Raw genomic sequence first — 57,671 nt, forward strand, 5'->3', positions numbered from 1 at the left:
CGTTCCGGCCGGCCTCCGTGTGCCGCGTCGGCGTCGCGTCCGCCGTCCTCCCCCCGGCCATCGCCGGCTCCGCCTGGTTCTGCCCGGCGTTGTCGGCTTCCTGGGTCGTCCCGGCCGTGGCGTCGGCGAGTTCCGTGCGGTGGGCCGTCACCGCGGCCGCGCGCTCGCGCTCGAACGGGTCGCCGTACGCCCGGATCGCACGACGCGCGAACGCCTGCTGCTGGGTGGCCACCCGCTCCGCGCGCCCGCGCCCGATGAAGCTGACCGCCCAGTGCAGCACGGCGGTCACCCGGTTCTTGAAGCCGACCAGGTAGAACAGGTGCACCGCGACCCAGACCACCCAGGCCAGGAACCCGGACAGGTGCACCTTGCCGATGCTGGCCACCGCGGAGAACCGGGAGATCGTCGCCAGGCTGCCCTTGTCGAAGTACCTGAACGGCTGCCCGGTCTCCTTGCCGCCGAGCCGCCGCTTGATCTGGTCCGCGGCGTGCCGGCCACTCTGAATGGCGACCTGCGCCACCCCGGGCAGCGGCCTCCCGTCCTCGCCGGCCAGGTTCATCATGTCGCCGAGCACGAAGATCTCCGGGTGCCCGGGCACCGTGGTGTCCTTCTCCACGAAGATCCGCCCGGCCCGGTCCGTCTTCGCCCCGGTCGCCTCGGCCAGCTTGCGGGCCAGCGGAGGCGCCGCGACCCCGGCCGCCCACACCTTGGTGACCGACGGGATGCCGTGCCGCCCGTCCGCGTCCTCGACCTCGATGCTCGTCGAGTCCACACCGACCACCTTGGTGTTCAACTTGACCTCGACGCCGAGCTTCTCCAGCTGACGCTGAGCGCCGGCCGAGAGATGATCGCCGAACGTGTTGAGCACCGCGCCGATCGCGTCGACCAGGATGATCCGGGCCTTCCGCGGGTCGATGTGCTTGTACTGCCCGGGCAGCGTGCGGTGGGCCAGCTCGGCGATCTGCCCGGCCAGCTCGGTGCCGGTCGGGCCGGCGCCCACCACCACGAAGGTCAGCCAGCGCTGGATCGCCTCGGGGTCGGTCTGCAGGTCGGCGACCTCGAAGGCGCCGAAGATCCGGGCACGCAGCTCCAGCGCGTCGTCGATGCTCTTCATGCCGGGCGCGTGATCGGCGAACTGGTCATTGCCGAAGTACGACTGCGAGGCGCCGGCCGCGACGATCAGCGTGTCGTACTCGACGGTGTAGTCGATGCCCGGCCCGGCCACCGAGACGACCTTCTTCTCGACGTCGACGTCGGTCACCCAGCCCAGGCGGACATCCACGTTCTGCTGCCGTTTGAGCACCTCGCGGATCGGCGGGGCGATCTCGCCCTCGGACAGGATCCCGGTGGCCACCTGGTAGAGCAACGGCTGGAAGAGGTGGTACGCCGTACCGTTGATGAGGGTGATGTCCACCGGAGCCTTGCGCAGTGCCTTGATCGCGAATAGCCCACCGAAACCAGCTCCCACCACGACCACGCGATGGCGGCGGCTTGCTTGAGTCATTGCCTGCTCCCGTCCCAGTCTGTCCGCTTAGTACAGCGCTCCTCGCCATACCCGTATGCCGTGAAAATGACCACTCACGTGCGGATTCTCACCGGAGGCCCCGGACAACACCGTGCGCCTGTGGTGCTGAGGGCACGCTGAGTCGGTCGATATGTCGGTCTCCCGCTCGGAAGGTCGATCGCCCGCAAACCGCCTGATATCCACCCATCATCGCCTACGCACCCGTAACCGACCACATGCCGGTCGCCTACGCGTTGAATGCCCGGCACATCGCTCCCGGCACTCGCCGTCCGGGGCGCGGATCGCGCTGTGCCGCGTCACCCGGCGTCCGCGGCCTGCCGATCCCGCGTGGCGTGTCGGTACCCGGCCAGCGCGACCTGCCCGACGCCGGCGCCTGTGCCTCGGTCCGGTCGCTCACCTCCGAACGCCAACGGCCGCGAGCCGTCGAGGGTTACGGCACCCGGTCGAGCCTCCGGCAACCGCGGGAAGAGCGACCGGTTGGGCCGACCGGTCGTCCACAGGTCCGGTATCTGATCGAACCATGTACCAAGGGCGATGTAGGTTACCTTCGCCCGGTTCGATCGGAGGGGGAATCGTGACAACGTCCGTGGATCGGCCGCAGCCTGTCCCGGCAGCGGCCGCCGGCTTCACCGCGTTCACCGCGCGGGAGCGATGGGTGCTGCTGGTCGCGAGCGCCTGGCTGGTGATCGGCCTGCAGCTCGACGCGTACGCGCATGCCACCACGCCCGAGCTGGAGACCTTCTGGACCCCGTGGCACGGGGTGCTCTACTCGGGCATCGCGGCGTCCGGCTTCACGCTCCTCTGGATCATGAGGTCGAGGCTGCCGGCGATCCCGACGTACCAAAGCCTGGTCGCGCTGCCCAACGCCCTGCGCCTGCCGCTCGCCGGCATGGCGTCGCTGCTGGTCGGCGGCGGGATGGACACGCTCTGGCACAACATCTTCGGCATCGAGAAGAACCTCGAGATCTTCGTCAGCCCCAGCCACGAGCTGATCATCCTGGGCATGGTGCTGGTGGCGATGGGCCCGGCGCTGATGACGGCCACCGTCCCCGGCCGTCTGCTCGGTGCCGGCGGCGCCTGGCTGGTCGGCGTCTCCGCGCTTTTCGCGGTGCTCCCGCTGCACATCTACTCGCTGCACGCCAGCGCGCTCGGCTTCCGCCACCTGGGCAGCGGCGACGCCGTGCCGAACGTGTTCTCCACCGACGGCCAGCTGGTGCACGGATATCTCTTCAGCACCGTTCTGCTGCTGGTCCCGATCCTGATGATCGGCCGCCGCTGGCGTCTGCCGATCGGTCTGCCGACCGCGCTCGTCTCCGTCCCCGCGCTGCTCATGCACCTGATGTTCGACTCCGAGGCGCCCTGGTGGCCGCAGCTGACGGTGGCCGTCGCCGCGCCGGTCGCCGAGCTGGCGCTGCGTGTGGCGAATCGCCTCGTCGCGCTGCCGGTGACCGCCCGGTGGGCCCTGCTCGGGCTGATCGCGCCGCCGGTGGTGTGGGGCGCGGTGCTGCTGGTCGGGCAGCTCCGGACCGGCACCGTCGGGTGGAACATCCACATGGTCAGCGGCCTGCTCACCCTGACCGCGCTGACCGGCGCCGGCACGGTTCTGGTCACCCGCAGCATCCAGCACCTGCAGCCGGAGTGATGCCGATGCGCTGGCCGCGGCGTCTCGTGATGCTGTCGGCGGTCGTCGCGGCGACCGTGCTGACCGCCGCGGGACCCGCGTCCGCGCATGCCGGCGGGCTGGTGGCCACCGACGCGCGCAGCCGGGTGGTGACCGTCACACCGACGATTCCGGGCCTGACGGTCGTCGCGATCGAGGACGGCGCGAAGCTGCGGCTGACCAACGGCACCGGCGGACCGGTCTCGGTCGCCGGCCGGTCCCAGCCGGTCCCCTCCGGTGGCGAGCTGACCTGGGCAGACCCAGGAGCAACCCCGGAGAACAAAAAGATCGATTCCGGCCGTACGACGGATTGGACGGTCCTTCTCGACGCGAACGGCACCGCCGTGACGGTGGCCGGCGTGCTGGTCGGGGAACGACAGCCGAACCCGTTGCCCTGGTGGGCGCTGGCTATCGTGGCGGCCGTGGCCGTACCCGCGATCGCCCGCCGCCTGCACCGCGCCGACCTGCTGCTGTCCGCGGCCGGCGTGGTCGCGATGGCCGCGTCGATCGCGCACGTCACCGGTTCCACGCTCGCGGTCGAGTCGGCGCCGTTCGCCGGCACGTTCCTCAACGCCGCCGGCATCAACCTGCTGGCCTGGCCGTTGATCCTGGGCGGCGCCTGGACCGCGCTGCGTGGCCGCCCCGCCGGACTGCTCGCGGTGTGTGCCGGCGCGGCCCTGACCGCGGTGTTCGTCTTCCCGGACGTGACGTCGTTCCACCGCGCGGTGCTGCCCTTCGCGGGTCCCGCGGCGATGGAGCGGGTGCTGGTCGTGCTGGCGCTGGGTTTGGGCGCGGGTGCCGCGGTGGCCGGGGCGCCGGTGCTGCGCGCGCTCGCGCAGCGCGCGGCGGTCGCCGAGGAGGGGGTGTGACCGTGCTGGTCGCTCTGGTGTTGCTGGTGGCGGCGGCGTTCCTGCTGGTGCCGGCGATGGTCGGGGTGAAGTTCCTGATGGCCGCGACCAGCCTGCTCTCGTTCTCGTCGCTGTTCGCGTCGTTCATGCTCCTGGTGTCGTCGGCGTCGATCGCGACCTTCCTGCAGCTGGCTGTGCTGGCCCTGTCCCGGCGGCGTGCGCGCGCCGCGGTCCCGCCCGCCGACCTTCCTGCCCTGGCCGCGCCCGCCGGCGTCCACGCCGTGGCCCTGCCCGCCGATGCCCGCGCCGCGGACGCGCCCGCCGATGTCCGGGCCTTCGCCGCGCCCGCGGGCGTCCGTGGTTTCGCCCCGCCGGCCGGCGTCAGCGCCTTCGCTCCGCCCGCCGGCGGCCCGCAGCCGGCGCCGGCCGGTCTCGGCAAGCGGTCGCTGCGGCTGGTTCCGTTCCTGCTGGCGGCGCTCACCCTGCTGCCCGGCTGCACGCAGGCGCCCGCCGCGCAGGCCGCCGCGCCGGCCGCATGCGGCTCGGAGGCCCCCGGCCAGGTGGCGGCGAACGCGGAGCTGCGCGACGGCAAGGCGTCCCCGGCGCCGCACCGGGTCGCCGTGCCCCTCGGCAGCCAGGTCCGCCTCGGCATCTCTGTCGACTCCGCCGCGCAGATCCACGTCCACGGGTACGACCTGGAGTACCAGGTGCGGCCCGGCCAGCCGATGTGCATCGTGTTCGTGGCGTCCCGAGCCGGGCTCTTCGACGTGGAGGCACACCCGGACACGTTGCTGCTGCAGCTCGAAGTGAAGTGAGCCCGCTCGCTCACGGGGTCGGCAGCTCCTCGGACCTGCCGTTGCCGCTGGACCTGGTGCTGCAGGCCGGCGCCGCGACGGTGGTCCTGTCCTTTCTGATCGCCGCGCTGTGGTGGACCAGGCCGCGTCTGGCCGGCTTCGCCGAACGTCCCGTGCCGGCCGCGATCTGGTTGCCGGCGCTGCGCGTCGTCGTTCTCCTGCTGTCGCTGTACCTGGTCGGGAACGCGCTGTTCGGGCCGCGCGACTCGGCGAACCCGGTGGCCCACGCCCTGTTCGTGTGGCTGTGGGTCGGGGTGGTTCCGCTCAGCGCGCTCCTCGGGCCGGTGTGGCGCGCGGTCAATCCGTTGCGGACGCTCTTCCGGTTGTTGCGCCTCCCGCCCGCCGGCTTGCGTCCCGGGGCCGGGCTGGGCGTGTGGCCGGCGGTTCTGTGGTTGCTGGCGTTCGTCTGGTTCGAGCTGGTGGCGCCGGGCCGCACCGACCCCCTGGTGATCGGGTGCTGCCTGCTCGGCTACGGACTCGCGCAGCTCGGGATGGCGGTGCTGCGCGGCGAGCAGTGGTTCGCCCGGGGTGACTGCTTCGAGCTGTACTCCGAGCTGGCCGGCCGCCTCAGCCCACTCCGCTGGCAGGTCCCGCTCAGCGGTCTGGCCGCACGTCTGCCCGGGGCGGGCGCCGGGCTCGCGGCCTTCGTGGCGGTCTGGTGGGGCTCGACGGTCTTCGACAGCGCGTCCGGGTCGCCGGCCTGGGCCGGGTTCGTGCAGCGGGCCGGACACGCCGACCTCTACGCCACCGGGGCGCTGGTGCTGGTCTGCATCGTGGTGCTGGTCGCGGTGCGGAAGACCGCGGGCGGGTTGGACGTGACCGCTTCGCTGATCCCGATCGCGGTGGGGTACACGCTGGCGCACTACCTGTCGTTGCTGATCGTGGCGGCGCCGCGCGGATTCCTGCTGCTGACCCGGCAGTGGGGGCTGGCGTCCGATGTGGCCTGGAACGTCGTACCGATCCCGTCGGTGATCGCCGGTGCGCAGGTCGCGCTGATCCTTCTGGGACACGTGATCGGCGTGATCGTCGCCCACGACGCGGCGCTGGCATCGGCCGCCGTCGACGCTCCAGGTGTTTCCGGCGCGGTCCGCGTTGCCGCCGCCGGCCCGCGGCTCGCTCGTGGCGTGCCGGTGCTGGCGACGCTCGCTGACGAGCTTCCGCTGGTCCTGTTCATGATCGGGTGCACCTGGGCGGGGTTGTTCCTGCTCTTTGTCCGGTGAAGCGGCCTGGGAGACGAGAAGATGTTCGAGGCGGAACTGATCAGGTGGTCGGGTGAGGGCGGCTGGGTCTTCGCACCGATCCCGGACGAACACGCGCCCGATTCGGCCGGGCCGTTCGGGCGGGTGCCGGTGATCGCGACCGTCGACGGGAAGACGTGGGCGACCAGTGTCTGGCGGGACTCCCGGGAAGGCTGGCTGCTCGCGGTGCCGCAGCGGATCCGGGCCGCGAAGGATCACGGGGATGTGGTGCGGGTCGAGATCGAGGTGGACCCGTCCCGCCTGGGTGATTGATCGTCCCGGCGGAGCGGGTCCGGACGGGACGACGTCCCCCGAACGTGCGGTTCCGGTCACGATTCGTACATCTGATCTAATCATGGGGTAAGGTGCGGACATGAGCGTCGATGTCGGTGACGGCGAGCCGCAGCCGCGGATAACGGCGAAGCAGGAGCGCATCCTCGCGGTCATCCGCGACTCGGTGCGGGAGCGGGGCTTCCCGCCGACGGTGCGGGAGATCGGCGCCGCGGTCGGGCTGGTCTCGCCGTCGTCGGTGGCCCACCACCTCAAAGTTCTGGAGCGGCACGGCCTGCTGCGGCGCCAGCCGCACGGCTCGCGCGCCGTCGACGTCCGTGACCCGGCCGCGACCGACCAGGCCACCGCCGACCCGGCCGTCACGATCCCGCTCCTCGGCCAGATCGCCGCCGGCGCCCCGATCCTCGCCGATGAGCACGTTCTCGACCAGCTCACCGTCTCCACCGGAATGGTCGGCCACGGCACTCTGTTCGCCCTCACGGTCAAGGGCGACTCGATGATCGAAGCCGCCATCTGCGACGGCGACGTCGTCGTGGTCCGCCAGCAGCCGGTAGCCGAGAACGGCGAGATCGTGGCCGCCATGATCGACGGCGAGGCCACCGTGAAGACCTTCCGCCGCCGCGACGACCACATCGAACTGGTCCCACAGAACCCGAGCTACGCGGTCATCCCCGGCGCCAACGCGGTCATCCTGGGCAAGGTCGTCTCAGTCATCCGCCGGCTCTGACCGCGGTCGGGCGCCAACGCGCTCATCCTGGGCGAGGTCGTCTCAGTCATCCGGGGCCTTCGACCGCGGCCGGGCGCCAGGCGACCAGGTCGCGGCTGTCGTGAGCGTCGGGCCGTGACCGCCGGACTTCACCGACAGGCCTGCGTCGGGGCGCGCTTCGTCAGTTGCCCGCGTGGGGGCGCACTTCGTCAGTCGTCTGCGTCGGGGCGCGCATCGTCAGTCGCCTGCGCCGGGCTGGTTTCTCCAACGGCCTCCGCAGGCCTGTTTCGCCGAGGGCGGCTTCGCGGTCGGTTCGCCGCTGTCTCGGCCTGCTCCACCATCTCCCGGTCCTGGTGAGGGACGGGACCGGCTTGGACGGCGCGGCCGGCTGCCGGGTGGGCGGCGAGGTCATCAGCTGGTTGGCGGGCCCACCTCGGCGATGGCTATGCGCTCCAGCTCGGCGACCGGGAGCCGGCGGGAACGCGGAGCCAGGCAATGCGACTCGAACTCGGCCCGGCCCAGATCGGCGGTCAAGGTGAGGCCGTGGGCGGTGAGCAGATCCGGCAGGCGGGCCGGGTCGAAGCCCGTCTGCCAGTGGAAATGACGAACCCGGCGAGCGTGACGTGGCGCGCGGAGCACCTCCTCGGGCAAGTAGGTGAAGATGAGGCGGCTTCCGGCCGGAAGCCCACCGGCGAACGCGAAAAGAGAGTCGGCCGCCTGCGCGGGCAGGTATTGCAGGACGGCCTCGCAGATGAGCAGCGCGGCCGTCGACGCGTCGAAGCCGGCGTCCGGAAGCAGTTCGCTGAGGCTGCTCTCCGCCAGATCCGCCGGTACGTACCGAACATTCGCCGGCAGGGTGCCCAGCGTTCGGTGCACGGCGGACATCTTCGCGGTCTGGACCGCCGGGAGGTCGATCTCCCAGACCGGCGTGGGCGCGGACATGGCGCGCAGACGATACGGCCGGGTGTCCATGCCCGCCCCGACGATGACGACCTGCGGAAAGCGGGTGCAGGCGTCGTCGATCAGGTGGGTGCGGCACACCACACTGCCGTAGATTCCGGGCGCCGCCGCCTCCACCAGGCGGCGGAACACCCGGCGCAGCGAGCCGTGCCGCACGAGCGATGCCGTCACCCCGGTAAGGAAGCCCTCGGCGACCTGATCGTCGAACAGGCGCTGTTCCGGTGGCTCGTGACTCTCCATCGCCCGGATCGTGCCGACTCCCAGAGCGGTGTTCTCAACCCGTTTGCTCGCCATGGTCCCCTCCCGGCCGGTACCGACGTTATCGGCCCGGCCGGGCGGAAACCACCGGCCGAAAGAACCGGTCCTCGGCCGAAAGAACCGGGCCGAAAGGACCCCTACCAAAGACGGGTGTTCGCGGCGGCCGGCGCGAGCCAGAGTGATGGCCGACGCCATCGTCAGCGTCGGCGGGAGTCAGCGCAGGCGGTCAGCACAGGCGATGGGGTGGGGTGTGGGCGGGTGGGGCTCCGCTAGGCTGGCGGCGTGACCCGACTTCTTGCCGCCGCGGCTGCGTTTGCGGCTTGGGTTACGCCCGAGCTTCCGCTGTACGGGCTGGATCACGAGCGGGCCGACTTCGCTCCCTGATCGCTTGACCGGGGCCGGTTTCCGCCGCTCGACTTCATGCTGCCTTCCGCGATGGGCACGGACCGACCGTGTCGTGGAGGCGATCGCGCGTGCCCCGAACCGGCCATTCAGGTGACCTGTCCCGTCCCCGGAAACGGAAGAGCTCATGTCCGCGATCACGAAACTGCTGCGTACGCCGCCCGTCGCAAGACTCCTCGCCGCCAGCCAGACCGGACGCCTGCCGATGGCCTCGGCGCCGCTGGCTCTCCTCCTCTTCGCGCGTGAGACGCGCAGCCTGGCCTTCGCCGGGCTGGTCGTCGCGGGCTACACCGCCGGCATGGCGGTCAGCGCGCCGTTCCTCGCCCGTATCGTCGACCGCTGGCGGCAGCCGCCGGTGCTCTGGGGGTCCGCGGCGCTCTCCGGCGCCGGCTTCCTGCTGGTCGCGCTGAGCGGCCACACCGTCGCTCCGATGATTGCCGGCGCGGTGCTGGGTGGGCTCGGCACCCCGCCGCTGGAAGCCTGCCTGCGCGCGCTCTGGCCGGATCTGGTCGCGCCGGAGGCGGTGGCCGCGGCGTATTCGCTGGACCTTGCCGTGCAGGAGGTCATCTATGTGACAGGCCCGCTGGTCACCCTGCTCGCGGTGGCGGTCGCCGGTCCGCCGGCCGGTCTCGTCGCCGCCGCGTTGTTGCAGCTCGCCGGGGTGGCGGTGTTCGCGTCGACGCCGGTGGTCCGGGTCTGGCGCGGTGTCCCCGGGGCTCGGCACTGGGCCGGCCCGCTGCGGGTGCCGCGCTTCGTCGTGATCCTTCTCGGGGTGGTCTGCGCGGGCGCGGCGATCGGCAGCCTGCCGGTCGTGGTGACCGGTTATGCCGAGGCGGCCGGGAACCGGTCCCTGAGTGGCTGGCTGCTCGCCGCGCAGGCAGCCGGGGCACTGGCCGGCGGCCTGGCGTACATGCGCGCCCGCCCCGGCGGCGCGTCCCGGCTGCCGCTGGTCACGGCGGGGCTGGCGGTGGGTTTCGTACCGCTGCTCGCGGTTCCCGGGCCGGGCCTGATGGGGCTTCTGCTGGCGGTCGCCGGTGTGTTCCTGCCGCCGGTGCTGACCGCGGTGTTCCTGACCGCGGACCGGTTGACGCCGCCGGGGACCGCGGTGGAGGCGTTCGCCTGGATCATCACGGCGTTCACGGTGGGCAGCGCGGCCGGTGCGGCGGTCACCGGGCCGCTGGTGGCCGATTCGATCCGGTACGGGTTTTTGTTCGCCCCGCTGGCGGGCCTGCTCGCGGTGGCGGCGATGTCCGTCGCGTCCTTCGGGCGGCGTCCGGTGTCCGTCTGACACGGTCGCGCAGGTGACCGGCTGATATCGGGCACGGCGGGAGGGGAGCGGGGAGGCTCGAACCCGCCGGGCGACGAGCCGGGCGACGAGCCGGACGGTAGGCGGACCGGGGGCCGCGGAGGAGACGCCGGGAACGCTGTGGTGAGTGGACAGATGCGGTACGTGAGAAGCGCACCCGATTTGTGGTGATGTGACGCGGCTGGACGGGAAAGGGCACCCCCACCCATGTGCCTGCCGCGACTGGTGCGGCTAACGTTCCGGTGTGGCTAAGGGATCTCTGGCGGTGCTGGTCGGCATTCTCGTGCTCGCGTTGCACGTCGGTCTCGGCCTGTTCTCGGCGAACTGGTTGTGGAGCGACACCGACGATCCGCACCAGTGGATGTACTTCTACGGCACCGGCGGCTGCTGCATCGCTCCGGTCACCGGGGCGCTCGGAGCGTTCCTGGTGAACACCCCGCGTTTCAAGGCGATCGGCGTCGGCGCCCTGCTCGGGCTCGGCCTGGCGCTGATCGGCGCCGCCGTGGCGTGGGGGATCGACTTCACGCCGTCTTGGGTGACAAGCGGCTGACGGCGCCCGTCCCGGACTAGCATGGCTGGCGAGGACGCCAGCCGCACGTGATCCCCCCGCGCCGGCCAACAGGTGGTGGGGGATGCTTGCCGAAGATCGAACCGTGCTGCTGTCCGGCCCCGACATCGGGCCCCTGGAGCAGGAGTTTGTGCTGGCGGCCCTCCGCTCCGGGTGGGTCGCCCCGGCCGGGCCGGATCTCGACCTGTTCGAGCGGGAGATCGCCGCCCGGGTGGGCGTCCCGCACGCGGTCGCCCTGAGCTCGGGCACCGCCGCGCTGCATCTGGCGTTGCTGGGTATCGGCGCCGGCCCCGGCGACGTCGTCGTGGTGCCCACCCTCACGTTCGTGGCCACCGCGAACGCCGTGGTCTACACCGGCGCGACGCCTGTCTTCGCCGACTGCGACCCGGCCACCGGCAACCTCGACCCGGACCTGCTCGCCGGCCTGCTCGCCGAGCTGAGCGCCGAGGGCGCGCGGGTGCGCGCGGTGCTGACCGCCGACCTGTACGGGTCGTGCGCCGACTACGGGCGGATCCTGCCGGTGTGCGACAGGCACGGCGTCCCGCTGATCGAGGACGCCGCCGAGGCGCTGGGCGCCACGCACCGGGGCCGGGCGGCCGGCTCGTTCGGCCGGGCGGCGGCGCTGTCGTTCAACGGCAACAAGATCATGACGACGTCGGGCGGCGGCATGCTGCTCACCGGCGACGCGGAGCTGGCCGGCCGGGCGCGACACCTGGCGGGCCAGGCGCGGCTGCCGGCCGAGCACTACGAGCACGCCGAGATCGGCTACAACTACCGGCTGAGCAATCTGCTGGCCGCGCTGGGCCGGGCCCAGCTGCGCCGCCTGGACGAGATGATCGAGCGCCGCCGGGCCGTGCGTGACGGGTACGCCAAGGTCTTCGCCGACGTCGAAGGCGTGCGGCTGCCGGGCGGCGACGACCTGGCGGCCAACTGCTGGCTCACCTGCATCGCCGTCGACCCGGAGCGGGCCGGCTGGCAGGCCCGGGAACTGGCCGCGCATCTGGCGGCGCGGAACGTGGAGACCCGCCCGGTGTTCAAGCCCATGCATCTGCAGCCGGTCTTCGCCGGCGCCCGGACCGCCCTGAGCGGCGCCGCGGAGCGCCTGTTCCGGGAGGGCCTGGCCCTGCCCAGCGGCTCCGCGCTCGGCGATGACCAGGTGCGCCGGGTCCTCGATGGGATCACCGAGTTCCTGGACGGCCGCCGGTGAGCCTCTCGCCCCGCGTCACCGACGCGGTGCAGCGGGCGATCGACGTGGTCGCCGCCGCCACCGGCCTGGTCGCGTTGTCGCCGGTGCTGCTGGTGACCGCCGGCGTGGTCGCGGCCGGACTGGGCCGGCCGGTGCTGTTCCGCCAGCCGCGGCCGGGCCTGCACGGTCGGCCGTTCACCCTGGTCAAGTTCCGCACGATGCGGGACGTGGACGAGCGGCGCGGCCTGGTCACCGACGCCGACCGGCTGACCCGGCTGGGCCGGGCGCTGCGCGCCACCAGCCTGGACGAGCTGCCGACGCTGTGGAACGTCCTGCGCGGGGACATGAGCCTGGTGGGGCCGCGGCCGCTGCTGATGCACTATCTCGACCTGTACACGCCGGAGCAGGCGCGCCGGCACGAGGTGCGGCCCGGCGTCACCGGGCTCGCGCAGGTCAGCGGCCGCAACACGGTGGACTGGGAGCAACGGCTGGCGATCGACGTCTGGTACGTCGACCACCGGTCGCTGGCGCTGAACGCGTGGATCGGCGCGCAGACCGTCCTGATCCTGCTGCGCCGGACCGGCATCACCGCCCCGGGTGAGTCGACGATGCCCCAGTTCACCGGTTCGCCGCGGACGGACGGGGAGGAGCCGGGCCGGTGAGGATCACCTACATCCATCAGTACTTCAAGACCCCGGCGATGGCCGGCGGGACACGCTCGTACGAGCTGGCCAGACGCTTGGTGGAGAGCGGCCACGAGGTGCACGTGATCACCGGTGACCCGGCCGGCGGGCCGGCCCGGACCAGTACCGAGGCCGGCATCGTGGTGCACTGGCTGCCGGTGCCGTACCACAACACGATGTCCTATCGTCGCCGGATCTGGGCCTTTCTGAGCTTCGTCGGCCGCGCGGCGGTGGTGGCCGGGCGCCGCCGTCACGACCTCGTCCTGGCCACCAGCACGCCGCTGACGGTGGCGATCCCGGGCGCGTACGCGGCGCTGCGCCGGCGGGTCCCGATGGTGTTCGAGGTCCGGGATCTGTGGCCGGAGGTGCCGATCGCGATGGGTGCGCTCCGCTCGCCGGCCAGCCGGTGGGCCGCCCGCCGGCTGGAGGCCTGGGCCTACCACCGGTCCGCGCAGGTGATCGCGCTGTCCGAGGGGATGGCCGCCAGCATCCGGCGGCGGTTCCCGCAGGTGCCGGTCACCGTGGTGCCGAACGGCTGCGACCGGGCGTTGTTCGCCGGCCCGGACGCGGAACGGGCCGGTACGGCGCTGCGGGCGGCTCTGCCGTGGCTCGAGGACCGGCCGCTGGTCCTGTACGCCGGGGCGATCGGCGTGGTCAACGGGGTGGACTACCTGGTGCGGATGGCCGCCCGGCTGGCCGTCACCGACCCCGAGGTCCGGATCGCGATCGTCGGTGACGGCCGGATGCGTGAACCGGTCCGGCGCCTGGCCGCCGAGCTGGGTGTGCTGGACCGGAACCTGTTCCTGCTCGGGCCGGTCGCCAAGAGCGAGGTGGTGGCCTTCTTCGCGGCCTGCGACCTGGCCACCGGCCTGACCGTCAACCGGCCTGAGCTGGGCAGCGACTCGTCCAACAAGGTTCTCGACGCGCTCGCCGCGGGGCGGCCGGTCGCGGTGAACCACGGCGGATGGATCGCCGGCCTGCTCGCCGGCAGCGGGGCCGGGCTGGTCCTGCCGGCGGACGATCCCGGGGGCGCGGCCGACGCGGTGTCCGCGTTCCTGAAGGATCCGGCGGCGTGCGCGGCGGCGCGGACCGCGGCCGACGCGCTGGCCCGGGAGCGTTTCGACCGCGATCTGCTGTTCCGGGACTTCGAGCGCGTGCTGATCCGGGCCGCCGCGGCCGGCGACCCGGGGCGGAGCCGGGGAACGGCCGCCGGGCGTCCGCGGCCGGCGCGCTAACCACCCGGTCCGCGAGACGAGCCCTGACGTGCGGCCGCCGGTACCCGGTCGGGGGCCGGGTGCACCGCGGCCAGCAGCAGCATGACCCACATCATCCGGGCGTCGTAGTAGTCACCGGAGAACAGGTTGGTGGCGGCGATGAAGATCCCGCAGTAGGCAGCCGTACGCGCTTCCAGGCTGCGCTCGGCCCGCGGCACCGCGGCGTATCCGTGCCACAGCCCCAGGAACGCCACCAGGAGCAGGGCCAGGCCGATGAACCCGCCCTCGGCGGCGATCGACAGTGGCAGGTTGTGCACGTACAGGTCGGGGTTGAGGCCGCTGACCGAGGGGAAGCCGTTCAGGCCGGTGCCCAGCAGCGGGCGCTGCCAGAAGATCTGCAACGCCATCTGGAACAGCACGTCGCGCTCCGACGCGTACCCCTCCCCGAGGGTCGCCTCGACGAACCGCTGCTGCACGAACCCGGCGATCAACGGCCCGGCGGTGATCACCAGGACCGCGCCGGTCACGGCGACCAGGGTCAGCGGCTTGACGATCCGGCCGAAGTCGATCCGCGGCCGGATGGCGAGCAAAGCGATCCCGATCGTGATGCCGAGCGAGACCAGGCCGCCCCGGGAGCCGGACGCGACCGCGCCGAACAGGAACACCGGGATCGGGACCAGCCAGATCAGCCGCTCGCCGTGGCGCAGGTAGAGGTACAGCGAGGTGATCATGCCGAGGACCATCAGCCGGACGAAGACGTTGGGGCCGCCGCCGAGCGCCGCCCACCGGCCGTTCGCCTCATGGCCCCGGCCGGACGCGGCGGCCAGGAAGTAGACCCAGGCCGCGGCGTGGAACAGGGTGAGTGTCGTGGCGGTCACCCGGTCGCGGTCCCAGGCGGCCAGTCTGAAGTAGACGACCAGCAGCACGGCGAGCGCGCACAGGTCGCCGAGCACCGGGCCGGTGACCGTGCCGGGCGGCGCCCAGAGCACCGAGAGCCCCTGGTAGCCGATCAGCGCCAGCAGGCCGTACAGAGCCTCGCTGCCCTTGGCCGGATGATGGCCGACGTGGTGCGATTCCAGGGCGAGGCTGAGGAGCAGGACCAGGAACAGGGGCACGCGTACGTCGTTGAGCACCGGGATGTCCAGACCGGCGCGGGTCAGCGTGAACCTGCCGGCCAGCATCACCACGAACGCGATCACGACGACCAGTCCGGGCCGGGCGGTCTGCGGGGTGGTCATGGCCGCGGCTGGCGTACGGCGCGCGCCGCCAGTCCCACCGCGTCGATGCCCAGCGCCGTCGCCGACGCCGCGAGTCCCAGGACCGCCGCGCGCGGCGGCGCCAGGAACACCGTCCCGATGGCGGTCACCACCATCTCCAAGGCGAGGCAGGCGAGCAGCAGCCGGCTCACGAGCTTCGGTTCGAGCAGGGTGTCCATGGTCGGGCGGGCCGCGTAGAACATGGCGAGCGGGATGGCGGCCAGCACGCCCAGCCGCAGCAGCGGCACCGCCGCCGCGAACTCCGCGCCGAGGAACCAGCGCACCAGCGCCGGCGCGCCCACCATGATGACCGCGGTCGGCGCCACGGCCAGCGCGCCGGCCAGCACCGGCAGCGCGGTGAGCAGTTGCCGCACCCCCGGGCTCTCGCCGGTCCGGTGGAACAAGCGGCTGAGCCGGGGCATCAGCACCGGGGTGAGCAGGGCGAAGAACGAGCAGATCAGGGTGACCGCCGAGGTGGTGAACCCGACGTAGCCGGCTTCCGGCCGGCCCGGCATGGTCACCGCCACGGCGAAGGTGGGGAACGTGTAGAGCGTGGGCAGCGCCACGTCGCCGGGCATGCGGCGTACGCCGTACGCCATCAGGGTCCTCAGGTTCGGCTCGTGATCGGGGGCCGGCGTGGTCGGCCGGCGACGGACGACCAGGGCGCCCCAGATTCCTACCGCTGCCGCGCCGGCGCCCTGGATGATCAGGAAGTCCTCGATGGCGTCCGCGGAGACGAACGCGATCAGCGGGATCAGGCCGAGCGCGATCCCGGAGACCAGGTTCGAGTCGAGGACCTGGTGGTTGCCGCGCAGCGCGGTGAGCCCGACCGCGCACAGGCAGTTGCCGCCCAGCATGACCGCGACGGCCGCCACGGCGCCCCGGCCGCCGGGCAGGCCGAGCAGCCCGGCCATCCAGGTCCCGGCGCCGACGCCGATCAGGCCGACGGCGGTGACCACGGCGGCCTCGACACAGAGCACCTGCCGGGCGAGTCGCCGGGTGGTGTGCTCGGTGCGCGGGAGGTACCGCTGCAGGGCCAGCCCGAGGCCGAGCAGCAGGGCCGGCTGGAACGTGCTCACCGCGCCCCGGGCGATCTGGTAGTAGGCGAACCCGTCGACGCTGCCCCACTGCGCGACCAGGTGGAACAGCAGCAGCCCGGTGCCCAGCACGAACCACTGGACGAGCAGGGTGGCGGCGTAGTCGCGCCGCACGGCGGCGGGCACGTGCCGCAGCAGTGACCGGAGCCCGAGGCGCTCACCGGCGGACATGCGGCCGCCAGTCAGACATCGCTCATCCGCGCCGGGCCGCCGGATCGAGGAGACCCCAGACCGAGCCGATCCCGTAGAGGACGTGCGTGGTCGCGAACACCACCGGGAGCGTGGCCAGCAGCGCCGGGTCGCGATGTCGCCGGGCGAGGCGGCCGGCCGAGGCGAGGGCGGCGGCGCCGTAGAGTCCGGCGATCCCGACGGTGGCCCGTTTCGCTACCGACGAGCGGGACGACGCCGCGGCGCCCACCGCCATCGCCAGGACGAAGCCGACAGGCACCACGTTGCGCAGCGATCCGATCCAGCGGCCCACCGAGCGCGACGCGCGGAACGGCCAGTAGCCCGCCTCGAACGTCCACGCGCAGAACTCGCGGAAGTCGCTGCGCGCGTAGTACGTGCTGGAGATGTCCGGCAGCAGCAGCACCTTGCCGCCGGCCGCCCGCAGCCGCTGGTTGAACTCCCGGTCCTGGGCCCGGGCCAGATGCTCGTCGAAGAGCCCGACCCGGTCGAAGATCGCGCGCCGGTAGCAGCCGCCGAACACCGTGTCCACCCACTGCGGCCCGCCCGCGCCGGTCCGGTACCGGGCGCCGCCCGCGCCGAACATGTCGGTGGCGGCGACCGCGATCGCCCGGCCCAGCGCGGTGTCGTCGCGCGGCAGCGGGCGCCGGATCCCGCCGACGTTGTCCGCCTCCGGGTTCCGCAGCAGCCCCTCCACGCATTTCACCAGGTACTCCGGTTCGTACTCGGCGTGCACGTCGAGCCGGACGACGACGTCGCCACGAGCCTCGGCGATGCCCCGGTTCAGCGCGGCCGGTTTGCTGTGCCCGGGGTTGTCCAGCAGCCGCAGGTTCGGCTCGCGCAGCGCGTGGTCGCGGACGATCGCCCGGGTGCCGTCGTCGCTCATCCCGTCGACCAGCAGGATCTCCATCCGGTCGGCCGGATAGGTCTGGGCCTTCACCGAGTTCAGGAAGGCGTCGACGAACCGGGCCTCGTTCCAGCACGGAATGACGACCGTGAGGTAGGGCAGTTCCATCACCGTGCTCCGATCCGTCATCAGGCCGCCGCCTGCATTTTCCAGCCGCCCCAGGAGCGCTGCTGCGGCTTGTGTCCCGACAGGTAGGTGTCATAACCGGGCACCGCGTCCGGGCCCTTGCGGGGGACCATGTTCAGCACACAGCCGAGCAGGTTGGCGTTGACCGCGCGCAGTGCCCGGACCGCCTGGGTGACCTGCGCGGACGTGGTCCGGTGGGCCCGCACCACGAGCAGGGTCGCGTCGGCGCGGGCGGCCACCACCGCCGCGTCGGTCACCGGCAGCAGCGGCGGGCAGTCGAAGATCACCACATCGAACCTCTTGCGTACCTCGTCGACCAGCTCGGTCATCCGCGGCGAGCTGAGCAGCTCGCTGGGATTGGGCGGAACCCGCCCGCTGGCCAGCAGCCACAGCCCGGCCCCCCAGGGCTGCAGCACCTGGTCCAGCGTCGCGGTGCCGGTCAGGACCGTGCTGAGCCCGGCCGAGTCCTCCCGGCCCAGGAAGGCGGCCAGCCGCGGGTGGCGCAGCTCCGCGTCGACGAGCAGGACCCGCTGCCCGGCCTCGGCGAACAGCAGGGCCAGCCCGCACGCGGTGGAGGAGCGGCCCTCGCCGGGGACCGCGCTGGTCACCGCCAGCGTCTTGACCGACTCGGTGGCGGCCGCGCACTGCACGTGGGTACGGACCTCGCGCAGCGCCTCGGCCCGCGCCGAGTTGCTCGGCGAGACGAACGGGCTGCCGGGGTCGGCCGGCACCTGGCCGACCACCGGCGCCGACGCGAGCGTCTGGAGCGCGTCCGCGGTGCGCACGCTGTGGTCGGCCACCTCCCGGCCGACCGAGCCGATCGCGCCGATCACCAGGCCGGCGACCGTGGCCAGGGCGAGGTTGTTCCGCGTGTTCGGGGCCACCGGGTTCTCGTCCAGGGCCGGCCCGGACACCACCGACACCTTGACCGTCGACGGCTGGGTCGGCGCCGGCCGCTCCAGGTCGGTGACGGCGTCCACGAACCGGCGGGTGAGCCGGGTCAGCAGCAGCAACGCCCGGTTGGGGTCCCGGTCCTCCACGGTCACCTCCATCATCACCGTGTTGGCGACGGTCTCCGAGGAGATCGCGCCGCGCACTTGCTGGGGGGTCAGGTCGACACCGGGCGTGCCGGCCAGCGGGGTGGCGACCTTGTCACTGGTCAGCAACTTGGCGTAGGTGGCCAGGCGGCTGGTGTTGAACATGCTCGCGGGGTACAGGTCCGAGGCCCCGGCGATCGGCGTGGAGAAGAAGAACGTGGCCCGCGCCGCGTACACCGGTGTGGTGTTCAGGTTCACGATCAGGGCCACGCCGAGGGCGAGGACCACCGAGGCCATCAGCAACCACCAGTGCCTTCTGGCGACACGAAGGTAATCGCGCGGACCCACGCGGCAACGATAGAGGGATGCCGGGGACAGATCCCTGGTATTGAAATAGTCCGCTTAATCCGTTTTTGCCCTGCTAGGCTGCCGGGCATGAGGGGCTGGGGCAACCGTGGTCGGGTCATCCCCGGCAGCCCGGTCTCCCGCGGCGGCGCGCGCCTGCTGCCGCTGCTCGTGGACGGCGCCGCCTGGGTCGCCGGCCTGCTCGCCGCCGTCCTGGTCCGCTACGACTTCGCGCCCACCCGCGGCCACCTGGCCGGTGCCCTGGCCACCATGGCCCTGGCGATCGTGCTGCAGGCGGCAGTGGGCCACACCCGGCTGCTCTACCGGGGCCGGTACCGCTTCGCCAGCTTCGACGAGATCCGCGCGGTCGGCTCGGTCACCGCCGTGGTCACCGTCGTGCTGACAGTGGCCGACCTGCTGTCCCCCCGGCGCCCGGTGCCGGCCGGCCTGCCGGCGATCGGCGGCGCGGTCGCGCTGATCCTCATGCTCGCCGTCCGGTACCTGCGGCGGGTCCGGCTCTCCCGCCGCCTGCGCCCGCGCGGCGCCGCCCCGGTGCTGCTGTTCGGCGCCGGCCGGGCCGCCGCCCTGCTCGTCGACTCGATGCTGCACGACCCGTCGGGCCGGTACGTCCCGATCGGCCTGATCGACGACGACCCGCGCAAACGCCGGCTCAGCATCCGCGGCGTCCCGGTGCTGGGCGCCCGCCCGGACATCCCGGAGGTGCTCGCCCGCACCGGCGCGGGCCTGCTGGTCTTCGCGGTCGCCAACGCGGCTGCCGCCCTGGTCCGTGACGTCCGGGAGCGCGCCACCGAGGCCGGCGTGGCGTTCCAGGTGGTCCCGTCGGTCAGCGAGCTGATGGACCAGCCGGTCGAGGTCGGTGACATCCGCGAGGTGCAGGTCACCGATCTGCTGGGACGTCACCAGATCGACACCGACCTCTCCTTGATCGGCGGGTATCTGACCGGCAAGCGGGTCCTGGTGACCGGGGCGGGCGGGTCGATCGGCTCCGAGCTGTGCCGGCAGATCCACCACTTCCAGCCGGCCGAGCTGATGATGCTGGACCGGGACGAGACGTCGCTGCTGGCGGTCCAGCTCTCGATCGACCCGCGGGCGCACCTCGACGACCCGCGGGTGATCCTGGCCGACCTGCGCGACGCGCCCCGGATCCGGGAGATCTTCCGGACCCGGCGGCCCCAGGTGGTCTTCCACGCGGCCGCCCTCAAGCACCTGGCGCTGCTGCAGCGGCACCCGGTGGAGGCGGTGAAGACGAACGTGCTGGGCACCCTCAACGTCCTGGAGGCCGCGGAGTCGGTGGAGCGTTTCGTCAACATCTCCACCGACAAGGCCGCCGACCCGTCCAGCGTGCTGGGTTACTCCAAGCGGATCACCGAGCGCCTCACGGCGTGGACCGCGCGGCGCCGGCCGGGCACGTTCCTCAGCGTCCGCTTCGGCAACGTGCTGGGCAGCCGTGGGTCGGTCTTCACCACGTTCAGCACCCAGATCGCCGAGGGCGGCCCGGTCACCGTGACCCACCCGGACGTCACCCGGTACTTCATGACCACCCAGGAGGCCGTGCACCTGGTGATCCAGGCCGCCGCGATCGGCCGGGACGGCGAGGCGCTGGTGCTGGAGATGGGCGCGCCGGTGCGGATCTCCGAGGTCGCCCAGCAGATGGTGGCGCTGTCCCGCAAACCGGTTCCGATCGAGTTCACCGGCCTGCGCCCGGGGGAGAAGCTGGCCGAGACGCTGTTCGGAGCGGGCGAGGTGGACCGGCGGCCGTTCCACCCGCTGATCTCGCACGTCGAGGTGCCGCCGCTGGCCCCCACCGACCTGCGCCCGCTGCACGCGCCGGCGGACGCCGCGGTGCTGATCGCGCGCATGTCCGAGGTGTGCGACCGGCCGGCGCCGGCGAGCACCGTGCCCGGACGACCGCGGGAGCGGCTGATCGACGTACCGGGAAATCCGACCTGAGCGTGCCCGGCGGACCGGGAGGGGACAGCGGCCGGGACCGGCGATCGCGAAAGCGACAAAGATGAAGAACCCGATTTCCCAGCGCGAAAGGCTTTCGCGCTGCTGCAATCGGGGGCATGGGACCCCGGCGTGAGAACGGCCGGCCCGAGCCGAGGCCGGCGCGGGCCGGTGTGCAGGCGGCGCTCCGGGCCTGGCGGGAGAGCTTGATCGACCTCGGTGACCACAACCGGCTGATCAATTTCGCCGGTGGGAACGCGGACCTGGTCGAGATCACCGCGCCCGAGCCGGACCAGATCGTCACCACGCTGACCCGCGGGGCGCGGGCGGTGCTGACCGGACCCGGCGGGCAACCGGGGGACCGGATCTTCCGCACCGAGCTGCCGGAGCGGTCGCTGGGCCCGGCGCTGCGCCGGATGATGCGGCGCGATCAGCAGGAACACCTCGACCGCGGGGTCTTCGCGCTGCACCTGGCGCTCGGCCTGCTGCACTGGCGGCCGGTCCAGGACGACGACGAGCCGGCCGCCGGGACCGCCGGGTACGCCAGCCCGCTGCTGCTGCTGCCGGCCGAGCTGGTCCAGGGCGAGCTCGGCGAGCTCCCGGAGCTGCGGCTCCGCGACGAGGAGCCGGTCGTCAACCCGGCCCTGGCGCTGCGGCTGCGGCGGGCCGGGATCGCGGTCCCCGAGCTGGCGCCCGGGGCCGAGATCAACGTCTCGCGGTTCTGGGCCGACTTCACCGACACCGTGGCCCGGCGGCACGGGTGGCACATCGAGCGGGCGGTCATCCTCACCTGCCTCACCTTCCACAAGGAGGCGATCTACCGCGACCTGCAGGAGAACGAGGAGCGCATCCTCGCCCACCCGGTGGTCCGGGCGCTGGCGACCACCGATCAACGGCGGCAGACCGATCAGTTCAAGTTCACGCCGATCCGGCCGGACGAGGTGGACCGGCTCGCGCCGCCCGAGGACGTCCCGCTGGTGCTGGACGCGGACTCCTCGCAGCGCGCCTGCGTGGCCGCGGCGCTGGCCGGGCAGAGCTTCGTGATGGACGGGCCGCCCGGAACCGGGAAGTCGCAGACCGTGGCCAACATGATCGGGGCGCTGCTGCACGCCGGCCGGCGGGTGCTGTTCGTCTCCGAGAAGGTGGCAGCGCTCGACGTGGTGCGCAACCGGCTGGCCGAGGCCGGGCTGGACCGCTACATCCTGGAGCTGCACGGGCAGCAGGCCGGTCGGCGCGAGGTGGCGACGCTGCTCGCGGCCGCGGTGGACGAGGCGCCGGAGGCGCCCGGGGAGGGACCGGCCGTCGACCGCGGCGCGCTTCGCGAGCGCCGGGAGAGCCTGACCTCCTTCGCGTACGCGATGAACGAGTCCCGCCGGCCGCTCGGAGCCAGCCTCCACGAGATCATCGGGCGCTGCGCCGAGCTCTCCGAGGCCCCCGCCGCGCCGGTCCCCACGATCGATCCGGCCACGCTGGCCCGTGACGTGGTGCGCCGGGTCCGCGAGGCCACCGACCAGCTGTCCCGCTCGTGGCGGGCGATGGTGGACGGCGACGGCCTGCTCTGGCGCGACGTGATCACCCGCGATCCGCTGGATCCGGCGCTGAGCCGGGCCGAGAAGGCGCTCGCCGCGCTGGCCCGCTCGGCCCGTATCGCGGACACCGCCGCGAAGGCGTTCGGCCTGCTCCGGCCGGACGACGCGGCGGCGCTGGCCCGGCTCGCCGAGCACGCCGGGCGCCGGCCGGACCAGGTCAACGACTCCTGGTTGACCGCTGACGACCTCGCACCGGTCCGCGAGGCGGCCGACCGCCGCAGCGCGGACCTGGCCGCCGCGGCGCAGGCGGCGGCAGCGGTCCGGCACCGCGCCGGGGTGCCCTGGACCGCGCTGCCCTCCGCCGCCGACCTGCCGGTCGTGCCCGTCCTCGACACGCTCGTCGCGCCGGTGCAGCTGGAGACGCTCACCGCTGTCGACGCCGACGAGTTGGCGCGCTCCTTCGCCAAGGCCGCCGAGCAGCTCGACCGGCACCGGCGCGCGGTCGACCGGGTCACCGCCAAGCTCGGGTTGCCGCGGGCCACCACGATCCGGGACATCTCCCGCGTGGCGGCGGTGGCCGAGCTGGGCACCCGGCCGCACAAGCCGGAGCGGTTCTGGTTCGGGCCGGGCGCGCTGGCCGGGGTGCAGACCGGGTCGAGCGCGCTGCGGCGGGCCCTCGAGGTGCTGGTCGGGGCGGAGATCCAGGCGCGGCCGTACTTCTCCGAGGCGATCCTGACGCAGCCGGTGGAGGAGCTGGCCGAGCGGTTCGCCACGGTGCACCGCGGATTCGGGAAGCTGCGGGCGGCGTACCGGCGGGACAAGCGGCAGGTGGCCGGGTTCGTGCTGCCGACCGCGCACCTCGGCGACGCGATCGACCGGCTGAGCACGGCGGTCGCGTGGAAACGGGCGCGGCAGGAGCTGGCGGCGGCGGAACACGCGTACGCGACCGCGCTGGGTCGCTACTGGCAGGGCCGGGGCACCGACTTCGCGGCCCTCGACGACGCGATCTCGGTGGCCATCGCGGCGCTCGCCTCGGCGCCTCCGGCCGGGGTGGAGTCGGTGCTCGCGTACGTCTGCGCGCCGGCGCCCGACCCGGAGCCGATCCAGGTGGTCACCGAGGCGCGCGACGCGCTGCTGCGCTGGCAGGCCACGCTGCGGCCGGCGCCCTACCCGGCGGCGCGGCCGGAGCTGGTCTCGGGGCCCGTCGAGGACGCGATCGCCTGGCTGAAGGAGCACGTCACCGTCCTGCAGGCGACGGCGGAGACGGTCCGGGCGTTCGACGCGGCGACCGGGCGGACGCTGGACTACGCGGAGACGGTGAGGCTGGCCGAACTGCGGGAGGCGGCCGCGCGGGCCGAGGCGGCGGTCGGTGGGCGCACCCCGGAACTGCCCGAGTCCGGCGCGCCGTCACTGGCCGACGCGGTCGCCTGGGCCGCCACGGCGCGCGAGTTCGCCGGCGGGCCGCTCACCCCGGCCCAGGTCGCGGCGCTGCGCGACCTGCGGCCGATCATCGGGCTGGCCGAACGTGCGCAGGAGTGGACCGAGGCGAGCCGTGCGGTGTTCGCCGGGTTCGGCCCGGCCCGGCAGGCCGACCTGCGGGACCGCTTCGCCGACTACCGCCGGGCCGCCGCCTTCCTGCGGGACATCCGCGACGACAGCAGCGGCCAGGAGGAGTGGTTCGCCTGCCTGGACGCCCGCGACGTGCTGACCTTCCACGGCCTCGACGCGGCCGTCGAGTTCTGCGCCGACCAGCACCTGGACGGCGCCGACGTGCCCCCGGTGATCGAACGGGCGCTCCTGCACGGCTGGGTGGACGCGGTGGTCCGGGCCGACAACCGGCTGCGGCCCTGGCGCGCCGAGGACCGGGACCGTCTGGTCGCCGAGTTCCGCGCGGCCGACGAGAAGCTCGCCCCGGTGGCGGCCCGGGAGATCATCGCGGCGGTCGAGGCCCGCCGGCCTCCGGCCGACAGCACGGCCGCGGGTCTGCTGCGGCGGGAGGCGATGAAGGCCGACCGGCATCTGCCGGTACGGGAACTGATCGGCCGCGCCCGGGACGTCGTGCTCGACCTGCGCCCGTGCGTGCTGGCGTCGCCGCTGACGGTGAGCCAGTCGCTGCCCCCGGACATCGGCTTCGACGTGGTGATCTTCGACGAGGCGTCCCAGATCACCCCGGCCGACGCGATCAACTGCATCTATCGCGGCCAGTCCCTGATCGTCGCGGGCGACGACCGGCAACTGCCGCCGACCTCGTTCTTCGACAGGGGGCTCAGCACCGAGCCGGCCGACACCGAGGTGCTCGACTACCAGTCGGTGCTGGAGCTGGCCAAGGCCTGCGGCGCGTTCCCCGGGATGGGCCTGACCTGGCACTACCGCAGCCGGCACCAGGCGCTCGTGGCCTTCGCCAACGACGCGTTCTACCAGGGACGGCTCAGCACGTTCCCGGCTCCGGGGACCGGCGGCCCGGACACCGGCGTCGAGTTGTTCCCGGTGGCCGGCGTCTACCGGCGCAGCACCAGCCGGGACAACCCGGTCGAGGCGGAGCGGGTCGCCGAGCGGATCGTGCACCACTTCACCACCCGGCCCGACCAGACGCTCGGCGTGGTGACGTTCTCGGTGGCGCAGGCGGAGGCGATCGAACGCGCCCTGCAGACGGTCGCGGCCGGACACCCGGCGCTGGAGCGGGCGGTCGCCGACGACCGGCTGCACGGTTTCTTCATCAAGAGCCTGGAGTCGGTGCAGGGCGACGAGCGGGACGTGATGATCTTCTCGATCGGCTACGGGTACGACGACACCGGCCGGATCAGCGCGAACTTCGGCGCGCTGAACCGGCCCAACGGGTGGCGGCGGCTGAACGTGGCGATCACCCGGGCCCGGCACCGGGTGGAGATCGTCACCTCGATCCTGTCCCGGGACGTCCCGGAGTCGGAGAACGAGGGTGTCCGGCAGCTGGCGGCGTACCTGGATCACGTGGAGCACGGCGCCGGCGACACCAGCCCCGACCTGGCCGAGGGGCACAGCGAGTTCGTGGACTCGGTGCTGGAGACGGTCCGGTCCTGGGGATATCCGGCGCGGACCGGCCTGGGGACCGCGGGCGGGCGGGTGGACATCGCGATCCGGCACCCCGACGACCCGGCCGGGGACTACCTGCTCGGGATCCGCTGCGACGGGCCCGGGTACCGCGACTGCCCGGCCGCCCGGGACCGCGACCGGCTGACCGACCAGGTGCTGGTGGACCTGGGTTGGCGGCTGCACCGGGCGTGGGCGCTGGCCTGGTACCGCGACCGGGCGGGTGAGGAAGCCCGGCTGCGGGCGGCCCTGGAACGCGCGGCGGCGGCCCGGCCCGGCCGTACCGGCGCGGTGGAGGGACGCGCCGCCGCGGCGAGCCTGCGGGCCCGGCTGCTGCGCCACGAGCCGGCCCGCAACTAGGGTCGGCGGCACGCCGGCCACCGCTTGGTGACTCACAGTGACCTTCGGGTCCGCCCGGCTCGGCGCGGATCGTCGAACCGGCTCGCGACCGGGGTCACCGATGCCTGCTGGGCGTCCTCGGCGAGCGGGTCTTGTCCGGCGCGACAGTCGGGTCCGTCGCCACCGGCGGAGTCGTTCAGCGGCGTAGGCACGTACCGGAAGCCCGGAAGGTTGCCTGCTCCGGGAAATCGAGACCTTTGACACTCGCGTTACCCCAAACCGCCCCTCGCAAGCGTCTTGAACGCAGGACGTGGACCGCGAGGGGAGAACTCTATGCCTGAGACGCCGGCCAAGCCTTCAGCCCGGCCCCGGGACGCGAAGAAGGGTTGGTTCCGGCGATGGCCACGATGGTTGCGCAGAGTGACGGCGGGACTCGTCGCGGTGGTGGTGACGCTGGTCGTGGTCTCCGCCGGATATGTCTGGAGCGTGGACCTGCCGGAGGACCCGGTGCCCCCGCAGGCCTCGGTGCTCTACTACCGCGACGGCCGGACGGTGCTCGCGCGGATCGGCACCACCGACCGCACCGACGTCAGCCTGGACCGGGTGCCGCTCGGCGTCCGGCAGGCGTTCGTGGCCGCCGAGGACCGCGGGTTCTACGACCACTTCGGCGTCTCGGTGCGCGGGCTGTTGCGGGCGCTGTGGTCCAACGTGGTCAACGACACCGGGCAGGGCGCCTCCACGATCACCCAGCAGTACGTGCGGAACGCCTATCTGACGCAGGAGCGGACGGTCAGCCGCAAGGCCAAGGAGGCGGCGCTCGCGCTCGAGGTGGAACACCGGTTCAGCAAGGACGAGATCCTCGAGCGCTACCTGAACACCATCTACTTCGGGCGCGGCGCCTACGGCATCGAGGCCGCCGCCCAGGCCTTCTTCGGCACGTCGGTGGACCGGCTCACCGCGTACCAGGGCGCGGTCCTCGCCGCCATGGTCAAGGACCCGACGCGCGGGGACCCGGCGGTGGATCCCCGCTGGACGCTGAACCGGTGGAAGTGGATCCTGCGGGCGATGAGCGACGCGGGCTGGCTGCCGGAGGGCGCCGCGGACCGGACGCCGTACCCGACTGTCGCGGCGGAGTCGGTCACCGCCAGCACCATCGGCGGCCCGATCGGGCTGATCACCGACCGGGTGGAGGACGAGCTGGTGGCCGCGGGCATCAGCCGGCAGCAGATCCGCACGGGCGGGCTGAGCGTGACCACCACGCTCGACGCCACCGCGCAGCGGTCCGCGATCGCCATCATCGACAAGGCGCTGCGCGGCCAGCCGGACGTGCTGCGCCCGGCACTGGTGGCGATCGACCCGGAGGACGGTGGTGTGCGCGCCTACTACGGCGGTGACCGGGGCCGCGGCTACTACGACGACGCGCAGGCCGCCCGGCCGCCGGCGTCCACCTTCAAGCCGCTCGTGCTGGCCGCCGCCGAGGAGCGCGGCATCGGGTTCCGCTCGTTCTACAACGGCACCTCGCCGCGGGTCTTCCCGGGCCGCGGCGGCGCGCCGCTGTTCAACCAGGACAACCTGCAGTGCCCGGTCTGCCCGCTGAACATCGCGATGGTGCACTCGCTGAACACGCCGTTCTACGCCGTCACCGAGCAGATCGGCCCGGAGCGGGTCCGGGACCTCGCCCTGCGCCTGGGCGTCCCGGACCGGTACGGCGACCAGGCCACCATGGTCGACGCCAAGGGCGAGCCGACCCCGGGCCGGACCCGCCCGGACATCGCGATCGGCAGCTATCCGGTCACCCCGGCCGACCTGGCCAGCGTCTACGCCACCCTGGCCGGCGGCGGCAACCGCGCGAACCGGCACTTCGTGCAGTCGGTCGCGGCTGCCAGCGGCGCCGTCCTGCACCGGCCCAGGGTGAAGTCGAAGCGGGTGCTGGACAGCGGCGTGGCCGCGGACGTGGGCGCCGTGCTGTCCGAGGTGGTCGACCACGACGGCGCGGTGCCCGGAGTGCACGCCGCCGCGAAGACCGGCTCCCAGCAGTACGGGAACACGGCGGACTCGTCGGACGCGTGGACGGCCGGCTGGGTCTCCGGGCTGGCCGCGGTGGTCTGGGTCGGTCGCGAGAAGCCGGGCCCCATCCGGACGAAGGACGGCAAGCCGATAAACGGCGACGGCATGCCGTACGACATCTTCAAGGGTTTTCTCGCCGGCGCGCTCACCGGGCAGCCGGCCCGGTCGCTGCCCGCGGCGTCGAACGTCGGCCGCCTGGAGAAGGGTGACCTGCGGACGATCGAGGGCAAGTTCTCGATGGCGCCCGGGCGGATCTTCCAGGGCCCGCAGAAGGGCGACCAGGTCGACCGGTCGCTGGCCAAGGGCAGCTGGCAGGAGCGGGTCACCCGGCTGACCGGCGTCCTCGACAAACTCGCCGGGTCGCTGCCCGACTTCGCGGTCTCCTTCGTCGACCGCAGGACCGGCCGGGTGTACGACTACCACGGCTCGCGCGCGTTCGAGGCGGCCAGCGTGGTGAAGGTCGAGTTGCTCGCCGCGTTGCTGCTGCGGGCCCAGGACGAGGGGCGCCGGCTGTCCCGCGTCGAGCAGAAGCGCGCCCGCAAGATGATCGTGGCCAGCGACAACGACGCGGCGTCGGAGGTCTACGCCGCGATCGGCGGGGTCCCCGGGCTGCGCCGGGCATTGAAGAAGCTCGGGCTCGGCGACACCGACCCGGCGGCGAACTTCGGCCTCACCAGGACCACTGCCGAGGACCAGACCCGGATGGTCGGCGCCCTCACCTCGCCGGACAGTCCGCTGGACAAGAATTCCCGGCAGGTGGTCCTGAACCTGATGTCCTCGGTCAACGCCGACCAGACGTGGGGGATCAGCGCCGCGTCCTTCGGCGGCGAACAGACCGCGCTGAAGAACGGCTGGCTCGCCCGGTCCACCGAGAACAACCGGTGGATCATCAACAGCACCGGCCGGATCAGCAGCGACAAGGTCGACGTGGCGCTCTCCGTGCTCTCCCACGGGCACGCCGGCCAGCCGGAGGGGATCAAGGCCGTCGAACAGATCGCCGCGCTGACGCGTAGCTATCTGGGCTGGTGATCAGGCCGACGCGCCGCGCAGCAGCGCGTCGACCAGCTTCTCCGGAAAATCCTGCTCCGGTACGCCGGTGGCGTCGCCGAACATGCCCAGCATCATCGACGGGCCGGAGAGCATCAGCACGGTCAGGTGGATGTCGAGATCGGCCCGGAACTCGCCGGTCTCGACGCCGCGCCGGAGGATCTCGCGCATCCGCTCGCGGCGGGGCTCCATCACCGCCTGGTGCATCCGGTTCAGCTCGGGGTCGCGCTGCAGCTCGGGGAGCAGGCAGGCGGTGACGATCCCGTACTCCCGGGCGCGGTTCGACCGGTTCGCGGTGACCAGGGCGATCAGGTCCTCGCGGGCGGAGACGCCGCCGAGGGCGGGCAACGGGCCCTTCATGCACCGCACCGCGTCGATGAGCAGCGCCTCCTTGTTCGGCCAGCGGCGGTAGATGGTGGCCTTGCCGACGCCCGCCTTGGCGGCGACCGATTCGATCGAGACGGCAGCCGCGCTCTGTCCTTCCGCCATCAGGGCGAGCACCGCGTCGAGGATGGCCTCGTCGGCCTGGGCGCTGCGGGGCCGGCCAGGAGCCTTGCGCTCCTGGCCGGCCGACGTGGTGCTGGTCATGGGGTCCATTGTTACTGAGCGGTCATGCCTCGACCAGAGCCACGCCCTGCTCCTCCGCGAGCACCGGGGCGTGCTGGCCGGCGGGCCGCCTGCCGGGCAGGAACAGCGCCGCGACCAGCGCGCCGAGCAGGGCGAACACCAGGGAGCCGGCGGCCGACCAGTGCATCGCCGTGACGAAGGCCTCGTTCGCGTCGTGGATCAGCGCGGGGCCGGCCGGGCCGGCCTGCTCGGCCACCGCGTACGCCCCGGAGATCGACTCGCGGGCCGCGTCGGAGGCCTGCGCGGGCAGGCCGTCGGTGGCCGGGCCCAGGTTGTCCCGGTAGTTGGAGGAGAGGATCGCGCCCAGCACCGCGACGCCCAGGGCACCGCCGAGCTGGCGGATGGTGTTGCTGACAGCGGAGCCGACACCGGCCTTCTCCCGCGGCAGCGCCGCCATGATCGACTCGGTGGCCGGCGGCATCACGTTCGCCATGCCGACGCCCATCAGGAAGAACGCGACGGCGACCACGGCGATCGGGGTGTCCACGCCGATCGGCAGCCAGGTGGCCAGGCCGGCCGCCACCAGCAGCAGGCCGGCGGTGCTGACCACCTTCGGACCGAACCGCTTCACCATGGTGGAGCTGATCGGGGCGAAGACCATCTGGCCGATGGCGAACGGGACGAACAGCGCGCCGGAGGCGAGCGGGCCGTAGCCACGGACCAGTTGCAGGTAGAACGCGCCGAAGAACATCGAGCCCATGGCCGCGAAGAAGACCAGGCCGATCATGGAGGTGGAGGCGGAGAACTGCCGGTTGCCGAAGAGCCGCACGTCCAGCGACGGGAACTCGACGCGGCGCTCGTAGAGCACGAAGCCGGCCAGCACCAGCACGCCGGAGAGCAGCGGCGCCCAGGCCAGGGTGTCGCCGAAGCCGTCCTCGCCGCCCTTGATCACGCCGTAGGTGAGCAGCGTCAGGCCGATGATCGAGAGCAGCACGCCGACCACGTCGATGCGGCCCGGCCTGGGGTCGCGCGACTCCGGCACCAGCAGCGCCACCAGGGTCACGCCGACGACCACGATCGGCACGTTGATCAGGAAGACCGAGCCCCACCAGAAGTGCTCCAGCAGGAAGCCGCCGAGGATCGGGCCGAGCGCGACGGCCAGGCCGACAGCACCCGCCCAGACGCCGATGGCCCGGCCGCGCTCCCGCGGTTCGAAGACGTTCGCGATGATCGACAGGGTGGCCGGCATGACGCCCGCGGCGCCCAGGCCCATCACCGCGCGGGCGGCGATCAGCTGGTCCGGGCTGCTCGCGTAGGCCGAGATCAGCGACGCGACGCCGAACAGCGTGAGGCCGGCGATCAGGGCGATCCGGCGGCCCAGGCGGTCGGCCAGGATGCCGGCGGTGAACAGCATGCCGGCGAAGACCAGCGTGTACGAGTTGATGGCCCACTCCAGCTCGCTCTGGGTGGCGCCGAGGCCGTGCCGCGGGTCCGCGATGATCCGCATGGCCACGTTCAGCACGGTGTTGTCGAGCACCACCACGAGCAGGCTGATCACCAGCACACCCAGGATGGCCCAGCGCCGGGGATGCCCGGCGTGGGATGTCTCTTCTGCGTTCATCCGTGTTTCCCCCCGGTTTTCGAAACGGAACTGTCTCGTATCTCAATAGAGGACAGTAGTCCCGGGAAATTGGAAACGGAACGCTCTCGTATCGAAAGTGTTCCCCGTCACTCCGGCGGTTGACCTGGAGCGCGCTCCAGGTCCTAGCGTCGACGGCATGGAAACGATGGAACTGGGGCGCACCGGTACGCAGGTCAGCAAGCTGGCGCTCGGCGCCATGCAGATGGGCAACGCCACCAGTGAGGCCGACTCGATCCGCATCCTGGACCGGTACTGCGAATCCTCAAGGGCATCTACGACGACCCGGCCAAGCGGTCCGGGCACTGGGCCATGGAGAACTACGAGGGTCCGGACATGGACGCGCGCCTCGCCGTGCTGCGGGAGATCGCCCATGAGGCCGGCTCCACGCCCAACCGTACGGTGCTGGCCTGGCTGCTGCACCAGACCGGCCCCTCGGTGGTGCCGCTGATCGGTCCGAGGACCCCGCAGCAGCTAGACGACCTGCTCCCGGCCCTCGACATCAAGCTCGACGCCGGCCAGCTCGCCCGGCTGGACGCCGCCGGCGCGTAGGCCCACCTCCACCGAGGCACGGGGCCCGATGGAGGCGAACTCCAGGACGCCGTCCGCGTCGACCGGGTGCGAGAGCAGGTAGCCCTGCGCGAACTCGCAGCCAAGGCGGGACAGCACCTGGAGGTCGGCGGCGTTGTCGACGCCCTCGGCGACGGTCACCATGCCGAGGGCGTGCGCCATTTTGACCATGGCGTCCGCCAGCGAGGTACGGGCCTGGTCCCGGTGGATGCCGGCGACGAACGCACGGTCGATCTTCACGACGTCCCAGCCGTGATCGGCCACCCGGGCCATCGACGAGTACCCGGTGCCGAAGTCGTCCACGGCGATCTTCACTCCGGCCCGGCGCAGCGGCCCGAGAGCGTTCTCGACGGTCTCCGGCTCGGCCATGCCGGTCTCGGTCAGCTCCAGGGTCAGCATGTCCGGCGGAGTGCCGTTGCGGTCCAGGGCGGCCAGCACCAGCCCGGCGGTGGTCGCGTCGAGCTGGCGCGGGGACAGGTTGACAGCGACCGGGATCCACCGGCCGCTCCGCTCGTACCAGCCGCGCTGCTCGGTCAGGGACTGCTCCAGCACCACCCGGAACACCTGCACGATCGTGCCGGCCGCCTCGGCGATCGGCACGAACACCACGGGCGGCAGCACCCCGTCGGTCGGATGCCGCCAGCGCACCAGCGCCTCGACCGAGTTCAGCCGTCCGTCGTCGACCCGGAACACCGGCTGGTAGACGCAGTACAGCTCGCCCCGGGCCAGCGCGCGCCGCAGGTCGGCGTCCAGCCGCAGCCGTTGCGCCGCCTCCGCGCGGATCTCCGCGTCGAACCGCACCACCCGCCCCCGGCCGGCCGCCTTGGCCTGGTACATCGCCGTGTCCGCGTCCTGCACCAGGGCGTCCGGATCGGCCTCCCGGTCGTCGGTGGTGCGCAGGCCGATCGACAGCGAGGCGAAGAACTCGGTGCCGTCGGCTAGCCGCATCGGCCGCCCGAGCTCGCCGGCGACCCGCTCGGCGATCTCCACGGCCTGTTCCTCGGTGGTCTCCGGCATCAGGATGACGAACTCGTCCCCGCCCAGCCGGCACACCACATCGCCGTCCCGGACGGAGGCCCGCAACCGGGTGCCGATCTCCGTGAGCAGTTGGTCGCCGGCGTCGTGCCCGAGGCTGTCGTTGACGTCCTTGAAGTGGTCCAGGTCGCAGAAGAGCAGGCCGACCCGGGCGTCCGGGCCGGGCGGCATCGAGCTGAGCGCCACGGCCAGGCGGTCCATCAGCAGGCTGCGGTTGACCAGCCCGGTCAGCGGGTCGTGGCCGGCCCGCCAGGCCAGCTCGTGGATCGGCCCGGCCAGCCGGAACGCGACCAGCGCCATGGACATCGCCGAGCCGAGGACCAGCGGGGTGTCCGACCGCGGCTCCCAGATCAGATGCACGCAGGGCAGCAGAAGGGCGGCGCCGAACAGGATCAGCGCCCGGGTCAGGGTCAGCGCGTTCACCGCGGAGCGGCGCGGGTTGGTGGCGACCATCGACGGGTGCAGGGCGGCCGTGCCGAGCAGGATCGGCATCGCCATCCAGCCCAGATCGATGAGACCACCCTCCCGGTACGTCCCGGCCAGCCCCTGATGCGTGTAGAGCGCGTCGGAGACGAACCACGCCACCAGCCCGGCCAGCAGCCAGCGCACGCCCGGGGTGCGCAGCTCGACGCCGAGCGCCAGGGCGAGCGCGCAGTACACCACGATCATCGTGTTGACCGGCGCGGACACCGCGAAGAACCGGGCCGGCAGGCTGCCGCCCACGGTGACCGTCGGCTCCACCACCAGGATCCAGACGAGGCTGGCCAGCGGCGAAAGGATCACCGCGGCGTCGACGAACGCGGTCCGGCCGGCCCGGGAGGCGAGCATCGCCGTACCGGCCGCGATGGTCAGGTGCCCGATCAGGTAGAGCACGTCGGCGCCCGACGGAAACGCCGGATCGGCGCCACCGGCGGTGTGCCACGCGAAGACCACGTCGCCGGCCGCGGAGAACGCCAGGCCGCCGCCGATCACCAGCCAGCCGCCGGTGCGCTGCGGCACGTGCCCGCGCAGCCCCATCCAGGTGGCGATCGGCGCGGTGCTGTTCACCAGCACGTAGATCCACCGGGTCTCGGCGGTGAACGGCACGGCGACGTAGACGACCGCGAGCGCGGACGTCAGCGTCAGGTAGATCCACCACAGGTGGCGCATGCCGCCCGGGGAACGACCCATCATGCGCCGTCACCGGTCTCAGGTCCGCGGGTCTGCATGCGAGACCTATCGGCGGGGGCCCGGCGAGCCGGAGAACTCCGGGAAGTGACGTGGCACCCGTGTCGGCGGCACACCCGGCCCGGCGCTTGACACCGAGCCACCGGTACGGCCGAGAATCCTTCGAAGACAATGCTCCCGGAGAGGACCGCGGATGACCACTACCGTGCAGGGGATCGACGGACTCAAGGCGCTCGCCGGCCACGACCTCGGCGTCAGCGAGTGGCTGGAGATCACCCAGGAGCGGGTGAACACGTTCGCCGACGCCACCGGCGATCACCAGTGGATCCACGTCGACCCGGGCCGCGCCGCCCAGGGGCCGTTCGGCGGGCCGATCGCCCATGGGTACCTGACGTTGTCGCTGGTCATCCCGCTCTTCGCGGAGCTGCTCAAGGTCGAGGGGATCTCGATGGGCGTGAACTACGGCCTGGAGAAGGTCCGGTTCCCGCACCCCGTCCGGGTCGGCTCGCGGATCCGGCTGGCCGCCACCGTGGTCAGCGTCGACGACGTGCCCGGCGGCACGCAGAGCACGTTCGACTTCACGGTCCAGATCGACGGCGTGGACAAGCCGGCCTGCGTCGCCCGTACCGTCTACCGGCAGTACGTCTGAGGCCGCGCCCGTCTCTCCGGCGTCGGCACGGAGCGGCTCTCTCGCGGTGTCGGCACGGATCGGCGAGCCCGATCCCTGGGTCTTCGGCCGCGACCAGCTCGGGAGCGAACCCGGCTCGGCTGAAGCAGGCGAGCCGGGCGCTCCGGGCCGTCCCCGCGCGGAAAGCGGCGCCCACCACGACGATCCGGTTCATGCCGGCACCGGGGCCCGCTGACCGGCGCGCGGCGGACGGACGCGCGGCGGGACCCGTCAGAGGTACGAATCGGACGCGGCGTACAAGCCCAGCGCAATCATGAGGAAGCCGGAGACCCCGGTCAGCACGTGCGCGACCCGGGAGGTCATCAGACGCCGGGACGCCGCGCCGACGCCGACCAGCAGCGCCTGCCAACCCGCCGACGCGGCGAAGATGCCGGCGACGAAGAACGCGGCGGCGGTCCAGGACATCGTGCCGCCGATACCGACGGCCGCCGACGCGAAATAGCCGATGGTCAGCGGGTTGGCCGCGGTCAGGCCGAGCAGCAGGAGGAAGGCGCGGGTCGCCGTCACCGGCATGCCGCGCCCCCCGGTGGCGTCGGCGGACCCGGCCGCGCGGGCGCGGCGCAGGGCGAGCAACTCGCGCACGCCGAGAAAGACCAGGACGGCGCCCGCGACGATGCGCAGCGGCGGCAGAAACGGTCCGACGGCGGCGGCAACGCCACCGCCGACGGACACCGCCAGAGCCGCGAATATGAGGTCGGTCGTCGCCACACCGAGTGCCGCGGCGATGCCGACCCGCACTCCTCGCGCCTGCCCGGTTCTGATCACCAACAGGCCAATGGCTCCCAAAGGAACGGCGACGGCCAATCCGGCGAGCGAACCCGCGACGACATAACCCATTGCGGCAGACATGCGACCCCCCGGCGGACGACACAAATGGGCGCGACGTCCTAGAGGGTACAGTAGGAAGCTATTCCATAAGTTCCGATATCCCGAAGCGGACCTCGCCGTCATCGGCCGGACTCAGATCCTCCTCCGCGTAGAAACGTTCGTAGACGTTCGTCGAATAAAGCTGCCCAGCACGGGTCAGCTCGTAACGGTCGCCCACCAGCCGCAGCCAATCCTTATCGACCAGCTCCTGAATCTCCGTAGGGAACACCGTTACCATATCGATACCGAAGCGGCGACGGAAGTCCGAGACGGAGACCTCGCACATCTTGAGGCCGCGGATCATGACCCGCCGCATCTCCTGCTCCTTGGTGAGCACCGTGCCGATGTCAATGGGAATACGCCCGTTGTCCACCATCTCGTAGTAACGGTTCAGCGGATGGACGTTCACGAAGAGCCGATCATGAATGACGCTCTTCGACGAGACACCAAAGCCAATCATCGGCCAGGTGCGCCAGTAGTACTCGAGAAAACGCGACAGGTCACGGCAGCGGTCCGGGTGGAAATAGCCCGTCGAACTGCGCCGGCGGAAGCCCGCGGCCTCCATCGCGTCCATCGCGTACTCGTACATCCGGGTCTCGTCGGCCGGCGACGGCAACGTCATCTTGCCCGAGCTGATCAGGCTGTGGAACGCCGTCTTGGGCCAGATCTCCAGGCCGTAGCTCGTGATGCATGCCGGCTCCAGCTCGATCGCCCGGTCGACGCTGCGCTTCCAGTCGTCCAGGGACTGATCCGGGAGCGGGAAAATCAGGTCGATGTTGGTGTGCCGGAATCCGCCCTCGACCACCATGCGGTACGCGTTCTCGGCGGTCGCGACGTCGTGCGACCGGTTGCAGATCTTGAGCAGCCGGTCGTCGAACGCCTGCACGCCGACGTTCACCCGGTTGAACCCGCCGGCGACCAGCGTCTCGACCTTGTGGAGGTCGACCGTCGACGGGTCGAACTCGAGGGCGATCTCGCACCCCTCGTTGAACTCGAACTCCTCGCGGCAGACGTCGAGGAGGTGCACGAGCTGCTCGCCGGTGAGGATGCCCGGCGTGCCCCCGCCGAAGTAGACCGCGTCGATGGAGAAGGCGGGAAACGTGCGGTTGGCGACGAACGTCCGGATCTCCTTCTCCAGCGCCGCGACGTACCGCGCGAAGTGCGACTCGTTCTTGTTGATGTACACCGTGTAGTCGCAGAACCCGCACTTCTTGATGCAGAAGGGGACGTGCAGGTAGAGGACCGCGCTCTCCTTGCGGAAGTACTCATCGTGGTCCACGTGCCGGTACTTGAACGGGTAGGTGTGGATGTTGCGGCGGGTGATCTGACTGTCGGGCTCGGCCTGGTACATCGGGCTACCTCCGGTGAAACGTCAGCAGACAAGCTCGAACGGCTGCACGGCGTCGGCGGCCGGGCGGGCGTCGGTACGACCGTTCGGCGTCACCGGCCTGCCGCAGGACACGAACAGGTCGTCGAAGACGTTCCGGTCGCGGGCCAGGTAGGGCTCCCCCGCCCGCGCCACGAGCCGGACCACCTCCTCGGCCAGCAGCAGTTGGTAGCGGCACGACTCCTCGTTGAGCACGTTGAGGTCGCCGGAGGCCACGTAGTTCTCCTGCCGGCAGCCACCGCCACACAGGTACCGGGCCCAGCACTGCCCGCACACCGGGTGCTCGTCCACGGTCCGCCGCCACTCCGGGTGCGGCCGGGTCAGCCCGGACTGACCGGTGCCCACGTCGAACGACTCCTCCCCGACCAGGCGGTGACACGGGCTGATGGTCCCGTCCGGCGAATGCGTGTAGTACGTCCGCCCGCCCGAGCAGAACGACAGGGCGGTCAGGCCCTCGAGCATCATCTGAGCGGTGCGTTCGTACTCCAGGACTCCGGCAAAGCGATTTTCCGGGGTGAAGAGCGAGGGGTACGCGTGCAGGAAATCGCGGAACTGCTCGATCATTCCCGGGCGCAGGAAGTGGTTCACGTACGCGATCTCCTGAGGGCCGCTCAGCACCTTGTCGCCCAGCTTCAGCGTGAGCGCGACGCTCTTGCCCTGCTGATTGACGGGGTACACGCCCGGGTAGATCTGGAAGAAGTCGAACAGGTTGAGCGACCACAATTCCCGGACGCTGTCGACCAGCGTGGGCTGTTCGGTCGCGATCGTCATCCGGGCGACCAGAATGATGTTGTCATCAGCCGCGTGGCGCAGGGTCCAGAGATTCTTCATGATCCGGTCGTACGAGCCGCGCCCGTTCTTGGCCGGCCGGTTACGGTCCTGGACCTCCCGGGGGCCGTCCAGCGACACCGACACGATGAAGCGGTGCTTCGCGAACAGTTCCGTGATCCCGGCGGGCATCAGGGTGAGATTCGTGGAGATCCGGTAGACGAATTGCAGATCCCGCTCCGCCGCGACCCGCTCACTACGTTCACAGATCGCTTTGATCAGCGGGAAGTTCGCCAGCGGCTCGCCACCGAAGAATTCGAAGCGCACCCGCCGGCCCGGCGCGAGGTTCTCCTCGATGAACGTGAAGATCCAGCCCACCGAGTGCTCGCCCATGGCCTCCTTCATCCGGCCGTAGTCGCCGCCCTCGGCGAAGCAGTACGTGCACGCCAAGTTGCAGATGTTCGTCAGGTTGACGTTGACGGCGAAGTCCGAGCCGTCGGCGAGGTCGCTCCGCTGCAGCGTGTCCCGGTTGCTGCCGGCGTCCTCGGTCACGGCGAGCGACTCCCACGCGGCGCGTTCCTCGACACTCAGGTGCTCGACACCTCGGCGCAGCCGCTCGCCCACCTCCCTCGGCATGCGGGCGACCCGGTGGGTACCGGTGATCATGACCGCGGACTCGCGCTCGTCCAGATCGGCGACGAAGTAATCGACTCCGCTACGCACGACCGGCACCCCGCAATCGCAGCGCCGCCTCCGGAACCGCGTCGCTGGAGTGCTTGATCTGCAGGACCGTGTCCGTCGGGAAGTGCGCCCGGTCGTACACCTCGTACATGCTGACGTGCACGCCCGGCGGGGTCTGGATCGTGACACCGCGGTCGTCGGTCGCGGACTTGCAGGCGATGAAGCGGTACTGCGCGCCGGGCATGACCGGGACCCGCTTGATCTCGCGGCCGTTGCTGGCGCCACCCAGCACCCGCACGATCACCTCGTGCGTGGCGGGCGCCTCGCTGCTCACCTCGATGTGCACGGCCTTGACGTCACCGCGCCACTCGTGGTCGGTCCCCGACAGATCGCTGTCCGGCACCTCGACGATGTTCAGACCGGCCGTCTGCGGCTTGGGCAGCAGCTGGAACGCGAGGGGGCGGTCGCAGGTACGGCAGTTCGACTCCTCGGTGAGCCCGACGGGACGCGCGATGAGGCCGTACCGCTCGACCACCACCGTGCCGCAGTAGGGGCAGAACGAGTTCGTCGCCTCGTTGTCGTACACGTTGCCGAGGTAGCAGTAGCGGATCCCCTCGGCAAGCGCGACCTCGCGGGCCCGCTCCAGCCGCTCCACCGGGGTCCGGTCGACCTGCGTGTACTTGTAGTCCGGGTGGAACCGGACGAAGTGCACCGGCACGTCCGGGCTCAGCTCGTCGAGAACCCAGCGGGACAGCTTGCGGGCGTCCGCTTCGCTGTCGTTGGCGTCGGTGACCAGCAGGCTGGAGACCTCGACGTGCTTGCCCCGGTCGAACACGTACTTGGTGGCATCCAGCACCGGCTGTAGCTGGCCCTTCGTGACGCGCTTGTAGAACGTGGGGTCCATCGACTTGAGCGAGATGCTGAAGATGTCGATGACGTCGCACAGCTCCTTGGCGCCCTCGAGGGAGATGTAGAACGCCGACTTGAACAGGTTCACCAGCCCGTGCTGCCGAGCCAGGCGCGCGGTGTCCAGGACGAACTCGTGCCAGACCACCGGATCGTTGTACGTCCACGAGATGACCTGGATGCCGCGTTCGAGCGCGCTCTCCACCACCTGCTCGGGGGTGTAGTAGTGCACCGAGCGGTCTTCCACGTACCGGGCCTGCGAGGTCTGCCAGTTGTGGCAGTAGTCGCAGTTCATCATGCAGCCGATGTTGCCCATCGACAGGATGCGGGCGCCCGGGGCGTAGTGGTAGCAGGCTTCGGTCTCGATCGTTTCCTCGGTCATCGCCACGGACTTGCCGTAGTTCAGGGTGACCAGCTCGCCGCCGCGGTTCGCGCGCACCCGGCAGAACCCCACCGAGCCGGGCCGGATGACGCAGTTACGCGGTGAGAGATGGCACTGAACGGTGCCGTCGGGCCGGGAGCTGTAGAGCACCGCGGGGTGGGTGTCCTGCTGCCAGTCCCATTGCTTCTGATCTTTGGGCACGGAAAGCCTCTCTGTCCGATTACGACCCGTTCGCTACCGGCAATTTCAGAATGCTTTTGAGGAAGACCTCGCACACAAATGCCGGCGCATGCGCCGACATTCGATCCGTGCAAATGTCACGATGCCCGGCCAGGCGATCGATGATCTTAATGTCGGCCATCGACTTGTCGCACAAGGTATCGACCGTCACTGCCGACTGTCAAGCATGGCATATACACCTGTGAATGATCAAAAGCGCCACGGGGCTATTTCCGATACTCATGGCATCCGCGCGAATAGCGATCTTGATTCGTTGATCACGCCCCGACGCGATCTTCGCCGGATCCCGCCCGGGACCACGATGGAACGGTGGCCGCGCGCCGCGGCGACGCACGCCCATGCCGCGCGGCCGGAATTCCGGCTGTTCAGCGCCCCCTGGAGGCACTACGGCGGGCCCGTGCCGACCCGGCATCGCGGGTGGCGACGACTTCCGCCCGGTTGGTGCCGGATCGGACCGGGAGTGACACGATGGGCGTCAACCCTGGACCGGTTGGCCGGCGGCCGCTTTCCGGGCGCTCCGCATCGTCGCGATACCAGCGGAACCACGGCTGTCGTAGCGCGCGGATACCGATGATTACGGTGACGATACGGCGACGGGAACAATCCTTTTCTCTGCCGACGCTGATGTCACGAGGTGAATATTCGGTCATACGGGGTCGGTGGCGTCCATGGGTTGCCGAGCAGCGCGTTTCGTAGACCGGTAGCTGCGCGTAGGCTGTTCTCGCGAATGGTCGGGATGCAGCCGCGGACGGCCAGGAAGGTCCGGGCGTCGCTGGGTGTGTGGAAGCCGCCGCGGAGGCCGGTCCTGGATGTGACCGTCCGGACGGCCGGTTCGGCGACGTCGGTCGGGAACGCGATGACGGGGGAGTCGGTGGCGAGGCCGTTGACGGCTGCGGGGCATCCTGGACTCATCCCGGATCGAGCGCTGGAAGTCCGAGTTTTGCGGCTTGGAGAATGGCTGTGACCGTAGTTCTCCCGGAACTCCGCGGCAGGCCGGTGGTCGAGAGCCGGCGCCACGAATGCCGGGCCGGCTCGGAATGCCGGGCCGGCTCAGCCGCGCAGGCGGGCATTGCCGCTGAGCACAGGCGTACTCATGCGAGCGGGAATCCGCCCCAGGCGGCCGTGAGCAGGGCCGGGAGAACCTCCGCGGCGGGGCCCGGGAGGTTCACCGTGGCGATCGGGTCCAGCGGGGTGGGCCGGGGATTCACCTGCAAGACCGCGGCGCCCGAGCGGGCGGCCAGCCGGGGGATCTCGGCGGCCGGGTAGACCAGGCCGGACGTGCCGACGGTCAGCAGCACGTCGCAGGCCGACGCGGCGCGGGCGGCGGTCTCCAGGGCCGGCTCGGGCAGCTGCTCGCCGAACCAGACGACGCCCGGGCGGATCAGGCCGTCGCAGTGGGCGCAGCGCGGGGGCGGGACGCGGCGGCCCTCGCCGGACTGGTCCGGTGTGGACGGCAGCGGCGCGGGGCGGGCGCAGGTCGCGCAGCGCGGGGCGAACAGGCTGCCGTGCAGGTGGACCGGGGACGCCGAACCGGCCCGCTCGTGCAGATCGTCGACGTTCTGGGTGATCACCGTCAGCTGCGGGACGAGGGTGGCAAGGCGGGCCACGGCCAGGTGACCCTGATTCGGGTGGACCCGTTGGACGATCCGGCGGCGCCACTCGTACCAGCCCCAGACCAGGTCCGGATCCTCCCGGAAGGCCTGCGCGGTGGCCAGCGACTGCGCGTCGAAGCGGGACCACAGGCCGGTCAGCGCGTCCCGGAACGTCGGCACGCCGCTCTCCGCGGAGATCCCGGCGCCGGTGAAGACGACCACGTGGCGGGACCGTTCCAGCAGTTTCGCGGCGTCGTTCAGGTCCATCTCAGCGTGCTCCTCATCCGGGGCCGGGCGCCAACGCGTACCGCAGGAAGTGTGGCAGCGGCCCGGCCCCCGCCGCATCACCGTTCCCGGGGTGGGTCGTTTGAGCATCAGACGGGTGTGGTGGAGGTGCCGTGATTCGAGGGCGAACCGGTCTGCTGGTCGCGGCGATGGCCGTGACGGCGATGGCCGGATGCGACGGGTCCGCGGTGGGCCGGGCCGGGGCCGGGCGGCCGCTCACCCCGGTCTCCGAGAGCCTGCCCCCGCCGAGCCGGGAGGTGCTGGCTCCGGACGCGCCGGTGCGCAGTGTGCTACCGGGCGACGAGATGGCGGAGCCGGAACCCTCGCCGCCGGGGGAACGCTCCCCGGCGAGCGGCCGGCCGGCGCGTACCCGGCAGCCACGTGTCACCGACCGATCCGACCTGCCGGACCGGCGGGACGAGCGGGGCCGGCGGAAACGGCCCGGCCTGGCGGCGACCTCGACCCGATCGGCCCGGCAGGCCCACCCGAAGCCGTCGGCGGAGCCGATCGTGCCGGATCCGGCCACCGAACCCGCGGCACCGGCCGCACCCGCGGCGCCGGACGAGACCGCGGAGGGCAGTTGACGCCGGCTCGCGCCGCTGTACGGTGGCGTCGTCAGGTCGACCGCCTGGGTTCTCGTGCGATGACCGCGGTCGGCGACTGGCTCGCCCCGGCCCCGGCCCGGCCCGCGCCGTCCGAGCCGCGGATCAGCGGGCTGGTCGCGCTGGTGGCGGTGCTGGGCGGAGTGCTGCCGATCCTGGTCATGGCGGTGACGTGGGCGACCCGGCCGCAGCCGGTGCGGCGCGAGTCGTCGTGCGCCGACGGGTCGGGGTACGTGGTCGCCGACCGGCCCGGCGAGAAACGGTACGAACCGGCCGTGCAGTGCAATGCGGCTGGCGCCGCGAATCGCGTCGAGCGGGCCGGGACCGGGCGGTACCGGGTCACGTTCGGCGGGATCGGCCGGGACGGCGGCCTCGCGGAGATCACCCCGGTGACCGGTGATGACCGGATCTGCACACTCCCGGAGTGGCGCCCCCGCGGGCACGACGAGCAGGTGGAGGTGACCTGCTTCGACCGGGCGGGGGCGGCGGCGGACAGCGGGTTCGCGGTCCGGTACCGGTATCGCGGGGAGGGCGCCCTGGCCTATCTGCGGCTCGGGGATCCGGGACGCAACAGCCAGACGATCGACGACCCGTACAGCCACAACTCGGCGCGCGGGGGCGTGAACTCGGCGGACCGGGAGGACATCGGGTCCTATGTGGTCTATTTCGGTCGTCAGGAGGGGGTGTCCGGGGGCGCGGCGCAGGTCGTCGCGGTCGGGGAGGCGCCGGCGGTCTGCGGGGTGCAGCGCTGGTCCGCCTATCCGGACGGGCGTGCTCTGGCCGTGCGGGTGCGCTGCCGGGACGGCGCCGGGCAGCCGCTGGACTCGCGGTTCGCGGTGTCCTTCGCCGGGGCCGGTCACGTGGTGGCCGACCGGCCCGCGCAGGCCCGGTACGCGCCGGCCGCGGGCACGGTGGTCACCCGGATCGCTGTGGGCCGGTGGCGGGTGCAGACGCCGGGGCGGACCGGGAGTGTCCAGGTCACCGCGTACGACAGCGCGGCCGTCTGCGTGGTCGGATCGATATCGGACCTGCGGATCGTATGCCGCGGGACGTCGGGCAAGCCGGTCGACACCCGGTTCGTCCTGACGACCTGGCGGTAGGCCCGCCACCGCCGGCCGGGAGCAGGAGGAGGCCGGCGTACTGTCGCGGGGCGTCCGGGAACGGCGGACGGCCGCAGCCGGCAGGGCGACGTGCCGGGCCACCGGCAGGGGCGGCGCGGGCACGGAAGAACTCATTGCGGTACGGGCGTACCGCGCCGCCGCGGCGGAATCGCCGGCCCTGGGCGGGGCGGGGCCGGCGGCCGTACCGGTGGCGATCAGACGGCCGGGACCAGCGGCCGGGCCGGCAGCAGTGGGACCGCCTCGGGTGGCACCGGCCGGTTCAGGTGGTACCCCTGCAGCAGGTCGACACCGGCCCGGGCCAGGTCGGCCGCGGTCGGCTCGTCCTCGACGCCCTCCGCGACCACCTTCATGCCCAGCGACTTCGCGATCGCGATGACCGAGTCGATGATCGTCGCGTGGGCCGGCGAGTCGTGCATCCGCACCACGAACGACCGGTCGATCTTGAGTTCGTCGATCGGCAGGCGGGGCAGCAGGCCGAGTGAGGTGTACCCGGTGCCGAAGTCGTCGATGGCCACCCGGACGCCGCGCAGGCGCAGCTCGGCGAGCTGGGCGGCGACCTCGTCCGGGTGGGTGAGCACCGCGGTCTCGGTGATCTCGACGGTGAGCAGGTCGGCCGGGACGCGCTCCAACCGCAGCACGGCCAGGATGGTCGGGACCGCGCGGTCCTGGGCCAGGTACGCGGCCGGCAGGTTCACCGACACCGGCACGTGATGACCGGCCCGCCGCCAGAGCGCGGCCTGGTGCAACGCCTCGGCCAGCACCCAGTCGGTCAACTCCAGGATCACGTCGGAGCGCTCCGCGTCGGGCAGGAAGAGGCCCGGTGGGAGCAGGCCGCGCTGCGGATGCTGCCAGCGGACCAGCGCCTCGACGCCGTTCATCGCGCGGCTGGTCGCGTCGTGCAGCGGCTGGTAGTGCAGCCGCAGGTGCCCGCTGCGCAGGCCGCCGCGCAGCTCGGTGAGCTGGCGCAGGTCGACCCGCTGGGTGGTGTCCAGGCCGGCCGTCCACTCGACCACGCCGGTGCGCTCCTGCTTGGCGCGGCGCATCGCGGTGGCGGCCCGGCGCTGCAGGACCTGGATGTCGTGGTGGTCGGCCGGGGTGACGCCGATGCTGACCTCGACGCCGATCGGCAGCCCGTCGATCTGGTGCGGGCCGCGGATGCCGGCCGCGATGTGCCGGCCCATGCTCTGCAGGGTGTGCCCGGCCGGCAGGTCGGAGAGCAGCACCAGGAACTGGTCGCCGTCCAGGCGGGCGGCCAGGTCGCCGGCGCCGCGGGCGGCCCGCAGCGCGACAGCGACCCGGTGCAGCAGCGTGTCCGCGCCGTGGTGGCCGAGCACGTCGTTGGCGTCCTGGAATCGGTCCAGGCCCAGGTGCAGCACGGCGGCCAGGCGGCCGTCGTCCAGCCGGCGCTGGCCCTCGGCCGTGATCATGCTGCGGTTCGGCAGGCCGGTGAGCGGGTCGGTGCGCGACAGCTTGGCGTACCGGCCGGCCATCGCGGTCAGCAGGTCCATCACCGGCGCGATCCCGTAGCGGCCGTCCGGCCAGGTGACCAGCACCGGCTCCGCGCGTTCGCGGCCTGGGCGGGCCAGGGCGGCCTCGGCCGCCACGTCGATGTCCGCGTCGGCGGGCAGCGTGAGCGAGCCCGCCGGTGAGAGGTCGCCGACCGTGAGGGGCAGGACCAGCCGGCCGGCCGTGGCCCGGTCCAGCGAGCCCCGGCTGATCAGGCGGGGGCCGGCGGCGGTCGCCACGATCACGCCGGGGACGTGCTCGTCGCGGCTCAGCGCCGTCTCCACCTCGCTGACCGGGGTGTCGGCCGGCCGCGGAGTGGTCGGGATGGCCAGCTCACCGAGCTTGCCGGGCAGGCGCGGCGCGCTCACGCCCCGCCGCCCAGCCGATAGCAGGCGCCGTCGACCAGGAACCGGTCGCCGTCGGGGCGCGGGCGCAGGCGGACCCAGAGCCGGCCACCGCCGGCCGCGGCGCACTCGGCGTCGGCGGGCCGTCCGGCGCGGACGGTCGCCCAGAGCCCGGCGACCCGTACCCGGTCGACCGGGTCGACCAGGGCGGTCAGCGCGGGGGCCGGCTCGTCGCCGGCCGCGGTGAACGACAGGCTGGCGACCCGGGCGGCCAGGTCCTCCAGGTCGCGGCGGCAGGCGTGCTCGCGGGTCCGGTCCAGCAGCATGCCGTCCCAGACGGTGGCGCCTCCGGGCTCGCGGTGCGGGCGCGCGACGCCGTGCAGCCAGCGCCGTTCACCGTCGCGCCGGATGATCATGCCCTGCCACTCCCAGGGCTCCAGGGTGCCCGCCGACCGCCGGACGGAGTCCAGGTAGGACGGCCGGTCCTCCTCGGCGATCCGCTCGATGATCTCGCCGGAGGCGGCGACCACCTGGGCCGGTTCGACGCCGTACAGGTCGCGGCAGGCGTCCGAGACGAAGGTGAAACCGGACGTGCCGTCCGGCTCGACACGGAACTGGTAGAGCATCCCGGGCGCGTTGTTGACAGTGGTGCGGAACCGTTCCTCGCCGGCGGCCAGCGCGGCCTCGCTGCGGCGGCGTTCGGTGTCGTCGATGGCGATCGTGCACAGGCCGTAGACCGAGCCGTCCGGGTCGGTCAGCGGGACGCGGGTGACCACGTACTCCCGGACGTCGTCGCCGAACGGGAGCAGCTCGAGCACGGTCTTGGCGGCGCCGGTCCCGGTCACGGCTATGTCGTGCGCCCGGCTGCCGGCGGCGATCGCGGCCGGCATCACGTCCTCCTCGCCGCGGCCGACCATGTCGCCGGCGCTGACCTGGAAGACCCGCTCGTACTCGCCGTTGACGAACAGGTAGCGGCCGTCCAGGTCCTTGGCCGAGATCACCGCGGAGGTGTGCTGCAGGATCGCGGTGACCAGCGTGTTGCTGCGCTGCAGCTCCTGGCGGGCCTGGTGCCACTCGGTCTGGTCGGAGATGAACGCGCAGAAGCCGTCCGGGCCCAGCGAGTCCAGGTTCATCGTGATGCTCAGCTCGGAGCCGTCCCGGTGCACGGCCGGCACCTCGAAGCGGTGCGTGATGTCCGGGCCGTCACCCATGGCCACCCGGCGGGCGAACCCGGCGTTGTGCCCGGAGCGCAGCGGGGCGGGGACGATGGTGTCGGCCAGGGAACGGCCGATCACCTCGTCCCGGGGCCAGCCGAACAGCCGCTCGGCGGCCGGGTTCCAGTCCTGGATCAGGCCGTCACGGTCGACCTGGACATACGCCAGCGAGCTCGCGTCGACGGCCCGGAACCGGCCGTCGGCGGCCACCGGCTGCTCGGTGATCTGAGAGGCGCTGAACACCCCCGTCTCATCGGGCCCCCGGTGGCCGACCTGAGCGTTAACCGAGCTGGAACACCGTGCCGGTGCGGCCGATGGCGAGCACGCCCGCGGCCACGCGCAGGTGGGCGGCCGTCCGGATGGTCACGCCGCCGCGGGCCGGGACCCGGACCACAGGCGTGCCCTCGGTGTCCAGCACCACGGCGGCGCCGTCGATCCGGACGAAGAGCGCCGGCTTGTCGACCGGCTGGATGTCGGGGATGTTCCCGGTGCCGGGAGCTAGGCAATGTGTACGTAAACATCGATAACTCTCTCAAGAGGTCGGCGTCTATGTTCATGCTGGTGAAACACGCGGCCCGGCACCGGGCTGGTCTTGTTAGCGTTAACAACGATGACCGTCCCGGGCTCGATTTCCGGACCGGCCCCGGGTTGCACCCTCCGTGCCGGCCGCGGGGATCCGGCCGGCCCCGCGGGGGTGTCTCCGAGATCCGCGTCGGACATCGACGTTCATCCTTCGTTCATCCGGATCTGGTGGCTGCCGTATCCGGCTTCCATACTCTCCGGGAGCCCGCCTTCCACAGCGGACCACACGAGGGAGAACTTCATGACGGACAAGCCTCGCCGCCTCCTGCCGATGCTGGGACACAGCGGCGGCAGCCGGGACGCGATGACCTGTCTCTACCGGTGCGGCAACGCGTGTGACCACCCCGTCGCCAACCGGTCCGGCAACGCCTACCTCGCAGACGTCGTCAGCGCCGAGCTCAGCCGCCGTGGCGTGATCCGCGCCGGAGCGGTCGGCGGCCTGGTGCTCGGCTTCGGCGCCGCCGCGGCGGCGAGCCCGGCGGCGGCGGCCGCCCCGGTCGCGGAGACGCTCAGCACCGGGCGTACCAGGGCCGGCGCCCTCACCTTCCAGGCGGTCGCCCCGAACACCCGGGACGCGGTGACCGTCCCGCCCGGCTACCAGACCTCCGTGGTGATCCGCTGGGGCGACCCGGTGCTCGCCGGCGCCCCGGCGTTCGACGTGCGGCAGCAGACCGCGGCGCGCCAGTCGCGGCAGTTCGGGTACAACAACGACTTCGTCGGCGTGCTGCCGCTGCCCGGTCGCGACGACCGGGCGCTGCTCGTGGTGAACCACGAGTACACCAACGAGGAGCTGATGTTCCCCGGCTTCACCGGCCCGGACGCGCTCACCGTCGAGCAGCTCGAGGTGGCCATGGCGGCGCACGGCCTGTCCGTGGTGGAGATCGAGCGGGCCGGCCGCACCGGCCGGTGGACGCCGGTCAAAGGCCGCCACCTGGCGTACAACCGCCGAATCACCGCGCTTGCCACCAGGTTCGAGCTGACCGGACCGGCCGCCGGCACCGAGGCGCTGCGGACCGCCGCCGACCCGGGTGGCCGTACCGTCATCGGCACCCTGAGCAACTGCTCCGGCGGCATCACCCCGTGGGGCACGGTGCTCTCCGGCGAGGAGAACTTCAACCAGTACTTCGTCGGCGCGGATCAGGCGCCCGAGGCCGCGAGGCCGGGGCTGGCCCGGTACGGCATCTCGGCCACCGCGCGCTACCCGAGCGGCTCGCGCAAGTGGGACCGCGCGCAGGAACGCTTCGACCTGGCCAAGCATCCGAACGAGGCGAACCGGTTCGGCTGGATCGTCGAGGTGGACCCGTTCGACCCCGACTCCACCCCGCGCAAGCACACCGCGATGGGCCGGTTCAAGCACGAGGGCGCGAACGTCGTCGTCGCCAGGAGCGGGCACGTCGTCGCGTACATGGGCGACGACGAGCGGTTCGAGTACCTGTACAAGTTCGTCTCGGAGAAGAAGTTCCTGCCGGGCCGCTCGCAGCTGGCCCGCCAGCACAACCTGACGCTGCTGGAGTCCGGCACGCTTTACGTCGCCAAGGTCACCGGCGACAGTCCGGCCGCGGAGATCGACGGCTCGGGCAAGCTGCCCGCGGACGGCGGGTTCGACGGCCGGGGCCAGTGGATCAAGCTGGTCTCCGGCAACAAGTCGTACGTCCCCGGGATGACCGCGGCCGACGTGCTGACCTTCACCCGCCAGGCGGGCGACGCGGTCGGCGCGACCAAGATGGACCGGCCCGAGGACGTACAGCCGAGCCCGCGGACCGGCAAGATCTATGCGGCGATGACCAACAACACCAACCGCGGGGTCGGCGCCAACGCGCCGGTCGACGAGGCCAACCCGCGCCGGGCCAACAGGCACGGCCACATCTTCGAGATCACCGAGGACCACGGCGACCACACCGGCACCACCTTCAGCTGGCAGCTGCCGATCGTCTGCGGTGACCCGGCCGCCGCCGACACCTATTTCGGCGGGTACGACAAGAGCGCCGTCTCACCCATCTCCTGCCCGGACAACGTCGCCTTCGACAGCGCGGGCAACCTGTGGATCTCCACCGACGGCGCGCCCAGCACGCTGCAGACCAACGACGGCCTGTTCGCGGTGCCGGTCGAGGGCCGGGAGCGAGGGCACCTCAAGCAGTTCCTGACGGTGCCGGTCGGCGCCGAGACCTGCGGCCCGTTCATCACCGCCGACGAGCGGTCGGTGTTCACCGCGGTCCAGCACCCCGGTGAGATCTCCGGCGCCACCATCGACAAGCCGGCCTCGGTCTGGCCGGACGGCGGCTACGCCAAGCCCGCCGTGATCGTGACCTGGCGCCCCGACGGCGGCCCGGTCGGCAGCTGACCCCCGGGGAGCGGGCCCGGCGGCGCCGCGGCCCGCTCCCCTTTAATGGGCCACATGAAGATCCTGCTGCCCGACTCCGTGGAACTCGACATCACCCTGCCGGCCGGCGTCACCGGCGTGGTCTACGCGACCGGCGAGCCGATCCCCGGGCCGCACACCGACGCCGAGGCGCTGGTCGTCTGGGGCAACCCGGCGGGGCAGCTGGCCGACGCGGCCCGCCGCCTGACCAGGCTGCGCTGGGTGCAGACGCTGGCCGCCGGCCCGGACGCGGTGCTGGCGGCCGGCTTCGGGCCGGAGGTCACCGTCACCGCCGGCCTGGGGTTGCACGACCGGACCGTCGCCGAGCACACCCTGGCCCTGGCGCTGGCCGCCGCGCGCCGGCTGAACCTGCTGGTCCGGGCGCAGATCGGGCACCGCTGGGCGGGCGAGCTGGGTGGGCTGCAACCGGTGCGGGACACCGGCTCGTTCCGGACGCTGCGGGACGCGCACGTGGTGATCTGGGGCTTCGGCGGGATCGCCGGCACGCTGGCGCCGCTGCTCGCCGCGCTCGGCGCCCGGGTCACCGGGGTGGCCCGCACCGCCGGGCAGCGGCACGGGTTCCCGGTGGTGACCGCCGGGGACCTGCCGGAGCTGCTGCCCACGGCGGACGTGCTGATCTCGGTCCTGCCGGCGACGGCGGAGACCGTACACCTGATCGGGTCTGCTGTTCTCGATCTTCTGCCGGCGCACGCCTGGGTGATCAACGTCGGTCGTGGCAGCACCCTCGACGAGACGGCCCTGCTGGCCGCGCTGCGCTCCGGGCGGCTGGCCGGCGCGGCCCTGGACGTCTTCGAGACCGAGCCGCTGCCCGCGGACTCCGGCCTCTGGGACGAGCCGAACGTGATCATCTCGCCGCACGCCGCCGGTGGCCGCCCGCTCGGCGCGCCCGCGCTGATCGCGGAAAACCTGGCGGCCTTCCGGGACGGCCGCCCCCTGCGGAACCGCGTCGCCTAGCGTGGCTGTGTAACACAGAACGGACCTTTTCGACTGCTGGGCACCGGACCGCGGGCCGCGGCCCGGCAGGCCGGCGTGCTTTTCGCGCTGGCCGCCCTGCTCGCGTTGGTGGGCGCCGGCAACGATCCGGACCACGCCGCGCGGCTGCAGGTCGTGGCGTTCTGCGACCTGGTGATCGCGCTGATCACGATGGTGGCCCCGTGGCGGCCGAGCCGGCCGAACGCGCCGGCGCTGATCGGGCTGGCCGGCTTCGCCGTGCTCGGCCTGTCCACCTGGTCGTTCGGCGGGGTGGCGGCCGGCACCGGCCCGTTCCTGGTGATGCTCTACGCCTGGTCGGCGCTGCACTTCCCGCGCTGGATCCTGCTCGCCTACGCCGTCCCGGCCACCCTCGCGTACCTGCTTCCGCTGATCATCACCGGTCAGTCGCCACTGGTGCTGAGCAGCGCGGCGATCCTGATGCCGGTCACCCTCTCGGTCAGCCTGCTGATCGAGGCGCAGGCCCGCCACCTGCGCGACGACCGGGAACGTCTGGCCCGCGTCGAGCGGTGGCGCTCCGCGATGATGAACACGCTGGCGCACGACGTGCGGTCCCCGCTGAGCGGGGTGCAGATCGTGCTGGACGAGCTGCGCGAGGACGCCACCGGGGTGGCGGCGGACATGCTGGACGTGGCGCTGCGGCAGGCCGCGCGCATCCACCGCCTGGCCGACGCGCTGCTCGACGTGCAGCGCATCGACAGCTCCGGCCGGCTCACGCTGGACCGGCGCGAGTACCCGGCGCTCGAACTCGTCCAGGAGGCGCTCGGCTATCTGCGGCCGGACGAGCCGATCCGGGTGGAGATCGACCCGTCGGCCCGGCTCTACGTGGACAAGGAGCGCTTCGAGCAGATCCTGATCAACTTCCTGACCAACGCCCTGCGGTACGGCCGGCCGCCGGTCGAGGTGCGGATCGCCCGGGACGGCGACGTCGACCGGGTCGAGGTGCGCGACCATGGGCCCGGCGTCCCGGAGGAGCTGCGCGACACGCTGTTCGGGCAGTTCGCGGTCGGCGGCGACCAGGGGGTGGGTCTGGGTCTGTGGATCGTGCGGCAGTTGGCCCGGGCGCACGGCGGCGAGGCGCTCGCCGAGTCCCGCGACCCGGGCGTGGCGATGGTCGCGACGTTCCCGGCGCGGCAGCCCTCGTGAAGGCCCGGCCCGGCGGGCGCTATTCCCCGGTGAACACCGGGTCGCGCCGGGCCAGGCTGGCCGCGATGCCCTCGGCCGCGTCCCTGGTCGCCCAGTGCGCCTTCTGCTCGGCCAGCTCGTGGTCGAGCGCCGCCCGCACCCGCCCGGCCAGCTCGCCGCGCAGCGTCGCGCGGATCGACCGGACCGCCAGCGGCGCGGATGCGGCGATCTCCAGGGCCAGGCCGCGCGCGGTCTCCCGGACCCGGCCCGGCTCGGCGAGCCGGTCGGCCAGCCCGATCCGGTACGCCTCCTCGCCGCCGACCCGCCGGCCGGTCAGCATCATGTCTGTCGCCTTCTGCCGCCCGATCAGCTCGGGCAGCGTCACGCTCAGCCCGAACCCCTGGTGGAACCCGAGCCGGGCGAAGTTCGCGACGAACCGCGTTCCCGCCTCGGCGACGCGGAAGTCGGCGGCGCAGGCCAGCCCGAGCCCGCCGCCGACCGCGGTGCCCTGCACGGCCGCGACGATCGGCGTCCGCACCTCGAAGAGCCCGACGGCCCGCCGGTAGAGCCGCGCCGCGGCGTCCACCTGGTCCCCGGCGAAGTCCCCGCCGCCGAAGTCCGCGCCGGCGCAGAAGTGCTTGCCCTCGGAGGCGAGCAGGATCGCCCGGCACGCCGGATCGTCGTCGAGCCGCAGCGCCGCGTCCACCACCTGCCCGATCAGCACCTCGTCGAAGTGATTGGCCGGCGGCCGCCGCATCTCCAGCAGCGCCACCCCGTCCGCAACCGTCACCGAGAGATCCACACCCGAACCTTAATGCCCCGGTTCTTGGCGGCGCTTTCCGCCTGCCGGGCCCCCCGGCCGCTCGTGGTCGCGCGTCCTGGTTCGCCGATACGGCGGGTGGAGTCCTCCCCGCGGTAGGTCGCCGGTGGGCCGCAGCCGCCTGTGCGCTGCGGGCGCCGGTGGGCCGCAGCCGCCTGCGCGGTGGAGCCGCCGGTTCCTCGCGCGGCGTCCGCCGCCGGTGGTCGGTGGTGCGTGCGGGCGACGAACAGCGTGGGGTGGCGCGTGCGGGGGCGCTGGACGGTGTGGGGCGGTGTGTGCGGGGTGGTGTGTGGGGGACGGTGCGGGGTGGTGCGGTGCGGCGCCGGCGGTCAGGCGGGGCCGGGGGTGGGTCTGGGGCGGGCCCGGAGGTGGACCCGTTCGCCCTGGGGGCCGAACAGGCTGAGGATCTCGGCCGGCTCGTCGCCCGGGTTGAGCACCAGGTGCGGCAGCCGGGTGTCGAACTCGGCGGCCTCGCCCGCGGTCAGGATGATGTCGTGGTCGCCGAGCAGGAGGCGGACCCGTCCGCTGAGGACGTACAGCCACTCGTACCCCTCATGGGTCTGTTGTTCCAGACCGCAGTCCGCCGGCGTCGGCGGGATGATCTGCTTGAACGCCTGGACACCGCCCGGCCGGCGGGTGAGCGGGACGTAGGTGTGGCCGTTGCGCTCGATCGGCCGCTGGCGGATCCGCGGGTCGCCGGTCTCCGGGGCGTCGACCAGCTCGTCCAGGGTGACCTGGTAGGCCTCGGCCAGCGGCAGCAGCAGCTCCAGGGTGGGTCTGCGGCTGCCGGACTCCAGGCGGGACAGGGTGCTGACCGAGATGCCTGTGGTCTCGGCCAGCTGGGTCAGCGTGATGTCGCGCTTGTGCCGCAGTGCGCGCAGCTGCGGGCCCACGGCGGCCAGAGCGGCCTCCAGGTCTTTTGCCATAACAGCAACGATACTTGCCGCTCTCGCGGCGTCGGGGACACGCTGGGCGGGACAGACGCGCCGAAGCGGAGGGAGAGCACTGTGGAAGAGCAACGGGTGTACGACGTACTGGTGGTCGGAGGCGGCGCGGCTGGCCTGGGCGGGGCGGTCACGCTGGCCCGCTCCCGGCGCTCGGTCCTGGTGATCGACAGCGGTGACCCGCGCAACGCGCCGGCCGGCCACGTGCACAACCTGCTCGGCCGGGAGAGCGTCACGCCGGCCGAGCTGTACCGGGCGGGCCGGGCCGAGGTCGCCGGGTACGGCGGGGAGCTCTGCGCCGGCACCGCCGAGAAGGCCGAGCGGGACGGCGACAATTTCCTGGTCACGCTCGCCGACGGCGGCCAGGTGCGGGGGCGCCGGCTGTTGGTCACCACCGGCCTGGTCGACGAGCTGCCGCAGATCCCCGGGCTGGCCGAGCGGTGGGGCCGGGACGTGGCGCACTGCCCGTACTGCCATGGCTGGGAGTTGCGCGACAAGCGGATCGGGGTGCTCGTCACCAGCCCGCTCAGCCTGCACCAGGCGCAGCTCTGGCGCCAGCTCAGCGACGACGTGCTCTACCTGCTCAACGGCGGCCCGGCGCCCTCCGCCGAGCAGGCCGAGCAGCTCGCCGCGCGCGGCGTGCCGGTGGTGCGCGAGCCGGTCGAGGCGGTGGAGACCGACGGCGACCGGGTCACCGGCGTGCGGCTGGCCGGCGGCCGGGTGGTCGGCCTGGAGGTGATCGCGGTCGGCCCGCGGTTCGTGGCCCGCTCCGCGTTCCTCGAGTCGCTGGGCCTGGAGCCGGCGCCGATGGAGATGAACGGGCACGTGATGGGCCTGCGGATCCCGGCCGGGGAGACCGGCGCCACGGCGGTGCCGGGCGTCTGGGTGGCCGGCAACGTCACCGACCTGGGCGCCACCGTCGCGGTCGCCGCCGCGGCCGGCCAGACCGCCGCTGCGATGATCAACATGGATCTGGTCGCCGAGGAGACCCGCGACGCGGTCGCCGGGTACCGCCGGCAGCAGGAGACCATGTTCGAGGCGGAGGCCTGGGAGGAGCGGTACCGGGCCAAGCCGTCGATCTGGAGCGGCAAACCGAACTCGCAGCTGGTCGGGGAGGCCGCCGGGCTGCCGGCCGGGCGCGCGCTGGACGTCGGCTGCGGGGAGGGCGCCGACGCGGTCTGGCTGGCCGAGCGCGGTTGGCGGGTGACAGGCGTCGACATCTCCTCGGTGGCGCTGCTCCGGGCGGCCGGACACGCGGCGGCCGCCGGGCTCGCCGACCGGATCACGTTCAGCCAGGCGGATCTGCGCGCCGAGCCGCCCGCCGACCGGTCGTACGACCTGGTCTCGGCGCACTTCATGCACCTGCCCGCGGACACGCGCAAAGAGCTGTACCCCCGGCTGGCCGCCGCTGTCGCGCTCGGCGGCACCCTGCTGATCGTCGGCCACCACCCGGACGACCTGGCCGCGGGCCGGCACCCGATGCACTTCCCGGACATGATGTTCACGGCCCAGGAACTGGCCGTCGAGTTGGACCCGGCCGAGTGGGAGGTGCTGACCGCGGCGAAGCGCCCCCGCCAGACCCCGGACGGCGTGCTGCACGACGCGGTGCTGGTCGCTCGCCGCAAACGCTGACCACGGCGGAGGTGTTTCGGAGGAATCGCCAGCAAGGCATCGGTTGCCTTGCTGCAATGGGCTCATGCGGCCGGATGATGCAGAAGGACGGACCGGGCCGGACGACGACGTCCGCCCCGCGCTCGCGGCCTGGCGTGACGGGCTCACCGACCCGGCCGCCGACGACCGGCTGATCGACCTGCCGCGGACCGGGGCCGGCGTCGTGGAGATCACCGGCCCCGGCCCGGCGGCCGTCGTCGACCGGCTGCGGACCGGCCGGGACTGGGCGTTCGGCCAGGGCTCCGGCCGGCTCGCCACCGAACTGTCCTCCGACGCCCTGCAGACGATGCTGCGGCACCTGCGCCGGCACGCCCACCAGCAGAGCGTGGACCGCGGCGAGGACGTCCTGCACCTGGCCACCGGCCTGCTGCACTGGCAGGACGGGGCCGGCACGGCGCACACCAGCCCGATCCTGCTCACCCCGGTCGAGCTTGTCGCGCTCGGCCCCGGCGACGTGCCCCGGCTGCGCGCCGCCACCGGCGACCCGGTGCTCAACCCGGCCCTCGCCCGGCGCCTGCGCGAGCACGGCGTCGAGCTCACCGCCGACCACGCCCGGCTGCGCGAGCGGATCGCCGGCAAACCCGGCTGGCGGGTCGCCGACGCGGTCGTGCTGTCCTGCTTCGACCTGGCCGCCGAGGCGATCCGGCAGGACCTGGACGAGCACGAGCGGCAGATCCTGGCACACCCGGTGGTGCGGGCCCTGGCGGCCGAGGACGGCGACCTGGCCTTCGAGCCGGTCCCCGCCGGGCAGCTCGACGAGCGGGACATCCCGCTGCTGCTGGACGTCGACGCGGACCAGCGGGTGTGCGTGGCGGCCGCGCTGGACGGGCACAGCTTCCTGATCGACGGCCCGCCCGGGACCGGCAAGTCGCAGACCGTGGCCACCATGATCGGGGCGCTCGCGCACGCCGGGAAACGGGTGCTGTTCGTCTCCGAGACCGCGTCCGCGCTCGACGTGGTCCAGCGTCGGTTGGCCGCCGCCGGGCTCGGCAACTACCTGCTCGACCTGCACGGGCAGCGGGCCGGCCGGCGGCAGGTGGCGGCCGCGCTCGCCGCCGCGCTGGAGGCGGTGCCGCTGCCGCCGCCCGGCTTGGACGAGGTGGACCGGCACACCCTCGCCGACCGGCGGGAGCGGCTGACCGCGTACGCCAAGGCGGTCAACGAGCCCCGCGAACCGCTCGGGCGCAGCCTGCACGAGATCGTCGGCCGGTGGTCGCGGCTCGACGGCGTGCCGGAGAGTCCCGCCCCGGCCCTGCAGCCCCTCGCCCTGACCGAGGACGCCCTGGACCGCATCCGGACCGCCGCCGAGCGCCTGGCCGGCGCGTGGCGACCGGCCACCGAACGCAGCGGATTCCGCTGGCGCGAGGTGATCGAGAAGGAGCCGCTCGCCGGGGCGCTGGACGAGGCGCAGCTCGCGCTGGACGCGCTGACCGCGGCCACCGACGCGCTCGGGCCGCTGGCCACCGCGTTCCACGTGCGGCTCCCGGTCGACGCCGCGGTTCTGAACGGTCTCGCCAGGCACGCCGCGGCCCGGCCGGCCGCGGCCGCCGACCACTGGCTCACCGCTGCCTCGCTGCGCCCGGTCCACGAGGCCGCGCAGACCCTGGCCCGGCTGGCCGCCGACGTGCGGCAGGCCGAGGAGCAGGCCCGGGCCCGCACCGGGGTGTCCGCCGCCGTGCTCGCCGAGCAGGACATCGCCGAGCTGCCGGCACAGCCCCGGCTGGACCCGCCCGCGGTCGAGCTGGCGCCGCTGACCGCGGCCACCGCCAAGGCGCTGGCCGGGCGGTTCGCCGCGGACGCCGACGAGCTGGAGCACCAGCAGCGCGACCTGGACCGGATCACCGGCCGGCTGGGGCTGCCCGACGTGCTGCACTTCTCCGACGTCGAGCTGGTCACCGTGATCGCCGAGCTGGGCGCCCGCCCGGACAAGCCGGAGCCGGCCTGGTTCGGCCCGGGGGCGCAGGCCAGCGTGCACGCCGCGGCGGGCGGGCTGCGGCGGCACGTCGAGGCGGTCGCCGAGGCCCGCGCCCTGGCCCGGGAGTTCTTCACCGAGGCGGTGCTGCACGAGCCGGTCGAGGACCTGGCCGAACGGTTCGCGACAGTACACCGCGGCGTGCGCAAGTTCCTGGCCGGCTACCGCTGGGACAAGGAGACCGTGGCCGCGCTCGCCGAGCCGGGCGTCAGCGCCGAGGAGGCGGTGGCCCAGCTGCCCCTCGCGGTCGCCTGGCGGCGCGCCAACGAGGGCCTGATCGCTGCGGAACGCCAGCACGCCGCGCTGCTCGGCCGCTACTGGCGGCGGCTGGACACCGACTTCCTGGCGATCGGGCGGGCCCTGGAGACGGTCGGCGAGGTGCTGCGGGTGACGCCTGCGGAGGCGCTCCCCGCGATCATCGACTACGTCTGCAACCGGGGCGGCGACGGTGCGGTGCTGCGCACGGTGACCGAGGCCCGCGACGTGTTCCGGCACTGGCGGGCCACGCTGCGCGACGAACCCGAGGCGGCGGCCCGGCCGGTTCTCGGGCTCGGCACCGTGCCGGACGCCGTGGCCTGGCTACGCGCCCAGGTCGGTCCGCTGAGCGCGGCCGCCGAGACGGTCGGGCAGCTCGACGCGATCGTGGGCGGGGAGCTGGACCTGGGCGCCGCGGTGGAGATCGCGGCGGTGCGCGGGCGGGTGGTGGAGTCGGTGCGGGCGCTGGCCGAGGCCGAGCCGGGACTGCGGGCGGCGCTGGGCGAGACGTACCGGGGACGGGACACCGACCTGCGGGCCGTCGAGGCGGCCCTGAACTGGGCGGCGCATGCTCGTACGCTGCGCACCGGGGCGGACGCGGCGCTCACCGTGGAACAGGCCGCGGCGCTGCGGTCCGAGCGGGACGTCGATCTGTCCGCCCTGATCGAGCGGTGGCAGCGGGCCCGGCAGCGGATCATCGAC

Annotated in this window: 42 protein-coding genes (1 of these 42 running past the window's edge); 23 read left to right on the plus strand and 19 right to left on the minus strand. The window is 72.7% G+C overall.

The features are described from left to right. The coding region (locus Asi03nite_RS07420) for an NAD(P)/FAD-dependent oxidoreductase (protein WP_239102513.1) at positions 1 to 1,504 on the minus strand (1,504 nt) is incomplete at its 3' end. A gap of 595 nt (positions 1,505 to 2,099) precedes the next feature. Between Asi03nite_RS07420 and Asi03nite_RS07425 the strand changes: the two genes are divergently transcribed. From Asi03nite_RS07425 to lexA, 6 genes are all read left to right on the plus strand, one after another. Next, positions 2,100 to 3,167 carry a hypothetical protein gene (locus Asi03nite_RS07425; protein ID WP_203677680.1) on the plus strand — a complete coding sequence of 356 codons (1,068 nt, stop codon included), beginning with the start codon at positions 2,100 to 2,102 and terminating at the stop codon, positions 3,165 to 3,167. Positions 3,168 to 3,172: 5 nt separating this feature from the next. Beyond that, complete coding sequence (locus Asi03nite_RS07430) at positions 3,173 to 4,054, plus strand: hypothetical protein (protein ID WP_203677681.1); 882 nt, start codon at positions 3,173 to 3,175, stop codon at positions 4,052 to 4,054. Further along, positions 4,051 to 4,848 (plus strand): hypothetical protein, encoded by a 798-nt coding sequence (locus tag Asi03nite_RS07435; RefSeq protein ID WP_203677682.1) that lies wholly within the window; start codon positions 4,051 to 4,053, stop codon positions 4,846 to 4,848. Before Asi03nite_RS07430 ends, Asi03nite_RS07435 begins: the two co-directional genes overlap by 4 nt. Beyond that, a complete protein-coding gene (locus tag Asi03nite_RS07440; RefSeq protein WP_203677683.1) occupies positions 4,845 to 6,107 on the plus strand; it encodes a hypothetical protein in 1,263 nt (420 codons plus the stop codon). The genes Asi03nite_RS07435 and Asi03nite_RS07440 overlap by 4 nt, the downstream gene beginning before the upstream one ends. Before the next feature lie 21 nt (positions 6,108 to 6,128). Continuing rightward, positions 6,129 to 6,398 (plus strand): DUF1905 domain-containing protein, encoded by a 270-nt coding sequence (locus Asi03nite_RS07445; RefSeq protein WP_203677684.1) that lies wholly within the window; start codon positions 6,129 to 6,131, stop codon positions 6,396 to 6,398. A 100-nt stretch (positions 6,399 to 6,498) separates the two neighbouring features. After that, positions 6,499 to 7,143, plus strand: a complete 645-nt coding sequence (gene lexA, locus Asi03nite_RS07450) for a transcriptional repressor LexA (protein WP_203677685.1) — start codon at positions 6,499 to 6,501, stop codon at positions 7,141 to 7,143. A 390-nt stretch (positions 7,144 to 7,533) separates the two neighbouring features. On the opposite strand, the gene Asi03nite_RS07455 is transcribed toward lexA, so the two are convergent. Further along, positions 7,534 to 8,535, minus strand: coding sequence for a class I SAM-dependent methyltransferase (locus Asi03nite_RS07455; protein WP_203677686.1), 1,002 nt, complete (start codon positions 8,533 to 8,535; stop codon positions 7,534 to 7,536). 334 nt (positions 8,536 to 8,869) lie between these two features. On the opposite strand from Asi03nite_RS07455, the gene Asi03nite_RS07460 reads away from it, so the two are divergent. The 5 genes from Asi03nite_RS07460 (at position 8,870) to Asi03nite_RS07480 (ending at position 13,720) form a co-directional block, all read left to right on the plus strand. Then, positions 8,870 to 10,030, plus strand: a complete 1,161-nt coding sequence (locus Asi03nite_RS07460) for an MFS transporter (protein ID WP_203677687.1) — start codon at positions 8,870 to 8,872, stop codon at positions 10,028 to 10,030. Positions 10,031 to 10,292: 262 nt separating this feature from the next. Further along, positions 10,293 to 10,598, plus strand: a complete 306-nt coding sequence (locus Asi03nite_RS07465) for a hypothetical protein (RefSeq protein WP_203677688.1) — start codon at positions 10,293 to 10,295, stop codon at positions 10,596 to 10,598. 82 nt (positions 10,599 to 10,680) lie between these two features. After that, positions 10,681 to 11,823 carry a DegT/DnrJ/EryC1/StrS family aminotransferase gene (locus Asi03nite_RS07470; protein WP_203677689.1) on the plus strand — a complete coding sequence of 381 codons (1,143 nt, stop codon included), beginning with the start codon at positions 10,681 to 10,683 and terminating at the stop codon, positions 11,821 to 11,823. Next, positions 11,820 to 12,464: a sugar transferase gene (locus Asi03nite_RS07475; protein WP_275409339.1), complete on the plus strand. Its 645-nt coding sequence runs from the start codon at positions 11,820 to 11,822 to the stop codon at positions 12,462 to 12,464. Before Asi03nite_RS07470 ends, Asi03nite_RS07475 begins: the two co-directional genes overlap by 4 nt. Further along, on the plus strand, positions 12,461 to 13,720 hold the full coding sequence (locus Asi03nite_RS07480; protein WP_239102514.1) for a glycosyltransferase family 4 protein: 1,260 nt from the start codon (positions 12,461 to 12,463) through the stop codon (positions 13,718 to 13,720). The genes Asi03nite_RS07475 and Asi03nite_RS07480 overlap by 4 nt, the downstream gene beginning before the upstream one ends. Here Asi03nite_RS07480 and Asi03nite_RS07485 read toward each other — a convergent pair. From Asi03nite_RS07485 to Asi03nite_RS07500, 4 genes are read right to left on the minus strand one after another with little or no spacing between them, the layout of a single operon-like run. Beyond that, positions 13,717 to 14,937 carry an O-antigen ligase family protein gene (locus Asi03nite_RS07485; protein ID WP_203677690.1) on the minus strand — a complete coding sequence of 407 codons (1,221 nt, stop codon included), beginning with the start codon at positions 14,935 to 14,937 and terminating at the stop codon, positions 13,717 to 13,719. The two genes, Asi03nite_RS07480 and Asi03nite_RS07485, sit on opposite strands and share 4 nt — an antisense overlap. Next, complete coding sequence (locus tag Asi03nite_RS07490; protein WP_203677691.1) at positions 14,934 to 16,223, minus strand: lipopolysaccharide biosynthesis protein; 1,290 nt, start codon at positions 16,221 to 16,223, stop codon at positions 14,934 to 14,936. Before Asi03nite_RS07490 ends, Asi03nite_RS07485 begins: the two co-directional genes overlap by 4 nt. A gap of 22 nt (positions 16,224 to 16,245) precedes the next feature. Continuing rightward, positions 16,246 to 17,274, minus strand: a complete 1,029-nt coding sequence (locus Asi03nite_RS07495) for a glycosyltransferase family 2 protein (protein ID WP_239102515.1) — start codon at positions 17,272 to 17,274, stop codon at positions 16,246 to 16,248. After that, positions 17,274 to 18,656, minus strand: coding sequence for a tyrosine-protein kinase domain-containing protein (locus Asi03nite_RS07500; RefSeq protein WP_203677692.1), 1,383 nt, complete (start codon positions 18,654 to 18,656; stop codon positions 17,274 to 17,276). Before Asi03nite_RS07500 ends, Asi03nite_RS07495 begins: the two co-directional genes overlap by 1 nt. Before the next feature lie 87 nt (positions 18,657 to 18,743). On the opposite strand from Asi03nite_RS07500, the gene Asi03nite_RS07505 reads away from it, so the two are divergent. From Asi03nite_RS07505 to Asi03nite_RS07515, 3 genes are all read left to right on the plus strand, one after another. Further along, positions 18,744 to 20,624, plus strand: a complete 1,881-nt coding sequence (locus tag Asi03nite_RS07505; protein ID WP_203677693.1) for a polysaccharide biosynthesis protein — start codon at positions 18,744 to 18,746, stop codon at positions 20,622 to 20,624. 116 nt (positions 20,625 to 20,740) lie between these two features. After that, positions 20,741 to 25,576, plus strand: coding sequence for a PDDEXK-like endonuclease domain-containing protein (locus Asi03nite_RS07510; RefSeq protein ID WP_203677694.1), 4,836 nt, complete (start codon positions 20,741 to 20,743; stop codon positions 25,574 to 25,576). A 399-nt stretch (positions 25,577 to 25,975) separates the two neighbouring features. Further along, positions 25,976 to 28,651 carry a transglycosylase domain-containing protein gene (locus Asi03nite_RS07515; protein ID WP_239102516.1) on the plus strand — a complete coding sequence of 892 codons (2,676 nt, stop codon included), beginning with the start codon at positions 25,976 to 25,978 and terminating at the stop codon, positions 28,649 to 28,651. Here Asi03nite_RS07515 and Asi03nite_RS07520 read toward each other — a convergent pair whose 3' ends face one another. Both Asi03nite_RS07520 and Asi03nite_RS07525 read right to left on the minus strand, forming a co-directional pair. Continuing rightward, positions 28,652 to 29,257: a TetR/AcrR family transcriptional regulator gene (locus Asi03nite_RS07520; protein WP_239102517.1), complete on the minus strand. Its 606-nt coding sequence runs from the start codon at positions 29,255 to 29,257 to the stop codon at positions 28,652 to 28,654. A gap of 22 nt (positions 29,258 to 29,279) precedes the next feature. Then, positions 29,280 to 30,857: an MFS transporter gene (locus tag Asi03nite_RS07525; RefSeq protein WP_203677697.1), complete on the minus strand. Its 1,578-nt coding sequence runs from the start codon at positions 30,855 to 30,857 to the stop codon at positions 29,280 to 29,282. Positions 30,858 to 31,187: 330 nt separating this feature from the next. On the opposite strand from Asi03nite_RS07525, the gene Asi03nite_RS07530 reads away from it, so the two are divergent. After that, positions 31,188 to 31,427 carry an aldo/keto reductase gene (locus tag Asi03nite_RS07530; RefSeq protein WP_203677698.1) on the plus strand — a complete coding sequence of 80 codons (240 nt, stop codon included), beginning with the start codon at positions 31,188 to 31,190 and terminating at the stop codon, positions 31,425 to 31,427. Here Asi03nite_RS07530 and Asi03nite_RS07535 read toward each other — a convergent pair. After that, on the minus strand, positions 31,350 to 33,653 hold the full coding sequence (locus Asi03nite_RS07535) for a putative bifunctional diguanylate cyclase/phosphodiesterase (protein WP_239102518.1): 2,304 nt from the start codon (positions 33,651 to 33,653) through the stop codon (positions 31,350 to 31,352). The genes Asi03nite_RS07530 and Asi03nite_RS07535 overlap by 78 nt on opposite strands. Positions 33,654 to 33,840: 187 nt before the next feature. Between Asi03nite_RS07535 and Asi03nite_RS07540 the strand changes: the two genes are divergently transcribed. Further along, entirely contained in the window at positions 33,841 to 34,296 is a 456-nt protein-coding gene (locus Asi03nite_RS07540; RefSeq protein ID WP_203677699.1) for a MaoC family dehydratase, read from the plus strand. A 249-nt stretch (positions 34,297 to 34,545) separates the two neighbouring features. On the opposite strand, the gene Asi03nite_RS07545 is transcribed toward Asi03nite_RS07540, so the two are convergent. The 5 genes from Asi03nite_RS07545 to Asi03nite_RS07565 form a co-directional block, all read right to left on the minus strand. Further along, positions 34,546 to 35,172, minus strand: coding sequence for a LysE family transporter (locus tag Asi03nite_RS07545; protein ID WP_203677700.1), 627 nt, complete (start codon positions 35,170 to 35,172; stop codon positions 34,546 to 34,548). Between the two features lie 70 nt (positions 35,173 to 35,242). Then, positions 35,243 to 36,553: a coproporphyrinogen-III oxidase family protein gene (locus tag Asi03nite_RS07550; protein WP_203677701.1), complete on the minus strand. Its 1,311-nt coding sequence runs from the start codon at positions 36,551 to 36,553 to the stop codon at positions 35,243 to 35,245. 21 nt (positions 36,554 to 36,574) lie between these two features. After that, positions 36,575 to 38,080: a radical SAM/SPASM domain-containing protein gene (locus Asi03nite_RS07555; RefSeq protein ID WP_203677702.1), complete on the minus strand. Its 1,506-nt coding sequence runs from the start codon at positions 38,078 to 38,080 to the stop codon at positions 36,575 to 36,577. Further along, on the minus strand, positions 38,073 to 39,527 hold the full coding sequence (gene amrS, locus Asi03nite_RS07560) for an AmmeMemoRadiSam system radical SAM enzyme (protein ID WP_203677703.1): 1,455 nt from the start codon (positions 39,525 to 39,527) through the stop codon (positions 38,073 to 38,075). Before amrS ends, Asi03nite_RS07555 begins: the two co-directional genes overlap by 8 nt. 1,130 nt (positions 39,528 to 40,657) lie before the next feature. Then, a complete protein-coding gene (locus Asi03nite_RS07565) occupies positions 40,658 to 41,425 on the minus strand; it encodes an SIR2 family NAD-dependent protein deacylase (protein WP_203677704.1) in 768 nt (255 codons plus the stop codon). A gap of 131 nt (positions 41,426 to 41,556) precedes the next feature. Here Asi03nite_RS07565 and Asi03nite_RS07570 point away from each other — a divergent pair, with 131 nt between their 5' ends. Together Asi03nite_RS07570 and Asi03nite_RS07575 are read left to right on the plus strand one after the other, a co-directional pair. Continuing rightward, complete coding sequence (locus Asi03nite_RS07570; protein WP_203677705.1) at positions 41,557 to 42,027, plus strand: hypothetical protein; 471 nt, start codon at positions 41,557 to 41,559, stop codon at positions 42,025 to 42,027. Positions 42,028 to 42,086: 59 nt separating this feature from the next. Then, positions 42,087 to 43,145 (plus strand): hypothetical protein, encoded by a 1,059-nt coding sequence (locus Asi03nite_RS07575; protein WP_203677706.1) that lies wholly within the window; start codon positions 42,087 to 42,089, stop codon positions 43,143 to 43,145. A gap of 215 nt (positions 43,146 to 43,360) precedes the next feature. Here the strand turns inward: Asi03nite_RS07575 and Asi03nite_RS07580 are convergent, their stop codons facing one another. Genes Asi03nite_RS07580 through Asi03nite_RS07590 form a run of 3 tightly spaced genes read right to left on the minus strand, consistent with a single transcriptional unit; the run spans position 43,361 to position 46,651 of the window. Continuing rightward, positions 43,361 to 45,040: a putative bifunctional diguanylate cyclase/phosphodiesterase gene (locus Asi03nite_RS07580; protein WP_203677707.1), complete on the minus strand. Its 1,680-nt coding sequence runs from the start codon at positions 45,038 to 45,040 to the stop codon at positions 43,361 to 43,363. Beyond that, the gene (locus Asi03nite_RS07585; RefSeq protein WP_203677708.1) at positions 45,037 to 46,473 is read right to left on the minus strand and encodes a PAS domain-containing protein; all 1,437 of its coding nucleotides are present in this window, start codon (positions 46,471 to 46,473) and stop codon (positions 45,037 to 45,039) included. The genes Asi03nite_RS07580 and Asi03nite_RS07585 overlap by 4 nt, the downstream gene beginning before the upstream one ends. Before the next feature lie 37 nt (positions 46,474 to 46,510). Beyond that, the gene (locus Asi03nite_RS07590; protein WP_203677709.1) at positions 46,511 to 46,651 is read right to left on the minus strand and encodes a hypothetical protein; all 141 of its coding nucleotides are present in this window, start codon (positions 46,649 to 46,651) and stop codon (positions 46,511 to 46,513) included. 402 nt (positions 46,652 to 47,053) lie between these two features. On the opposite strand from Asi03nite_RS07590, the gene Asi03nite_RS07595 reads away from it, so the two are divergent. The 3 genes from Asi03nite_RS07595 to Asi03nite_RS07605 all read left to right on the plus strand — a co-directional run bounded on the left by Asi03nite_RS07595 (position 47,054) and on the right by Asi03nite_RS07605 (position 51,328). After that, positions 47,054 to 49,153: a PhoX family protein gene (locus Asi03nite_RS07595; RefSeq protein ID WP_203677710.1), complete on the plus strand. Its 2,100-nt coding sequence runs from the start codon at positions 47,054 to 47,056 to the stop codon at positions 49,151 to 49,153. Positions 49,154 to 49,207: 54 nt separating this feature from the next. Then, positions 49,208 to 50,146 (plus strand): NAD(P)-dependent oxidoreductase, encoded by a 939-nt coding sequence (locus Asi03nite_RS07600; protein WP_203677711.1) that lies wholly within the window; start codon positions 49,208 to 49,210, stop codon positions 50,144 to 50,146. 75 nt (positions 50,147 to 50,221) lie between these two features. Beyond that, on the plus strand, positions 50,222 to 51,328 hold the full coding sequence (locus Asi03nite_RS07605; RefSeq protein WP_239102519.1) for a sensor histidine kinase: 1,107 nt from the start codon (positions 50,222 to 50,224) through the stop codon (positions 51,326 to 51,328). Between the two features lie 19 nt (positions 51,329 to 51,347). Here Asi03nite_RS07605 and Asi03nite_RS07610 read toward each other — a convergent pair whose 3' ends face one another. Next, the gene (locus Asi03nite_RS07610) at positions 51,348 to 52,109 is read right to left on the minus strand and encodes an enoyl-CoA hydratase/isomerase family protein (RefSeq protein ID WP_239102520.1); all 762 of its coding nucleotides are present in this window, start codon (positions 52,107 to 52,109) and stop codon (positions 51,348 to 51,350) included. Positions 52,110 to 52,456: 347 nt separating this feature from the next. Next, positions 52,457 to 53,053: a helix-turn-helix domain-containing protein gene (locus Asi03nite_RS07615; RefSeq protein ID WP_203677712.1), complete on the minus strand. Its 597-nt coding sequence runs from the start codon at positions 53,051 to 53,053 to the stop codon at positions 52,457 to 52,459. An 81-nt stretch (positions 53,054 to 53,134) separates the two neighbouring features. On the opposite strand from Asi03nite_RS07615, the gene Asi03nite_RS07620 reads away from it, so the two are divergent. Together Asi03nite_RS07620 and Asi03nite_RS07625 are read left to right on the plus strand one after the other, a co-directional pair. Continuing rightward, complete coding sequence (locus Asi03nite_RS07620) at positions 53,135 to 54,703, plus strand: methyltransferase domain-containing protein (protein ID WP_203677713.1); 1,569 nt, start codon at positions 53,135 to 53,137, stop codon at positions 54,701 to 54,703. 64 nt (positions 54,704 to 54,767) lie between these two features. Then, positions 54,768 to 57,671, plus strand: the 5' portion of a protein-coding gene (locus Asi03nite_RS07625; protein WP_203677714.1) for a DUF3320 domain-containing protein. It continues 2,340 nt past the right edge of the window; only the first 2,904 of its 5,244 coding nucleotides appear in the window; its start codon is at positions 54,768 to 54,770; its stop codon lies beyond the right edge, outside the window.

The organism is Actinoplanes siamensis (assembly GCF_016862395.1).
GTDB classification, from domain to species: domain Bacteria; phylum Actinomycetota; class Actinomycetes; order Mycobacteriales; family Micromonosporaceae; genus Actinoplanes; species Actinoplanes siamensis.

What these genes read in the sequence shown, in the direction of transcription:
- Asi03nite_RS07600 (WP_203677711.1), top strand. Translation starts at nt 49,208, where the DNA reads ATGAAGATCCTGCTGCCCGACTCCGTGGAACTCGACATCACCCTGCCG.
- Asi03nite_RS07535 (WP_239102518.1), bottom strand. Translation starts at nt 33,653, where the DNA reads ATGATGGGTCGTTCCCCGGGCGGCATGCGCCACCTGTGGTGGATCTAC.
- Asi03nite_RS07575 (WP_203677706.1), top strand. Translation starts at nt 42,087, where the DNA reads ATGACCGCGGTCGGCGACTGGCTCGCCCCGGCCCCGGCCCGGCCCGCG.
- Asi03nite_RS07545 (WP_203677700.1), bottom strand. Translation starts at nt 35,172, where the DNA reads ATGGGTTATGTCGTCGCGGGTTCGCTCGCCGGATTGGCCGTCGCCGTT.
- Asi03nite_RS07550 (WP_203677701.1), bottom strand. Translation starts at nt 36,553, where the DNA reads ATGTACCAGGCCGAGCCCGACAGTCAGATCACCCGCCGCAACATCCAC.
- Asi03nite_RS07530 (WP_203677698.1), top strand. Translation starts at nt 31,188, where the DNA reads ATGGAGAACTACGAGGGTCCGGACATGGACGCGCGCCTCGCCGTGCTG.
- Asi03nite_RS07505 (WP_203677693.1), top strand. Translation starts at nt 18,744, where the DNA reads ATGAGGGGCTGGGGCAACCGTGGTCGGGTCATCCCCGGCAGCCCGGTC.
- Asi03nite_RS07520 (WP_239102517.1), bottom strand. Translation starts at nt 29,257, where the DNA reads ATGACCAGCACCACGTCGGCCGGCCAGGAGCGCAAGGCTCCTGGCCGG.
- Asi03nite_RS07495 (WP_239102515.1), bottom strand. Translation starts at nt 17,274, where the DNA reads ATGACGGATCGGAGCACGGTGATGGAACTGCCCTACCTCACGGTCGTC.
- Asi03nite_RS07565 (WP_203677704.1), bottom strand. Translation starts at nt 41,425, where the DNA reads ATGGACCTGAACGACGCCGCGAAACTGCTGGAACGGTCCCGCCACGTG.
- Asi03nite_RS07525 (WP_203677697.1), bottom strand. Translation starts at nt 30,857, where the DNA reads ATGAACGCAGAAGAGACATCCCACGCCGGGCATCCCCGGCGCTGGGCC.
- Asi03nite_RS07455 (WP_203677686.1), bottom strand. Translation starts at nt 8,535, where the DNA reads ATGGCGTCGGCCATCACTCTGGCTCGCGCCGGCCGCCGCGAACACCCG.
- Asi03nite_RS07460 (WP_203677687.1), top strand. Translation starts at nt 8,870, where the DNA reads ATGTCCGCGATCACGAAACTGCTGCGTACGCCGCCCGTCGCAAGACTC.
- Asi03nite_RS07470 (WP_203677689.1), top strand. Translation starts at nt 10,681, where the DNA reads ATGCTTGCCGAAGATCGAACCGTGCTGCTGTCCGGCCCCGACATCGGG.
- lexA (WP_203677685.1), top strand. Translation starts at nt 6,499, where the DNA reads ATGAGCGTCGATGTCGGTGACGGCGAGCCGCAGCCGCGGATAACGGCG.
- Asi03nite_RS07485 (WP_203677690.1), bottom strand. Translation starts at nt 14,937, where the DNA reads ATGACCACCCCGCAGACCGCCCGGCCCGGACTGGTCGTCGTGATCGCG.
- Asi03nite_RS07430 (WP_203677681.1), top strand. Translation starts at nt 3,173, where the DNA reads ATGCGCTGGCCGCGGCGTCTCGTGATGCTGTCGGCGGTCGTCGCGGCG.
- Asi03nite_RS07510 (WP_203677694.1), top strand. Translation starts at nt 20,741, where the DNA reads ATGGGACCCCGGCGTGAGAACGGCCGGCCCGAGCCGAGGCCGGCGCGG.
- Asi03nite_RS07540 (WP_203677699.1), top strand. Translation starts at nt 33,841, where the DNA reads ATGACCACTACCGTGCAGGGGATCGACGGACTCAAGGCGCTCGCCGGC.
- Asi03nite_RS07490 (WP_203677691.1), bottom strand. Translation starts at nt 16,223, where the DNA reads ATGTCCGCCGGTGAGCGCCTCGGGCTCCGGTCACTGCTGCGGCACGTG.
- Asi03nite_RS07595 (WP_203677710.1), top strand. Translation starts at nt 47,054, where the DNA reads ATGACGGACAAGCCTCGCCGCCTCCTGCCGATGCTGGGACACAGCGGC.
- Asi03nite_RS07615 (WP_203677712.1), bottom strand. Translation starts at nt 53,053, where the DNA reads ATGGCAAAAGACCTGGAGGCCGCTCTGGCCGCCGTGGGCCCGCAGCTG.
- Asi03nite_RS07445 (WP_203677684.1), top strand. Translation starts at nt 6,129, where the DNA reads ATGTTCGAGGCGGAACTGATCAGGTGGTCGGGTGAGGGCGGCTGGGTC.